45 protein-coding genes (1 of these 45 cut by a window edge) are annotated in these 45091 nt (G+C 72.6%); 13 read left to right on the top strand and 32 right to left on the bottom strand.

The window, feature by feature from the left end:
• Positions 1-20: 20 nt before the first annotated feature.
• Entirely contained in the window at positions 21-1178 is a 1158-nt protein-coding gene (locus tag Cba03nite_RS33165) for an alkane 1-monooxygenase (RefSeq protein ID WP_239126197.1), read from the bottom strand.
• A gap of 84 nt (positions 1179-1262) precedes the next feature.
• On the opposite strand from Cba03nite_RS33165, the gene Cba03nite_RS33160 reads away from it, so the two are divergent.
• The 6 genes from Cba03nite_RS33160 (at position 1263) to Cba03nite_RS33135 (ending at position 6713) form a co-directional block, all read left to right on the top strand.
• Entirely contained in the window at positions 1263-1859 is a 597-nt protein-coding gene (locus Cba03nite_RS33160; protein WP_203754991.1) for a TetR family transcriptional regulator, read from the top strand.
• Positions 1860-2053: 194 nt separating this feature from the next.
• The gene (locus Cba03nite_RS33155; RefSeq protein ID WP_203754988.1) at positions 2054-3202 is read left to right on the top strand and encodes a serine hydrolase domain-containing protein; all 1149 of its coding nucleotides are present in this window, start codon (positions 2054-2056) and stop codon (positions 3200-3202) included.
• A gap of 67 nt (positions 3203-3269) precedes the next feature.
• Positions 3270-4550 carry a 3-phosphoshikimate 1-carboxyvinyltransferase gene (gene aroA, locus Cba03nite_RS33150; protein ID WP_239126196.1) on the top strand — a complete coding sequence of 427 codons (1281 nt, stop codon included), beginning with the start codon at positions 3270-3272 and terminating at the stop codon, positions 4548-4550.
• Between the two features lie 13 nt (positions 4551-4563).
• Entirely contained in the window at positions 4564-5544 is a 981-nt protein-coding gene (locus Cba03nite_RS33145) for an aldo/keto reductase (RefSeq protein WP_203754985.1), read from the top strand.
• Between the two features lie 93 nt (positions 5545-5637).
• Positions 5638-6330, top strand: coding sequence for an FKBP-type peptidyl-prolyl cis-trans isomerase (locus Cba03nite_RS33140; protein ID WP_239126195.1), 693 nt, complete (start codon positions 5638-5640; stop codon positions 6328-6330).
• 143 nt (positions 6331-6473) lie between these two features.
• Positions 6474-6713 carry a hypothetical protein gene (locus Cba03nite_RS33135; protein ID WP_203754979.1) on the top strand — a complete coding sequence of 80 codons (240 nt, stop codon included), beginning with the start codon at positions 6474-6476 and terminating at the stop codon, positions 6711-6713.
• Positions 6714-6717: 4 nt separating this feature from the next.
• On the opposite strand, the gene Cba03nite_RS33130 is transcribed toward Cba03nite_RS33135, so the two are convergent.
• The 5 genes from Cba03nite_RS33130 to Cba03nite_RS33110 form a co-directional block, all read right to left on the bottom strand.
• Positions 6718-7509: a DUF1684 domain-containing protein gene (locus Cba03nite_RS33130; RefSeq protein ID WP_203754976.1), complete on the bottom strand. Its 792-nt coding sequence runs from the start codon at positions 7507-7509 to the stop codon at positions 6718-6720.
• An 82-nt stretch (positions 7510-7591) separates the two neighbouring features.
• On the bottom strand, positions 7592-7987 hold the full coding sequence (locus Cba03nite_RS33125; protein WP_203754973.1) for a rhodanese-like domain-containing protein: 396 nt from the start codon (positions 7985-7987) through the stop codon (positions 7592-7594).
• Positions 7988-7989: 2 nt separating this feature from the next.
• Entirely contained in the window at positions 7990-8466 is a 477-nt protein-coding gene (locus Cba03nite_RS33120; RefSeq protein WP_203755027.1) for a cysteine dioxygenase, read from the bottom strand.
• A gap of 128 nt (positions 8467-8594) precedes the next feature.
• Complete coding sequence (locus tag Cba03nite_RS33115) at positions 8595-9743, bottom strand: acyl-CoA dehydrogenase family protein (protein ID WP_203754970.1); 1149 nt, start codon at positions 9741-9743, stop codon at positions 8595-8597.
• 43 nt (positions 9744-9786) lie between these two features.
• On the bottom strand, positions 9787-10293 hold the full coding sequence (locus Cba03nite_RS33110; protein ID WP_203754968.1) for a hypothetical protein: 507 nt from the start codon (positions 10291-10293) through the stop codon (positions 9787-9789).
• A gap of 143 nt (positions 10294-10436) precedes the next feature.
• Between Cba03nite_RS33110 and Cba03nite_RS33105 the strand changes: the two genes are divergently transcribed.
• On the top strand, positions 10437-11339 hold the full coding sequence (locus Cba03nite_RS33105) for a universal stress protein (RefSeq protein ID WP_203754966.1): 903 nt from the start codon (positions 10437-10439) through the stop codon (positions 11337-11339).
• A gap of 350 nt (positions 11340-11689) precedes the next feature.
• Here Cba03nite_RS33105 and Cba03nite_RS33100 read toward each other — a convergent pair whose 3' ends face one another.
• The 4 genes from Cba03nite_RS33100 to Cba03nite_RS33085 form a co-directional block, all read right to left on the bottom strand.
• A complete protein-coding gene (locus Cba03nite_RS33100; protein ID WP_239126194.1) occupies positions 11690-12175 on the bottom strand; it encodes a DUF6328 family protein in 486 nt (161 codons plus the stop codon).
• Positions 12176-12240: 65 nt separating this feature from the next.
• On the bottom strand, positions 12241-13158 hold the full coding sequence (locus Cba03nite_RS33095) for a 5'-3' exonuclease (RefSeq protein WP_203754964.1): 918 nt from the start codon (positions 13156-13158) through the stop codon (positions 12241-12243).
• A 121-nt stretch (positions 13159-13279) separates the two neighbouring features.
• Positions 13280-14131, bottom strand: coding sequence for an MHYT domain-containing protein (locus Cba03nite_RS33090; protein ID WP_203754962.1), 852 nt, complete (start codon positions 14129-14131; stop codon positions 13280-13282).
• A gap of 85 nt (positions 14132-14216) precedes the next feature.
• Entirely contained in the window at positions 14217-16994 is a 2778-nt protein-coding gene (locus Cba03nite_RS33085) for a DEAD/DEAH box helicase (protein ID WP_203754960.1), read from the bottom strand.
• A 54-nt stretch (positions 16995-17048) separates the two neighbouring features.
• Here Cba03nite_RS33085 and Cba03nite_RS33080 point away from each other — a divergent pair, with 54 nt between their 5' ends.
• From Cba03nite_RS33080 to Cba03nite_RS33070, 3 genes are all read left to right on the top strand, one after another.
• The gene (locus Cba03nite_RS33080) at positions 17049-17801 is read left to right on the top strand and encodes an HAD family hydrolase (RefSeq protein ID WP_203754959.1); all 753 of its coding nucleotides are present in this window, start codon (positions 17049-17051) and stop codon (positions 17799-17801) included.
• A 162-nt stretch (positions 17802-17963) separates the two neighbouring features.
• Positions 17964-19574, top strand: coding sequence for an FAD-dependent oxidoreductase (locus tag Cba03nite_RS33075; RefSeq protein WP_203754956.1), 1611 nt, complete (start codon positions 17964-17966; stop codon positions 19572-19574).
• A 12-nt stretch (positions 19575-19586) separates the two neighbouring features.
• Entirely contained in the window at positions 19587-20813 is a 1227-nt protein-coding gene (locus Cba03nite_RS33070; RefSeq protein ID WP_203754953.1) for a cytochrome P450, read from the top strand.
• Between the two features lie 97 nt (positions 20814-20910).
• Here the strand turns inward: Cba03nite_RS33070 and Cba03nite_RS33065 are convergent, their stop codons facing one another.
• From Cba03nite_RS33065 to Cba03nite_RS33040, 6 genes are all read right to left on the bottom strand, one after another.
• On the bottom strand, positions 20911-21810 hold the full coding sequence (locus Cba03nite_RS33065; protein WP_203754950.1) for a YegS/Rv2252/BmrU family lipid kinase: 900 nt from the start codon (positions 21808-21810) through the stop codon (positions 20911-20913).
• Between the two features lie 38 nt (positions 21811-21848).
• Positions 21849-22718 carry a twin-arginine translocase subunit TatC gene (gene tatC / locus Cba03nite_RS33060; protein ID WP_346114718.1) on the bottom strand — a complete coding sequence of 290 codons (870 nt, stop codon included), beginning with the start codon at positions 22716-22718 and terminating at the stop codon, positions 21849-21851.
• Positions 22719-22803: 85 nt separating this feature from the next.
• The gene (gene tatA, locus Cba03nite_RS33055; RefSeq protein ID WP_203754933.1) at positions 22804-23064 is read right to left on the bottom strand and encodes a Sec-independent protein translocase subunit TatA; all 261 of its coding nucleotides are present in this window, start codon (positions 23062-23064) and stop codon (positions 22804-22806) included.
• A 169-nt stretch (positions 23065-23233) separates the two neighbouring features.
• Positions 23234-23500, bottom strand: a complete 267-nt coding sequence (locus tag Cba03nite_RS33050; RefSeq protein ID WP_239126193.1) for a hypothetical protein — start codon at positions 23498-23500, stop codon at positions 23234-23236.
• Between the two features lie 16 nt (positions 23501-23516).
• Complete coding sequence (locus tag Cba03nite_RS33045) at positions 23517-24470, bottom strand: helix-turn-helix transcriptional regulator (RefSeq protein ID WP_203754931.1); 954 nt, start codon at positions 24468-24470, stop codon at positions 23517-23519.
• Positions 24467-25474: a helix-turn-helix transcriptional regulator gene (locus tag Cba03nite_RS33040; RefSeq protein ID WP_203754928.1), complete on the bottom strand. Its 1008-nt coding sequence runs from the start codon at positions 25472-25474 to the stop codon at positions 24467-24469. Before Cba03nite_RS33040 ends, Cba03nite_RS33045 begins: the two co-directional genes overlap by 4 nt.
• Positions 25475-25870: 396 nt before the next feature.
• On the opposite strand from Cba03nite_RS33040, the gene Cba03nite_RS33035 reads away from it, so the two are divergent.
• Complete coding sequence (locus Cba03nite_RS33035; protein ID WP_203754926.1) at positions 25871-26959, top strand: DUF3866 family protein; 1089 nt, start codon at positions 25871-25873, stop codon at positions 26957-26959.
• Positions 26960-27026: 67 nt separating this feature from the next.
• On the opposite strand, the gene Cba03nite_RS33030 is transcribed toward Cba03nite_RS33035, so the two are convergent.
• The 8 genes from Cba03nite_RS33030 to dop all read right to left on the bottom strand — a co-directional run bounded on the left by Cba03nite_RS33030 (position 27027) and on the right by dop (position 35001).
• Positions 27027-27236 carry a hypothetical protein gene (locus Cba03nite_RS33030; RefSeq protein ID WP_203754925.1) on the bottom strand — a complete coding sequence of 70 codons (210 nt, stop codon included), beginning with the start codon at positions 27234-27236 and terminating at the stop codon, positions 27027-27029.
• An 88-nt stretch (positions 27237-27324) separates the two neighbouring features.
• The gene (pafA, locus tag Cba03nite_RS33025; RefSeq protein ID WP_203754922.1) at positions 27325-28683 is read right to left on the bottom strand and encodes a Pup--protein ligase; all 1359 of its coding nucleotides are present in this window, start codon (positions 28681-28683) and stop codon (positions 27325-27327) included.
• Positions 28684-28803: 120 nt separating this feature from the next.
• The gene (locus Cba03nite_RS33020) at positions 28804-30729 is read right to left on the bottom strand and encodes a hypothetical protein (protein WP_203754919.1); all 1926 of its coding nucleotides are present in this window, start codon (positions 30727-30729) and stop codon (positions 28804-28806) included.
• A gap of 180 nt (positions 30730-30909) precedes the next feature.
• Positions 30910-31692, bottom strand: a complete 783-nt coding sequence (gene prcA, locus Cba03nite_RS33015) for a proteasome subunit alpha (RefSeq protein ID WP_203754916.1) — start codon at positions 31690-31692, stop codon at positions 30910-30912.
• A gap of 47 nt (positions 31693-31739) precedes the next feature.
• Positions 31740-32582 carry a proteasome subunit beta gene (gene prcB / locus Cba03nite_RS33010; protein WP_203754914.1) on the bottom strand — a complete coding sequence of 281 codons (843 nt, stop codon included), beginning with the start codon at positions 32580-32582 and terminating at the stop codon, positions 31740-31742.
• Positions 32501-33187, bottom strand: coding sequence for an endonuclease VII domain-containing protein (locus Cba03nite_RS33005; RefSeq protein ID WP_203754911.1), 687 nt, complete (start codon positions 33185-33187; stop codon positions 32501-32503). The genes prcB and Cba03nite_RS33005 overlap by 82 nt, the downstream gene beginning before the upstream one ends.
• Positions 33188-33209: 22 nt before the next feature.
• The gene (locus tag Cba03nite_RS33000; RefSeq protein WP_203754908.1) at positions 33210-33422 is read right to left on the bottom strand and encodes a ubiquitin-like protein Pup; all 213 of its coding nucleotides are present in this window, start codon (positions 33420-33422) and stop codon (positions 33210-33212) included.
• A gap of 61 nt (positions 33423-33483) precedes the next feature.
• Positions 33484-35001: a depupylase/deamidase Dop gene (gene dop, locus Cba03nite_RS32995; RefSeq protein WP_346113984.1), complete on the bottom strand. Its 1518-nt coding sequence runs from the start codon at positions 34999-35001 to the stop codon at positions 33484-33486.
• Positions 35002-35273: 272 nt separating this feature from the next.
• On the opposite strand from dop, the gene Cba03nite_RS32990 reads away from it, so the two are divergent.
• Positions 35274-35993, top strand: a complete 720-nt coding sequence (locus tag Cba03nite_RS32990; RefSeq protein WP_203754906.1) for an LbetaH domain-containing protein — start codon at positions 35274-35276, stop codon at positions 35991-35993.
• Between the two features lie 60 nt (positions 35994-36053).
• Here Cba03nite_RS32990 and Cba03nite_RS32985 read toward each other — a convergent pair whose 3' ends face one another.
• Both Cba03nite_RS32985 and Cba03nite_RS32980 read right to left on the bottom strand, forming a co-directional pair.
• Positions 36054-37016 (bottom strand): Gfo/Idh/MocA family protein, encoded by a 963-nt coding sequence (locus Cba03nite_RS32985; protein WP_203754903.1) that lies wholly within the window; start codon positions 37014-37016, stop codon positions 36054-36056.
• Complete coding sequence (locus tag Cba03nite_RS32980; RefSeq protein ID WP_203754901.1) at positions 37013-38113, bottom strand: DegT/DnrJ/EryC1/StrS family aminotransferase; 1101 nt, start codon at positions 38111-38113, stop codon at positions 37013-37015. Before Cba03nite_RS32980 ends, Cba03nite_RS32985 begins: the two co-directional genes overlap by 4 nt.
• A 221-nt stretch (positions 38114-38334) precedes the next feature.
• Between Cba03nite_RS32980 and Cba03nite_RS32975 the strand changes: the two genes are divergently transcribed.
• Complete coding sequence (locus Cba03nite_RS32975; RefSeq protein WP_239126192.1) at positions 38335-39384, top strand: lysylphosphatidylglycerol synthase domain-containing protein; 1050 nt, start codon at positions 38335-38337, stop codon at positions 39382-39384.
• A 65-nt stretch (positions 39385-39449) separates the two neighbouring features.
• On the opposite strand, the gene Cba03nite_RS32970 is transcribed toward Cba03nite_RS32975, so the two are convergent.
• The 6 genes from Cba03nite_RS32970 to Cba03nite_RS32945 all read right to left on the bottom strand — a co-directional run.
• Positions 39450-40685 carry an acyl-CoA reductase gene (locus Cba03nite_RS32970; RefSeq protein WP_203754897.1) on the bottom strand — a complete coding sequence of 412 codons (1236 nt, stop codon included), beginning with the start codon at positions 40683-40685 and terminating at the stop codon, positions 39450-39452.
• Complete coding sequence (locus Cba03nite_RS32965) at positions 40682-41731, bottom strand: LuxE/PaaK family acyltransferase (protein WP_203754895.1); 1050 nt, start codon at positions 41729-41731, stop codon at positions 40682-40684. The genes Cba03nite_RS32970 and Cba03nite_RS32965 overlap by 4 nt, the downstream gene beginning before the upstream one ends.
• Complete coding sequence (locus Cba03nite_RS32960; protein WP_203754893.1) at positions 41728-43149, bottom strand: AMP-binding protein; 1422 nt, start codon at positions 43147-43149, stop codon at positions 41728-41730. Before Cba03nite_RS32960 ends, Cba03nite_RS32965 begins: the two co-directional genes overlap by 4 nt.
• Entirely contained in the window at positions 43146-43901 is a 756-nt protein-coding gene (locus tag Cba03nite_RS32955; RefSeq protein WP_203754891.1) for an SDR family NAD(P)-dependent oxidoreductase, read from the bottom strand. Before Cba03nite_RS32955 ends, Cba03nite_RS32960 begins: the two co-directional genes overlap by 4 nt.
• A complete protein-coding gene (locus Cba03nite_RS32950) occupies positions 43894-44133 on the bottom strand; it encodes an acyl carrier protein (protein WP_203754889.1) in 240 nt (79 codons plus the stop codon). Before Cba03nite_RS32950 ends, Cba03nite_RS32955 begins: the two co-directional genes overlap by 8 nt.
• 228 nt (positions 44134-44361) lie before the next feature.
• On the bottom strand, positions 44362-45091 hold the 3' portion of the coding sequence (locus Cba03nite_RS32945; protein WP_203754887.1) for a glycosyltransferase family 4 protein. 458 nt of this gene lie beyond the right edge of the window; 730 of the gene's 1188 nt are visible here — the last part of the coding sequence; the start codon falls outside the window, past its right edge; it ends in the stop codon at positions 44362-44364.

Below are 45091 nucleotides of genomic sequence, written 5' to 3'. Positions count from 1 at the left end.
ATCTTGACACGAAACGCCGATCATGAACCTGGCCGCGGGGCGGCTGCCGGGTGGCGGGTGGTGAGGCGGGTCAGGGCGGGTGGGTGCACGTTGGCGGCGCCGAGGTCGCCGCCGTAGTGGGCCAGCACGCGCCGGTCCATCAGGTGCCGCCACAGCGGCGGGACCAGCGCTACGACGATCATGGTGGCGTACCCGGCGGGCAGCTGCGGCGAGGCGTCGAAGCTGCGCAGCGCCTGGTAGCGGCGCAACGGGTTGGCGTGGTGGTCGCTGTGCCGCTGGAGCTGGAACAGGAACACGTTGGTGACCACGCGATCGCTGTTCCAGCTGTGCCGCGGGTCCACCTTGGCGTAGCGCCCGGCCGGGTTGCGCGGCCGGGACAGGCCGTAGTGCTCCAGGTAGTTGACCACCTCCAGCAGCCCGAACCCGACCACGGCCTGCATCAGCAGCAGCGGCAGCACCACCGGCCCGAACCAGGCCGTGAGCGCGGCGAACAGCACCACGGTCAGCGACCAGGCGCTGAGCACGTCGTTGCGCCAGGTCCACGGGCTGCGGCCGCGCAGCCGGAAGCGCGCGGCCTCCAGCCGCCAGGCCGAGCGCAGGCTGCCCAGCACCGTACGCGGCAGGAACGCCCAGAAGCTCTCCCCCAGCCGGGCGCTGGCCGGATCGTCCGGGGTGGCGACGCGTACGTGGTGGCCGCGGTTGTGCTCGACGTAGAAGTGGCCGTAGCCGGTGGGCGCGAGCGCGATCTTCGACAGCCGGCGCTCCAGCCACTCCCGCTTGTGGCCCAGCTCGTGGGCGGTGTTGATGGCGATGCCGTTGACGATGCCGACGCTGAGCACCAGCCCGGTGGCCCCGAACCAGCTCAGCCCGCCGGCGGCCCAGGCGGCGCAGCAGGCGGCCAGCGCCGCGTACTGAAGCGGGAGGTAGAGGTAGGTGAGCACGCGGTAGTAACGGTCGGCCTGCAGCGCGGCCACCGCCTCGTCGGGCGGGTTGGCACGGTCGTCGCCGATCAGCAGGTCGACCAGCGGAATCAGTCCGAACACGACGAGCGGGGTGATCCACCAGCCCCACTCGTGGCCGCCCCGGGCCACGGCGAGCCCCTGGAAGGGCAGCGTGGGCACGAGCAGGGCGGCGGGCCAGAGGAAGCGGCGGGGGTCGCGCCAGACGGTGTCGCTCATGGACGCCTCCACGATGAGGGGGTACGCCGAGAATCCCATCGCGATCGACTGTTGACAATCATGAGTATTTTGTAAAGTCATGGGATGTTGACCGTCAGCAGGCCGGACCGGGACGCCACCCGGGCCGCGATCGTGGCCGCCGCGCGGCAGCTCACCGTGACCAGGGGCTGGGCGGCGGTGCGCATGTCCACCGTGGCCGAGCTGGCCGGGGTGAGCCGCCAGACCGTCTACAACGAGTACGGCGGCCGCGCCGGGCTGGCCGACGCGATGGCCGACGCGGAGATCCAGCGATTCGTCGCCGGGGTGCGGGAGGCGCTGTTCGCGCACGGTGGGCAGGTGCGCAGCGCGGTCGCCGCGGCGGTGCGGTTCACCCTGGACGAGGCGGCGGTCAACCCGCTGATCCGGGTGATCCTGACCAGCTCGCGGGGCGGCGCGGACCCGCTCCTGGCATACCTGACGACCCGCTCCGACGTGGTCATGGCGCAGGCGGCGGTGCCGCTGCTGGAGTGGGCGGCCGCGCATCTGCCGCCGCTGCCCGCCGAGGACCTGACGTTCGCCGTGGACACCGTGATCCGGCTGGTGGTCAGCCACATCGTGCTGCCGCTGCGCCCCGCCGAGCAGACCGCCGACGCGCTCGCGGGCCTGGTCCTGCTGCTGCTGGAGGCGTCGCGGCGGCACTGATCCGGGCAGTGGCGGGAGCCGTCGCGGTGACGCTGACACGACTCGGCGGTTTGTCCGTGTTGGTGGGTTGGCGCCGGTAGACTGGCGATGACGGCTGTGCCCCGGAATCGGCCGGTCCCGCCGCCGTCGCGCGGCACGGTGTGCCGGTTCCGCCCGGACGGGCGACGCGCCCCGACAGGACGGGGGAAACGGGTGTGAAGAGCTGGCACATGATGGTGGCGCTGGCCGCCGCGGCGGCGCTGACGCTGACCATCGGGCTGTTCCCCGCCCGTGCCGCGGCCCCGGGTGACTGCCCGCAGGCCGCCTTCGGTTTCACCGCGGCCGAGCGCGACCTGATGAAGTCCGCGGTCGACCGCACGCGCGAGGCCGCGAAGGCGCCCGGCGTGGTCGCCGGAGTGTTCGTGCCCGGCCGGGGCAGCTGGATCTGCGTGGTCGGGCTGTCCGATCAGGAGACCGGGCGGCCGATGAACGCCGCCGACCGGATGCGCGTCGCCAGCATCACCAAGACCTTCACCGGCACCGCGATCCTGCAGCTCGCCGACCGCGGGCTGCTCGGCCTCGACGACCCGCTCAGCCGCTACGTCGACTGGCCGGACGGCAACGCGATCACGATCCGGCAGCTGCTCGGCATGACCTCCGGCATCTACAGCTACACCGAGGACGCCGCCTTCATCGCCCGCTACCAGGCCGACCCGACCGGCTCGTTCGGGCCGCAGGACGCGCTGGACATCGCCCGCGCGCACGACCCGTACTTCGCGCCAGGCACCGCCTTCCACTACTCCGACACCAACTACATCCTGCTGGAGCTGGTGCTGGAGCGGGTCACCGGACGGCCGATCGGCGACTGGATCGAGGACGAGATCGTCGCCAAGCTGCGGCTCGACAACACCAGCTATCCGGCGACGGCCACCCTGCCGGCGCCGTTCGCGCGTGGCTACGACGACAGGCCGGATCCGGGCGGCGCCGGCACGGCCCGCGACGTCACCTACTCCAATCCCGGCTACGCCGGAGCCGCCGGGGCGATGGTGTCCAACCTGCACGACCTGCGCATCTGGGCCGCCGAGCTGGCCCGCGGGGCGCTGCTCAGCGAGCGCATGCAGCGGGAGCGGCTGCGCACGGTGCCGCTGACGCCGGGCGCCGCCGTGTCGTACGGCCTCGGCATCGCCGACGTGGACGGCTACCTCGGCCACAACGGCACCATCCTCGGGTACAACTCCGCCATGTTCTTCCTGCCCGAGACCGGCGCCACCATCGTCGTCGAGATCAACCGCTCCGACCTGGACACCGACCACGCCACCCCGCTCTTCGGGGAACTCGCCAAGGCCCTCTATCCGGACCGCTGACCAGCGGTGATCTCAGAGAGTGGGTAACGGGCCGTGGCGGCCGGACCCGAGGGGCATACTTCGGCGCGTGTCGACCGCCTCCCTGCCGCCCGTGCTCGCGCTGTCGCCGGTGGAGCAGCCGCCGGACGCCACGCTGCGCCCGCCCGGCTCCAAGTCCATCACCAACCGCGCCCTGCTGTGCGCCGCGCTCGCCGAGGGCACGAGCACGCTGACCGGTGTGCTGTTCGCCGACGACACCCGGGCCATGCTCGGCGCGATCACCGCGCTGGGGGCCGAGGTCGAGGTGGACGAGGCCGCCACCACGGTGAAGGTCCGCGGCACCGACCCGCGCACCGCCAGCGGCCCGGTCACCCTGTACGCCAACCAGTCCGGCACCACCGCGCGCTTCCTGCTGCCCACGCTGGCCCTGCGCCCGGCCCGCGGCGTGCTGGACGGCGACGCGCAGCTGCGGGCCCGCCCGTTCGGGCCGCTGGTGGAGGCGCTGCGCGCGCTGGGCGCGCAGGTCGAGGAGCCCGCCGAGGCGGGACGGCTGCCGCTGGCGGTGACCGGTCCGGTGCACCGCGGCCGGGTCCCGCTGCCGGGCCACCTGTCCAGCCAGTTCCTGTCGGGGCTGCTGATGGCCGCGCCGCTGATGCCGCAAGGGCTGGCCGTCGAGCTGACCTCCGCACTGGTGTCGGTGCCGTACGTGACCATGACCGCCGCCGTGATGTCCGCGTTCGGGGTGGACGCCGACGGGCTGGGCGCCGCCCCCGGCCGCTACCGCGCGGCGGAGTACGCGATCGAGCCCGACGCGAGCGCCGCCTCGTACTTCCTGGCCGCGGCGGCGATCACCGGCGGGCGCATCACGGTGGCCGGGCTCGGCGCGGCCAGCCTGCAGGGCGACGTGCGCTTCGCCGACGTGCTGGAGCGCATGGGCGCCCGGGTCTCGCGCGACGCCGACGGCATCACCGTGACCGGCACCGGCACGCTGCGCGGCGTGGACGTCGACATGGCCGACATCTCCGACACGGCGCAGACGCTGGCCGCGGTGGCCGTGCACGCCGACGGCCCGACCCGGGTGCGCGGCATCGGCTTCATCCGCCACAAGGAGACCGACCGGCTCGCCGCCGTCGTCACCGAGCTGCGCCGGGCCGGCATCGACGCGCAGGAGCACGACGACGGCTTCACCATCAACCCGGGCGCCCCGGCGCCGACCCGGTTCGCCACATACGGCGACCACCGGATGGCGATGAGCCTGTCCCTGCTCGGGCTGCGGTCGGCCGGCATCGAGATCGACGACCCGCGCTGTGTGGCGAAGACCTACCCCGGATTCTTCGCCGACCTCTCGCGTGCCACCGCCCGAGCGTGAAGGATCTAGCGGTATGGAGTACGTGAAGCTGGGCCGTACCGGCCTGGACGTGTCCCGGCTGTCGCTGGGCTGCATGAGCTACGGCGAGCCGGGCCGCGGCAGCCACAGCTGGTCCCTGCCCGAGGACGAGGCGCGCCCGTTCATCCGCCGGGCGCTGGAGCTGGGCGTCAACTTCTTCGACACCGCCAACGTGTACTCGCTGGGCAGCAGCGAGGAGATCCTGGGCCGGGCGCTGCGCGACTTCGCCGACCGCGACGAGGTGGTCGTCGCGACCAAGGTGTGGGGCGTGATGCGGGAGGGTGCCAACGGGCGCGGCCTGTCCCGCAAGGCGATCATCGCGGAGCTGGACCACAGCCTGCGGCGGCTCGGCACCGACTACGTGGACCTGTACCAGATCCACCGGTTCGACCCGGCGACCCCGCTGGAGGAGACCCTGGAGGCGCTGCACGACGTGGTGAAGGCCGGCAAGGCCCGCTACATCGGCGCGTCCTCGATGTACGCCTGGCAGTTCGCCAAGGCTCTCTACCTGGCCGATCAGCACGGCTGGACCCGCTTCGCCACCATGCAGAACCACTACAACCTGATCTACCGCGAGGAGGAGCGGGAGATGCTGCCGCTCTGCCTCGCCGAGGGGATCGGCGTCATCCCGTGGAGCCCGCTGGCCCGCGGCCGGCTGACCCGCGATCCCGACGCGGTCACCGCGCGGACCAAGGACGACGCCTTCGGCGACGGCCTCTACGGCGCATCGGAGGCGGCTGACGCCGAGATCATCGCGCGGGTGGCCCGGATCGCGGAGCAGCGCGGGGTGCCTCGGGCGCAGGTGGCGCTGGCCTGGGTGGCGAGCCGTCCCGGGGTGACCGCGCCGATCGTGGGCGCCACGAAGCCGCAGCACCTGGACGACGCGGTCGCCGCGCTCGACCTCGTGCTCAGCGCCGAGGAGGTCGCCGCGCTGGAGGAGCCGTACGTGCCGCACCGCGTGGCGGGCTTCCAGTGAACCGCGCGCGAGCGGCCCGGACCGGGTAGCGTGTGTCCGGCCGCGACAGGGTCGCGGCGCAGTCATCCAGGCGCGGCGTAGATGCGAGGACTCGTGAGCGAGCAGGTGAAGGACCGGGCGAAGGCGCAACCGGCCGAGAGCAGGAAGCCGACCAAGGCGGAGCGGCGCGAGGCCCGCGTCGCGGCGGCCAGGGCGGCCCGCCGCCGTAAGGCGTTCATGGCGGTCGGCGGCACGTTCGTCGGCGTGGCGCTGATGATCGGCCTCGCCTTCCTCGTGTTCCGGGACAACGGCACGGACCAGTCCACGGCGTCCACCCCGAACGCGTCGGCGACGGCCCCGGCCGAGGACCCGAACGCGGCCCCGACCGCCCCGGCCGCCAACGCGGAGTTCCCGCCGCTGCCCGCGGGCGCCGACCCGGCGCTCAAGACCAAGCCCGCGGTCACCAAGGGCTCGGGCGACCTGAAGACGCTCAAGGTGACCACGCTGGTCGAGGGCAAGGGCGCTCCGGTCAAGGCGGGCGACACCGTCACCGTGAACTACGTCGGCGTCAAGTACGTCACCGGCGAGGAGTTCGACGCCTCCTGGAACCGCAGCGAGGCCTTCACGACCCCGGTCGGCACCGGCTCCGTCATCAAGGGCTGGGACCAGGGCCTGGTCGGCGTGAAGGTGGGCAGCCGGGTCCAGCTGGACATCCCGGCGGACCTGGCCTACGGCGACGGCCCCGACTCCCGCCTGCCCGGCCCGCTGCGGTTCGTGGTCGACGTGCTCGGCGTCTCCGCGAGCTGACCACCCCGTTCGTCATCGAAGCTCCCGTGCCGCTGCCGGCACGGGAGCTTCGCTCATGTAACGCCTCCCGCCAGAGCGGCAAATCGGCTCATATCAGCGCCGAACGGACTAAGGTCGAGCGCAGGCGACATGAGGAGATGGCGATGGCAAGCAAGTCGACCTGGATCACCGCCGGGCTGCTGTCGGCCGCCGCGGCCGGGGCCGCCGCGCTGGTGGCCCGCCGCCGCAGGCACCAGCACGAGGCCCCGAACGGCCTCCAGGCGCTGGCCGACTTCGAACCGCACCCGCACAACGCGGGCCGGCACAAGAAGGAACGGATGCCGCGCAAGCTGAAGAAGCAGCTGCACCACGCCGAGGCGGGCCACGGCGGCAGCCACTGGTAGGCGGTCAGCGCGGGTGGCGCTCGCCCGCCTCGACCGCGACCGGCAGCACGTTCTCCGCCGGCGGCAGCGGGCACGTGCCGTAGTCGGTGAACGCGCAGGGCAGGTTGACCGCGCGGTTGAAGTCGAGCACCACGGCGCCGTCGTCACCTGGCTCGTCCACCGACACCGAGCGGGCGCCGCCGTGCGTGCTCACGCCGCTGGTCGCGTCACGGAACAGCACGGACAGCCCGCCGTCACCGGCGTCCATCGCGGTCAGCGCGTGGGCCACCCCGTCCAGCTCGAACCGCAGCACGCCGCGCGCGGTCTGCTCGTGGGTCAGGCCCGGCACGACCGCGCCCACGGTCATCCTGCGCGGCTGCGCGTACGCCTCGAAGCTCGCGTCCAGCACCCAGCGCGCATCCGGCGTGAAGGCGGGCACGCCGGTGAACGCGGTCCGGGTCGGCGCCTGCGGGTCGCGCACGCGCAGCGCGTACGCGCCGCCGCGCTGGATGACCTCCACCAGGCGCTCGCCGTGCTGCAGGGTCACGCCCGCGCCACCCTCGGCCGGGCTGAGCACCAGCTCGCCCTCGATCGCCCCGCCGCCGTGGCTCAGCCCGTCCCCGGGCTCGGCGTGCAGCAGGACCCCGTCGGGGTGCACACTCCAGCGGCCGGGGGCGCCGGGGAAGGCGGCCGGCTCGGCGTCCAGCCAGTGCAGCGCGGTGAGGCTCAGCCAGCCGTGCGGCGCGCGCAGCTCGGCCTCGCGCTCGGCGTGCCAGCTGTCCCAATCGTGGATCAGCGTCCGGGGGTCGACTGCCATTGTCGCGCCCTCCTCCTCGATGACCGGGCCTCCCGCAGCCTGCCACGGCCACCGCGCACTCGCAAGATCGAGATTGGACCGGTCAGCCGACCGGCAGCCCCGCGGCCTGCCACGCGGCGAACCCGCCGGCCAGGTCGGTCGCCCGGTGCAGGCCCAGGTCCTGCAGCGACGCGGCGGCCAGCGACGAGGTGTAGCCCTCCTGGCAGAACACGACCACGGGCAGGTCGTACGCCCCGGCGACGGGCAGCCGGGCGTCGCTGCGCGGGTCGAACCGCCACTCCAGCACGTTGCGCTCGACGATCAGCGCGCCGGGGATCTCCCCGTGCGCGGCGCGCTGCGCGGCGGGCCTGATGTCCACCAGCACCGCACCCTCCGCGGCCGCCTGATGCGCCTGCCGCGGGTCGAGCCGGTCCAGCCGGGTCCGGGCCTCGGCCAGGATCTCGTCGATGCTGCGGGAGCCCGCCGGTGCCGCCGTCACGCTCACCACTGTGCCCCCGCCCGGTCGACGGCGGCCACGACCAGCCGCCCGCGCTCCAGCCGGAAACGCGTCATCGTCCTCAGCTCCGGCCCGTACACGTGCACGCTCACCGCGGGCACCAGCCCGGCGTTGACGATCTGGTGCACGTGGTGCTCACCGAACTGCCGGCCGGCGCCGGACGGCAGCGCCCGCTCGACGAGCGTGGCGTCCCCGCCGGACGGCACGTGCACGGTGCGCTCGGTCAGCGTGCCGCTGACCACGACGAACGCGCCCGCGCTGCCGCCGTGGTCGTGCAGGTCGGTCTGCTGGCCGGGCAGCCAGGTGAGCAGCCAGGCCTCCAGGCCGGGCTCGTCGAGCAGGCGGTGATACCAGCGCTGGGCCGGATCGAAGCGCGGTGCGACGTCCCAGTCGTCCGGGCGGGCGGCCAGCCTGCGCGCCGTCGTCAGATGGTCCGCACGGACCCCGGCGGCCACGATCATCCAAATCACCTGCTTTTCCTAGCGGCTTTGTAGGAATTGAACCACCCGGGCGCCGCGGGCACAACAGGAAACGCCGATCCGGGTGCGGCGGCCTACGCCACGCACCCGGATCGGCGCTGCTCAGCGGGTCAGTCGCGGGCCAGCGAGCGGGCGATGACCATACGCTGGATCTGGTTGGTGCCCTCGACGATCTGCAGCACCTTCGCCTCGCGGAAGTAACGCTCGACCGGGTGGTCGGCCACGTAGCCCGCCCCACCCAGCACCTGCACCGCGTCCGTGGTCACCTGCATCGCCATGTCGGTGGCGAACAGCTTGGTCTTCGCCGCCTCGATCGAGTACGGCAGGCCCGCGTCGCGCAGCCGCGCGGCGTGCAGCATCAGCGCCCGCGCCGCGGCGAGCTGCGTCGACGCGTCGGCCAGCATGAAGCCGAGCCCCTGCAGGTCGATGATGGGCTTGCCGAACTGCACCCGCTCGCGGGCGTAGTTCACCGCGTAGTCCAGCGCGCCCTGGGCCAGGCCGATCGCGCATGCGGCGATGCCGAGCCGGCCCGAGTCCAGCGCGCCCATGGCGATCCGGAAACCCTCGCCCTCGGCGCCGATCAGCCGCTCGGCCGGGACCTCCGCGCCGTCGAGCGCGATCTGCGCCACCGGCGACGAGCGCAGGCCCATCGTCTTCTCCCGCGCCTGCGGGTTCAGGCCGGGCGTGCCCGCCTCGGCGAGCAGGCAGGAGATGCCCTTGGGGCCGGGGCCGCCGGTGCGTACGAACAGGTTGTAGAAGTCGGCCACGCCCGCGTGAGTGATCCACGCCTTGGTCCCGGTGACCCGGAACGCGTCGCCCTCGCGGACGGCCTTGGTGGTCAGGTTCGCCGCGTCGGAGCCGCCGGCGGGCTCGGAAAGGCAGTACGCGCCGAGCAGCTCGCCGCCGATCATGTCGGGCAGCCAGCGCTCGCGCTGCTCGGGGGTGCCGTGGTGGGCCACCGGGTAGCAGGCCAGGGTGTGCACGCTGACCGCCTCGGCGATGCCGACCCAGCGGCTGGCGAGGATCTCCAGCACCTGGAGGTAGACCTCGTACGGCTGCTCCGCGCCGCCGTACTCGGCGGAGTAGGGCAGGCCGAGCAGGCCGGAGCGGCCCAGGGTGCGGATCAGCTCGCGGGGGAACTCCCCGCGTGCCTCGAAGTCGTCGGCATGCGGCGCGAGCTCCTTGTCCGCCAGTTCGCGGGTGAGTTCGAGCAGGTCGTGTGCTTCGGGGGTGGGAAGCAGGCGGGTAACGCTGGACATGGAGCCAGCTTAACGGCCGTTAGGGAATCGCACCCGTCCGGATTCAGGCCCGGCCCGCAGCGGCCCGGCGCCGGGCACGCCGCGCGGCGCGGCGGGTGGCGGCGGTCTCCGGCGGAGCCATGCCCTTGGTACGCAGGCGCGGCCAGCGCTGCCCCACCCACCCCGGCAGGTGCCGATACACCGGCGGCACCAGCATCGCCGGACGGTTGAACGCGTTGACCACCCATTGCAGCACGGTCAGCGGCACCGCGAGCGCGGCCAGCAGGATCGTCACCCGGAACAGCCCCACCCGCAACCACCACTCCTGGGCCAGCGTCATGCCCAGCGCCGTGAGCGCTCCGGCCAGCGCGGTGAGCGGGAGGATCCCCGTCACGTAACTGCGCGGGTGGATCCGGTAGAGGCGGCCCTCGTTCCCGGCGTGGTCCGGCGACGTCCAGCGGGACCGGCCGTGCCAGACGTCGGGCACCTTGAGCCACAGGAAGGCGATGACCGCGGGCATGCCGAACGTCAACACCAGACCGAACGGGACGCGGGCCCACCAGTACTGCATGCGCGCGACCCTAACCGGCCGCCGCCTGAGCCGCGAGCCGCTGAGCTGCGGCTCTGTGGGCAAGCTCATGCGGTTTCGCCGCCACCGGGCCCGAAAGGGGACATAGTGGTGGTAGCGGCCAGGCGATCGCAGGGAGGCGTGCGATGACCGTCGAGCTGACCGGTCCGGTGGTGGTGGGCGTGGACGGCTCCCCCGCCGCCACGGTGGCGCTGCATTGGGCGGCCGACGAGGCGGCGCTGCGCGGCCTGCCCCTGAAGATCGTGTACGTGAGCGAGGACCCCGGCCCGCGCGAGGGCAGCAGCACCGAGGACGTCGCGCTCACCTCGGCCGGGCACAAGGTCACCGAGCACGCCATGGCCGAGGTGCGCGAGCAGCGCCCCGACGTCACGCTCACCGCCGAGGTGCTGCGCGACGACCCCGCCCACGGTCTGATCAGGGAGTCCGAGACCGCGTCCATGGTGGTGGTCGGCAGCCGGGGCCACGGGGGCTTCCACGACCTGATGCTCGGCTCCACGAGCCTCCAGGTGGCCATGCACGGCAAGAGCACGGTGGTGGTGGTCCGCCCGCCCGCGCCGCCGGAGCGGGCCGGCCAGGGTGCGGTGGGCCGCATCGTGGTGGGCGTGGACGGCTCGCCGCAGTCGGGCACCGCGCTCGCGTTCGCCTTCGCCGAGGCCGAGCTCCGGGGCTGCGGCATCACCGCCGTGCACGCCTGGATGGGCCCGATCACCACCGGGGCGGCCGGCATGCCGTTCGTGTACGACGTGGACACGCTGCGCGACCAGGAGCAGTCGGTGCTGGACACCTCGCTGGCAGGCTGGCACGACCAGCACCCGCACATCGATCTGCACCGCGTCACGGTCGAGTCGTCGGCCGCCGCCGCGCTCACCGAGCAGTCCATGGGCGCGCTCATGGTCGTCGTCGGCTGCCGCGGCCTGGGCGGCTTCACCGGCCTGCTGCTCGGCTCGGTCAGCCAGGCCCTCATCCACCACGCCGGCTGCCCCGTCGTCGTCGCCCACCGCCGCGACGACCACTTCACCCTCACCTAGAAACAGAGGGTTGACATTACCGAAATACCGGACCTATCCTGAAGTCGAAGCCCGACATGTTTCCCAGTGAAACAAGCCGGGCTTCCCGCATGTCCGGGTCCCGAGCACGACCCGACCACGGTGCCGCTCCGCCGCGCCGCCAGCGCGTCAAGATCGCCGTTTCGTGTCACATCCCGCGGTCTGGGCGCACTTCCCGACACGAACCACCGATCTTGCGCGTCGTCCTTCGTCGATCATGAAGTTAGGGGCGCGACACGCCGCCGAACACGCACCTAAGTTCATGATCGACGGGGTGGGGGCGGGGCTGGGCGTGGGCGGCGGTGTGGGCGGCGGGCGGCGGGCGTGCGGGGTCAGTCGCGGTCGGGGCGGGTGACCAGGGGGAGGACGTACCACATCAGGATGTAGAACAGGGCCATCCCGGCACCCAGGAGCGCTGCCCAGCGGACTCCCGCGACCACCTCGACCACCAGGTAGATGGCCAGGACGATCGCGGCCATCTCGAAGAAGAGCCCGCACTGGGCGAGCCGGTGCGCGGTGCGCACGATCTGCGGCTTACGGCCCTCCCGGAACGCCAGCCGGTGGTAGCTCACCGGGGCGATGAGCAGCGCCGCCGCGATCGCGCTGCAGATGAACGTCACCACGTACAGCACCCGCTCGCTGCCGGTGATCTTCTCGAAGCCGACTGAGAACGGCAGCGTCAGCAGGAACGCGAACAGGATCTGCACGCCCGTCTGCGCCACGCGCAGTTCCTGCAGCAGCTCCGAGTAGTTGCGGTTCCACTGCTTGTGCGGGTCCTCCGCCGGGTGCTGCTGCCCGCTCGCGTCGATGTCGCTCACCGTCTACCTCCGCTTTTCCAAGCGTATGCCCGGCCGGGCGGAGGTTATGCCGACGCGCGGGACGGTCAGGCGGCGTTCGCCGCCAGCGCGTCCACCAGCCGCTTGCAGGGGCTGGCCAGGTTCCACTGCTCGGCCAGGGCCAGCAGGCGGTCCGGGTCGCGCGGCGCGGCGGGCAGGGTCAGGTCGTGCTCGGGCAGCTTCAGGTCGGTCGCCACCCGCACCACCTTCGGCGCGACCAGCAGGTAGTCGGCCGCCGCGGCGAGCTTGTTCCGGACGCCGGGTGCGAAGTCGGAAGCCGGGTCGGCGGCGGCCGCGACGATCGCGTCGAGGCTGCCGTAGCGGGACACCAGGCGGGCGGCGGTCTTCTCCCCCACCCCGGCCACGCCGGGCAGGCCGTCGCTCGGGTCGCCGCGCAGCGCCGCGAAGTCCGCGTAACCGTTGGCGGGGACGCCGTACTTCTCCAGCACGGCGGCCTCGTCGCAGTCCTCCAGCTTGGCCACGCCCCGGCCGACGTAGAGCAGGCGCACCCCGCGCGCGTCGTCGACCAGCTGGAACAGGTCCCGGTCGCCGGAGACCACCTCGACCGGCGCGGGCGCCGTCGCGGCGAGCGTGCCGAGCACGTCGTCGGCCTCGTTGCCGTCCACCCCGTACGCCACGATGCCGAACGCGTCGAGCACCTGGAGCAGCAGCTCGACCTGCGGCACCAGCTCGTCGGGCACCTCCTCGCCGCCCTGCGGCGCCAGCCGGTGCGTCTTGTACGTCCCGATCAGCGCGACCCGCCAGGCCGGGCGCCAGTCGTTGTCCAGCGCGCACACCAGCCGCCCCGGCCGGCGGCCCTTGACCAGCGTGGTGACCATGTCCAGGAAGCCGCGCACGGCGTTGACCGGGGTGCCGTCCGGGGCCATCGCCGCCTTGGCGGGCACGCCGTGGAAGGCGCGGAAGTACAGGCTGGGCGCGTCGATGGCGAGCAGGGGTGCGGTCATGCGCAACAGCCTGCCACACGGGCCGGACACCGCCGGGCGGCGCGCGTACCCCCGCATGATCGAAGCTCCCGCCCCCGCGGCTGGAGCCGCGGGACGGGAGCTTCGATCGGGAAGGGGGCGCTCAGTTGTTGTTGCCGCCGCGCGGGGTGAACGCGGTCGGGCGGCGCACGGTGGCCCGCTGCGCGCCGATCGCGGCCTGCTCGCGGGCCGCCTGCACCTTGTCCAGGTACTCCCGGGCGGCCAGGTCCTCCGCGGTCGGCGCCGCGCCGATGGCGAAGACCAGACCGCCGATGACCAGCAGCACCAGCACGCCGATCGGCACCAGCAGGTTCACCGCCGAGGCGCCGCCGACGGACAGCGTCGGCTCGGTCAGCCGGACCGACATGGCGGCCATGCCGGTGTAGTGCATGCCGCACACCGCCACGCCCATCACCAGCGCCGCGCCGGCGATCGCCAGCGGCCGGGTCAGCACGACGGTGAACCAGAGCGCGACGCTCGCGGCCACCACGGCGATGATCACCGAGGCGGCGACCAGGCTCGTGTCGTAGGACACCTCGCCGTCCAGGCGCATCGCGAACATGCCCAGATAGTGCATGCCGGCCACGCCGACGCCGGTGAAGACGCCGCCGACCACGATCCGGCCGACGTTGGGCCGCCCGAAGCCGACGATGAACAGGCCGATGCCGACCACCACGATCGCGACCACCGCGCTCAGCGCGGTGCGCGGGATGTCGTAGCGGATCTGGGTGCCCATCACCGAGAAGCCCAGCATGGCCATGAAGTGCATGGCCCAGATCGCCGTGCCGCCCAGCGCCCACGCCGCGAGCACCAGCCACCAGAAGCGCTGCTTGCCGGTGGTGGCGGTGCGCATCCGGGCGGTGCAGATCAACCCCAGGGTCGAGCCCAGGATGGACAGCGCGTACGCGACGCCCGGGGTGATCAGACCGTGGGTGAAGTGATGAACGTCGGCCATCCGCCCGACCCTTTCAGCTCATGCAAGCTAAGTAGCGCTCACTTTCTTGCATGATTCCGGAGAGTCGTTTCGGCAAGCAACTCGGTCAGACGACCGCAGTATACGCAAGTACGCCTCTATTGACCGCGTTCATCGCCTCCCGAGCGGTCTCACGCAGCTCGGATGGTGCACCGGTAGCGTCCGCAATCTGTCCGAGAAGATCGATGACCTGTCTCGCCCATCGGACAAAGTCGCCCGCCGGCATGTCCCCCTCCAGGCTGTGCCCGCTCGCGAGGACCTTCGCCAGCGGCTCGCCCTTGGCCCAGCGGTACATCGGCCAGACGAAGCCGAGGTCGGGCTCCCGGGTCTGCGCCAGGCCGAGCCGCCGCTCGTCCACAGCCAGCTGGTAGAAGGTGCGCACGGTCGCGTCGACGGCCGACGCCACCACCCCGCGCGGCACGGAGGCCTGCTCGTCGGCGTCGCGGCGGGCCTCGTACAGCACCACGGAGACCGCCGCGGCCAGCTCGTGCGGCTGCAGCCCCTCCCACACGCCGGTGCGCAGGCACTCGGCCACCAGCAGGTCCGCCTCGGTCCAGATCCGGGCCAGCATCCGGCCGGGCGCGGTGACCTCGCCGTCGGCGCCCAGGTAGCCGCGCTCGGTGAGCAGCTCGCAGATGCGGTCGAAGGTGCGCGCCAGCGAGCCGGTGCGATTGCTCACCTTGTCCCGCAGGCCCTCGGTGTCGCGGAACAGCCGCTGCCGCCGCTCGGCCCAGCGGGCGTGGTCCTCCCGCTCCGGGCAGGCGTGGCACGGGTGCGCCCGCATCGCCTTGCGCAGCGCCAGCAGCTCCTTGTCCTCGTGGCTGCCGTTGCCGCGCCGCCGCCGCTGGCCGCCGCCGCGCGCGAGGTCCAGGTTGCGCAGCGTGGCGGCCAGGTCGCGGCGCTCGGCCGGGGCCCGGTGGTTGAAGTGCCGCGGCACCCGCACCCGGCCCAGCACGTCGACCGCGCCCGCGAACTCGCCCGCCGAGATCCGGCCGGCCCAGCGGTCCTCGGTCAGTACCACCGGGCGCGGCTCGCCGAAGCCGCCCACGCCCGGGTCGAGCACGATGGCCAGGCCCGCGTGCTTGCCCGAGGGGATGCGGATCACATCACCGATCTTGAGCTGCTCCAGCGACTCGACCGCCTGCGCGCGCCGCTCCTGCTGGCTGTTGCGCGACAGCTGCTTCTCCCGCTCGGCGATGCGTACCCGCAGCGCGAAGTACTCCGCGAAGTCGCCGTGCTCGCAGGCCAGCTCGGTGTCGTAGACGGCCAGCACCTCGTTGTTCTTCTGCACCTGGCGGGCCAGGCCGACCACCGAGCGGTCCGCCTGGAACTGCGCGAACGACGACTCCAGCAGGTCCCGGGCGCGCCCGGCGCCCACCGAGCCGACCAGGTTCACCGCCATGTTGTACGACGGCCGGAAGCTCGACCGCAGCGGATACGTCCGGGTGGAGGCGAGACCGGCCACGTGGCGCGGGTCCACGTCCGGCGTCCAGACCACCACCGCGTGGCCCTCGACGTCGATGCCGCGCCGCCCGGCCCGGCCGGTGAGCTGCGTGTACTCCCCCGGCGTCAGGTCCACGTGGGCCTCGCCGTTGTACTTGACCAGCCGCTCCAGCACCACGCAGCGGGCCGGCATGTTGATGCCCAGCGCCAGCGTCTCGGTCGCGAACACCGCCTTGACCAGGCCGCGCACGAACAGCTCCTCGACGACCTCCTTGAAGGCCGGCAGCATGCCCGCGTGGTGCGCGGCCAGGCCCCGCTCCAGCCCGTCCAGCCAGTCCCAGTAGCCCAGCGCGGCCAGGTCCTCGTTCGGGATGTTGGCGATGCGCCGCTCCACCACCTCGCGGATCTCGACCCGCTCCTCCGGCGAGGTCAGCCGCAGCCCGGACTGCAGGCACTGCTGCACGGCCGCGTCGCAGCCGGCCCGGCTGAACACGAACATGATCGCCGGGAGCAGGCCCTCGCCGTCGAGCCGGTCCACGATGTCGGGCCGGTTCACCGCCGGGCCGCGCCGGTTGCGCGGGCCGCGGCCGCGCCGGATCTCGCCCAGCTCCAGCCGGCGCCCCAGCTCGCGCGTGTAGCGCAGCAGCTCGGGGTGCACCTCGTGGGCGCGCGCGGCCTCGGAGTCGTGGAACAGGTCGAACATGCGCTTGCCGACGAGCATGTGCTGCCACAGCGGCACCGGCCGGTGCTCGCTCACCACGACCTCGGTCCGGCCGCGTACGGTCACCAGCCAGTCGGCGAACTCCTCGGCATTGGACACGGTCGCCGACAGCGACACCAGCGTGACCGAGGCGGGCAGGTGGATGATGACCTCCTCCCACACGGCCCCCCGGAACCGGTCGGCCAGGTAGTGCACCTCGTCCATGACCACGTAGGACAGGTTCTGCAGCGCCGACGAGCCCACGTACAGCATGTTGCGCAGCACCTCGGTGGTCATCACGACCACCGGCGCGTCGCCGTTGATGGAGTTGTCGCCGGTCAGCAGGCCGACCTTGTCCGCGCCGTGGCGCTGCACCAGGTCGTGGTACTTCTGGTTGGACAGCGCCTTGATCGGCGTCGTGTAGAAGCACTTGCGGCCCTGCTGCAGGGCCAGGTGCACGGCGAACTCGCCGACCACGGTCTTGCCCGCGCCGGTGGGCGCGCAGACCAGCACGCCGCTGCCCCGCTCCAGCGCGGCGCAGGCGGTGATCTGGAACGGGTCGAGGGCGAAGCTGAGCCCGGCGGCGAACTCGCCGACCAACGGGGTGAGCACGGGTGACTTACGGCCTTCCGGAGGGGTCGCTGGTCGGGCTGGTCGGGCGGCCTTCCCGGTTTCCGGGTGCCGCTCGGCGGGGCTCGTCATAATCGCAAGGCTAGGCGACAACCCCCACCGAGTGCAGGTCGGTATCCTGCTGACGTGCCCGAGTCGCAGTCCCAGCCCAGCTCCCACCCGGGACGGATCGACGCGCCCAGAGCCCTCGATGCCGTGCTGTTCGACTTCCACGGCACCCTGGCCACCACGATCGACCCGGTGGCATGGGTGAGCGCCGCGGCCGCCGACTGCGGCGTGACGCTGGACCGGGGCAAGGCCACGGTGCTGGCCGACCGGCTCGCCACGGCGGGCGCGCTGCCCGGCGTGGCGCGCCCCGTGCGGGTGCCGCCGCACCTGGCCGAGGCGTGGGCCGACCGGGACCTCTACGAGCACGCCCACCGGCAGGTCTACACCGGGCTGGCCGCGACCGTGCCCAACGACGTGCCCGGCCTGCCCGAGGCCCTCTACGAGCGGGTGCTGCGCCCGGCGACCTGGACGCCGTACCCGGACGCCATGGGCGCGCTGACCTCGCTGCGGGCCGCCGGGGTGCGCACCGGGCTGGTCAGCAACATCGGCTTCGACCTGCGCCCGATGCTGGACGCCTGGGGGCTGACCGCGCTGTTCGACGCGATCGTGCTGTCGTACGAGGTGGGCTGCATCAAGCCGGACCAGAAGATCTTCCTGCGGGCCTGCGGGATGCTCGCGGTCGACCCGGAGCGGGTCCTCATGATCGGCGACACCCCCGCCGACGCCGGGGCGGTCACGGCGGGCTGCTCCGCGCTGGTCATCCCCGCGGCCGGCCCCGGCCGCCCGAACGGGCTGCACCGCAGCGTCGCGCTGGCCGTCCCGCGCCACTGACGCCTCGCGGGCGGGGTGATGATCGCGCGTTCGTGTCAAGAACTGCGGTTACGCCGCACTTTCTGACACGAAACCGTGATCTTCGCCCGGCGGCCGGAGAACCGGCTGGCCGAGTTGGGGGATTCGCCCTGTTCGGCGGCGTGGGGCGCGAAGAATGAGGCCATGCGTGTGGTGGTGGACCTGACCAAGTGTCAGGGATATGCGCAGTGCGCGTTCCTGGCGCCCGACGCGTTCCGGATGGTCGGCGACGAGGCCCTCATGTTCGATCCGGCGCCGCCGGCCGACCAGCGGCTCAAGGTGCTGCGGGCGGCCGCCGCCTGCCCGGTGCAGGCGATCCAGGTGGACCTGGCCGACCTGCCCACGCCCCCGCCCGAGCAGACCGTCGTCGCGGCCAAGGGCGACCGGCTGCGCCGCGAGGGGCGGGTCGTCATCGTCGGCGCCTCGCTGGCCGGGCTCAAGGCCGCCGAGCAGCTGCGGGCCGAGGGCTTCACCGGCTCGATCACGATGATCGGCGACGAGGCCGAGGGGCCGTACGACCGGCCGCCGCTGTCGAAGCAGGTGCAGACCGGCTGGGTGCACTCGGCCGACACCGCGCTGCCCCGGCACTGCGACATCGACGCCGACTGGCGGCTCGGCGTGGCCGCGACCGCGCTGGACCTGGACCGCAAGCGGGTGCGCCTGGCCGACGGGCAGGAGGTGGAGTTCGACCGGCTGCTCGTGGCGACCGGTGTCCGGGCCCGCCCGTGGCCCGTGCCGGAGGAGGCCGCGCTGGACGGCGTGTTCACCATCCGCACCCGGGGTGACGCCGCCGGGCTGCGCGAGCGGCTGATGGCCGGGCCGAAGCGGGTGCTGGTGATCGGCTCCGGGTTCACCGGCTCGGAGATGGCGTCGGTCTGCTGCGAGCTGGGCATCCCGGTGACCGTGGCCGAGGCCGGGACCGCCCCGCTGGTCGGCGCGCTGGGCGGGGTGATCGGCCGCATCTCGGCGGGCGTCATGCGCGAGCACGGCGTCGACCTGCGTACCCACACGAAGGTCAACTCGCTGCAGGGCGAGGACGGGAAGCTGCGCCGCGCGGTGCTGTCCGACGGCACCACCATCGAGGTGGACGTCGCCGTCGTCGCGCTGGGCGGCATCCGCAACGTGGAGTGGCTGGAGAGCGCCGGGCTGGCCGTGGGCGTGTGGGGCCTGGCCTGCGACGCGGGCTGCCGCGCGTTCACCGCGGCGGGCCTGGTCACCGACGACGTGTTCGTGGCCGGTGACGTGGCGCGCCAGCCGCAGCCGATGTTCGGCTACCAGTTCCTGGCCATGGAGCACTGGGGCAACGCGGTCACCCAGGCCGAGGTCGCCGCGCACAACATGATCAGCAGTGAGAGCGAGCGCTGGCCCCACCTGGAGATGCCCGCGTTCTGGTCGCTGCAGTTCGGGCACAACATCAAGTCGGTGGGCGTGCCGCCGATCGCCGACCAGATCGCGATCACGCAGGGCACCGTGGAGAGCCGCCAGTTCGTCGCGGCGTACGGCTACAAGGGCCGCGTGGTCGGCGCGGTGAGCTGGAACCAGGGCAAGTGGCTGGACTTCTACCAGCAGCTGATCGAGCAGGCGGCGCCGTTCCCGCTGCCGTACGGCATGACGAACCCGCCCGCCGACGGCTCGCCGATGCCGGCCGAGTTCCCGGAGCGAGTGTTCCCGGCCCACGACGCGACCGTCGTGGTCACCGGCCACGACCCCAGCGAGCGCCGCGCCACCCTGGTCCGCTCGTCCCGGCGCCGCTGAGGAGACAGCACGATGACCGAGCCCAGCCTGTTCCAGGAGATCCTCGACTACGGCAACCGGGCCAACCCGTGGCCGCTGTACGAGAAGCTGCGCAGCCAGCCGGTGTGGCAGGAGGCCGACGGCACCTACGTGGTCGGCACCTACCGGGAGATCTACGCGCTGCTGCACGACCCGCGGATCAGCTCCGACGCGGCGAACCTGCTGCCGGAGTTCGCCGAGAAGGCCGGGCCGCTGGCGCAGACCGGCAACCTGCCGCCCAGCTTCATCCGCACCGACCCGCCCCGGCACGACACGCTGCGCCGGATCGCGATGCGCCAGTTCGGCCCGCCGCACCGGCCGGACCGCATCGACAAGCTGACCCCGAAGCTAGAGGCGATCGTCGACCGGCTCGTCGGCGACCTGGCCGGGCGGCAGCAGTGCGACCTCGTCGACGACGTGGCCTACCCGTTCCCGGTGGCGGTGATCTGCGAGCTGCTCGGGGTGCCGGAGGAGGACGAGCCGCGCTTCAGCCAGTGGGTCGGCCCGCTGGTCGACTCGACCGGCAAGTCGTCGCCGGAGCTGACGAAGATGCGCACCGACGCGATCCAGCAGCTCGGCATGTACATGTTCCAGCTCGCGCAGAGCAAGCGCGCGAACCCGGGCGAGGACATGCTGTCCGGCTTCGTCACCGACGACGGCCCGGACGGGCGGCTGGAGGGCGGCGACCTGTTCTCGGCGCTGATCCTGCTGCTCGTCGCGGGGCACGAGACCACGGTGAACCTGATCGCCAACGGCTGGCTGACCCTGCAGCGCCATCCCGAGGTGCTGGAGCGGCTGCGCACCGAGCCCGACTTCAGCGTCCGCATGGTCGAGGAGCTGCTCCGGTACGAGGGTTCGGTGCACTTCCTGCCCAACCGCACCGCGGTCGCCGACATCGAGATCGGCGGCACCACGATCCGCAGCGGACACCCGATCACGCTGGTGCTGGCGTCGGGCAACCGCGACACCGACTGCATCCCGCACGCGGACCGGTTCGACCCGGACCGGACCGGCAACGTGCACCTGGCCTTCGGCAACGGCGTGCACTACTGCTTCGGCGCGCCGCTGGCCCGGCTGGAGGCGCAGCTCGCGCTCACCGCGCTGGCGAAGCGGCTGCAGAACCCGCGGCTGGTGGCCGACCCGCCGCCGTACCGGCCCAGCCCCGTGCTGCGCGGGCCGATCCACCTGGAGGTCGCCTACGACGGGGTGCTGCCCGCCTGACGTTCAGCCGGTGTCCGTCCCGGGCACCGGCCGCGTTCATCGCGCGTTCAGCCCGCTTGACCAGCATGGCGTACGGTGGGGTCCGCGCTGTGCCCGGTCAGGCGAGAAGAGTGACGGCCTGCGGCACGGCGGTTATGGTGACCGGCAGCGGCGCGATGCGTTCCCCGTCGGCGTAGCAGACGATGCCCTCGGCGGCCAGGGTGATCTCCCGGGCCCGTAGCGTGTGCACCTTCGGATGGGTGACGTGCGTGCCGCGGTAGACGCGCGGCTTGATGCGGATCAGCGTGGTGCGCGAGATCGGCTCGGCCCACACCATGTCCAGCAGCCCGTCGGCCGGGTCGGCGTCGGGGCAGACGCGCATGCCGCCGCCGTACGCCGCCGTGTTGCCCACCGCCAGCAGCACCGCGTCCATGGTGCTGGTCTGCCCGTCCACGGTCACCGTGTAGCGGCGCGGGCGCAGCCGGGCCAGCTCCAGCAGGATCGCGATGTCGTAGCGGACCGGCCCGCGCGGCCAGCGCATGCGGTTGCCGCGCTCGTTGACGATCGCGTCGAACCCGGCCGCTAGCACCGCGCCGTACCAGCGCACGCCGCCGTCCAGGGTGGTGATCCGGGCCAGGTCGAGCCGCCGGCCGCGCGCCTCGCGCAGCGCCGCGGTGATCCCGTCGGCGGCGGCGTACAGGTCGGCGGGCAGCCCGGCGGAGGTGGCGAAGTCGTTGCCGGTGCCCGCCGGGATCACCCCGAGCGGCACGCCCGTGCCCGCGACGGCCTGCTGTGCCACGTGCACCGTGCCGTCGCCGCCCATCGCCACCAGCGCGGCGGCGCCCTCGGCCACGGCCTCCCGGCAGGCGGCCTCGGCCCCGGCCGCGGAGCCGGCGTCCAGCACGCGTACCGGACGGCCCGCCGCCCCCAGGCGCTCCAGCACTCCAGGCAGCGAACCCCGGTGCCGGCCTCGGCCGGCACCGGGGTTGCGCAGTACCACGATCTCGTCGCCGCTCATCCGCCGCTCCTAGGTCGCGGCGGGGTGCCCGCGACGGGTCAGGTCATGTCGTCGTAGCGACGCTCGATCGGTTCGGCACCGGCCACCGGCGCCACCGCTTCGATACGCTCACCGGGCGTGATGCTATCGGTGTCGTAGTCGTCGAGTGAAGACGTCTCGTCATCACTCAGGCCCTCGTACACCGGCTTGCCGCGTCCCTTGCGCCGATCGTTGAGCATCGACACGCCCACCGCGATGAAGTACAGCAGGCTGAGCACCCCGGCGAACAGCGTCATGCCGAACGGGCCCGGGTCGGGGGTGGTCACCGCGGCGAAGACGAACGCCAGGAACACCGCGATCCGCCACCAGCCCAGCATCCGGCGCCCGGTGAGCACGCCGGTGAAGTTCAGCATGAGCAGCAGCAGCGGGAACTCGAACGAGATGCCGAACAGCAGGATCATGCCGGTGACGAAGGAGATGTACTGCGTGACCTCCAGCGACTGCTCCACACCGGTGACACCGGCTTCGAGCAGGAACGCCAGGCCCTTCTCCACCACCACGTAGGCGAGGATCGCGCCCGCCGCGAACAGCGGGCCGGCGATCGCGGCGAAGATGTACGCCCATTTGCGCTCGTGCCGGTGCAGGCCGGGGGCCACGAACGCCCACAGCTGGTACAGCCACACCGGGGCGCCGACGATCAGGCCGACCCACAGCGCGAGCTTCAGCTTGAGGATGAACGCGTCGGCCGGGCCCAGCTGGATGAACTCGCAATCGGTGCCCGGATCGCGCGGCAGGTTGCAGTACGGCACCTTGAGCAGGTCGAAGACGTCCTGCGCGACGATGAAGCCGACGATGAGGCCCAGGATCACGCCCAGGCTCGCCTTGAACAGGCGGTCCCGCAGCTCCTTGATGTGCTCGATGAGCGTCATCGAGCCGTCCGCAGCGCGTTCACGCTGGGACGGCTCGCGACGTGTCAGGGGGTTCTTCACGTCTGCCAGCCCGGGGGTTCGGGGATCAGTGCTGCTGGCGCTGAACCGGGTCCACGACGGGCTTGGCGGAGGCCTGGCCGTCGAGCGGCTGCTGCGAGGTCACCTGCGCGTCGGCCTTCTCGGCGGTCGCGTCCTTGCCGTCCTCGGACAGTGCCTTGGTCTCGGCCTTGAAGATGCGCATCGAGCGACCGAGCGAACGGGCCGCGTCCGGCAGCTTCTTCGAGCCGAAGAGGATCACCAGCACCACGACCACGAGGATGAGGTGCCACGGCTTCAGGGCGCCCATGTTTGCTCCAGTCAGAAAGATGAGGGGTTTGAACCAGGTAGTTCCGGACTAATGGTACGCGGCCCGGCGGGGCTCGCCCGCAGGTGAAGTGTCGACCATCACGAGAACCAGCGTCAACGTGGGACGGCAGGCGCTGCATGTTTCTGCAGCAACCGGTGTGACCTGCGGATCAGGCCTTCTTCGGCTTGATCGATCCGGCGTGCGCCTTGACCTCGGCCAGCCGCTCCTGGAGCAGCTCCGCGCGCACCTTCATGGAGTCCCCGTGCGCCTGCAGGCCCTGCGCCGTCTGCGCCAGCTCCTGGGCCCGCGCCGCGACCGCCTGCAGCTCCACCTGGGCCTCGCGCAGCCCGGCCAGCCGCCACAGCAGCACCCGCACCACCAGCCCCAGGAACACCAGGCTCAGCAGCACGACCGCCAGCACGATCCACAGCACCACGGCAGCAGCCTAACGCCTAGGCGTACGCGGCCAGCGCCTGCGCCGCGCTGTCGCGTACCGCGTCGGCCAGCTCGGCCGGGGCCACCACCACGACCTGCGGGCCCAGGCCCAGCACCAGCCGCCGCGCCCAGTCCATGTCGTTGACCCGCAGCGAGACCAGCCACTCCTCCGGCGACACCTCGACCACCGACGAGCACGGGTAGTACTCGGTGATCCAGCGGCTGCCCCGGCCCACCCGCAGCGTGATCGTCGGCGCGGCCGGGTCCGGCTGGAACACGCCCTCGGACACGTCACCGGTCTGCGCCTCGGCCGGCGCCGCGGCCGCCTCGTCCAGCTCGGTCAGCGCGTCGATCCGGTCCACCCGGAACATGCGCACCGCCCCCGCCGAACGGCACCAGGCCTCCAGGTACGACCGCCCGGACACCGACAGCAGCCGCATCGGGTCCACCACGCGCTCGCTGGACACGTCCCGCGCCGCCGAGTAGTAGCTCAGCCGCAGCGCGCGGCCCCGCTCCAGCGCGGCGCGCAGGTCCGACAGCCGGTCGTCGTTGCCGGGCAGGCGCACCGCCACCGGCGCGTCGATCTCCCCGGCGGCCGCCTCGATCTTCTCCAGCGCCCGGTGGATCGCGTCCCGGTCGGCCACGCCCGGCGTCTCGGCCAGCATGCGCAGCGCCACGACCAGCGCGGTCGCCTCGTCCGGGGTCAGCCGCAGCGGCCGGTCGATACCCGCGTCGTAGGTGATGGTCACCCGGTCGCCGTCGAACGACATGTCGATCAGGTCACCGGGGCCGTAGCCCGGCAGCCCGCACACCCACAGCAGCTCCAGGTCCTCACGCAGCTGCCGCTCGGACACGCCCAGGTCGGCCGCCGCCTCCACGATCTCGATGCCGGGACGCGCCAGCAGGTACGGCACCAGGTTCAGCAGCCGGGCCAGCCGGTCCGCCGACGTCTTCGCGGCGTTGCTGCTCACGAGCCCACCTCCGCCAGCTGAGCCGAGCCGCCCGCGACGCCGACGCCGGCGATCTCGCGGAGCCGGGCCACGGTCGCCTCGCGTACCTCGGCCGGCTCCAGCACGGTCACGTCCGCGCCGTAGCCGACCAGCCAGGCGGCGAAGCTGTCCGCGTCGGCGTAGCGCAGCTCCAGCACGTCGCCCTCGGGGGTGGCGGTGCTGGTGACCGCCCAGCGGCGGACGCCCGCCGCGCGGCCCGGCCGGGCCAGCACGCGGGTCGTCCGGTTGCGCTCGACCGGGCCCGACCAGCGGGCCACGTAACTGATCAGGTCCAGGTCGGCCGGCGGCTCGAACGCACCGTCCGTGCCGGTCTGGCGCACCGGGCCGACGATGCGCGACAGCCGGAAGCAGCGCGGCGCGTCCCGGGTGGTGTCGTGGCCGACCACGTACCACCGGCCGCGCCAGCACACCACGCCCCACGGCTGCAGGTGCCGGGTCGTCGGCGCGTCGTCCTCGGGCACCCGGTAGGGGAAGGTCACCTCGCGGCGTGCCCGCGCGGCGGCGGTCAGCGGCTCGAACGCGGCGTCCACCGCGACCACCGGCTCCACGCCCAGCGTCGCGTGCGGATCCACGTCCACCCCGCCCGCGCGCAGCTTCGCCAGGCCCGAGGTCGCGGCCGCGGCCAGGCCCGCGTGCCGCCACAGCCGCGCGGCGACGCCCACCGCGGCGGCCTCGTCGGGCGCGAGCGGGATCGCGGGCAGCGCGTAGTCGCGCCGGGCGATGCGGTAACCGGGCTCGGTGTCGAAGACGCTGGCGGTGCCGGTCTCCAGGGGCACGCCGAGCGCCCGCAGCTCGGCCTTGTCCCGCTCGAACTTGCGCTGGAACGCCTCGTGCTCGCGGGCGTCGTCGGCGTTGTGCTCGTATCCGGGCACGGTCGCGGCGATCTGCGCCGCCGTCAGGAAGCGTCGGGTGGACAGCAGGCAGATCACTAGGTTGACCAGGCGTTCGGTTCGGCTGCGCGACACGCCCGCCACGCTAGCAGCGCCAAGGCTTCCACCGTTAACCGGCAAGCCCTTCTTCCCTCTGTCGCGCACCCCCTGTCCGCCACCGCATCACCCCCCGCTCCTCCCCCACCACCCTCCGTGCCCGGCCACCCCCGCCAAGATCCACCGACTTGCCTGGCACATGGGGGTATGAGCGGCCAAGATACGCCCGATTGCCCGGCAAGTCGGTGGATCTTGGCGTGGCCCGGCCGGGTCGCACCGCGCAGCGGGCGGGCGGGCGGGCGATCGTGGCGCGGCGGGGCCGGATCGGGCGGCGGGGGGGCGGGGCGGGCGGGCGATCGTGGGGCGGTCCGGGCTGGCGGCGCGGCGGGTGGGCGGGGGCGGGGGCGGGGCAGGACGGATCGGTAGGGTCGGGGCGTGATTCGGTGGCGGACAGGCACGGTGGAGCGGCTCGGCCGCGGTTGGCACGGGGCGCAGGAGCTGACCGTGACGCTGGACGCGCGCACCCCGGACGATCCGGCGACGGTACGCGCGCTGGCCTACCCCGACCTGGTCGGCGTGCCCGAGGTCGGCGACGAGGTGCTGCTCAACACCAACGCGCTCGCGCTCGGCCTGGGCACCGGCGGATACGCCCTGGTCGTGGCCCTGCCCAGGCGGCTACCGGAGGACGCCCCGGTGCGCGGGCACATCGTCAAGGCCCGCTACAGCCCGCTGCAGACGATCCGGCTCGCCGCCGACGAGGAGGGCTCACCGCACCGCGACGCGCTCGCCGCCGCGACGGACCTGGGCGGCATGCCGGTCGTCGTGGCCGACCTGCACTCGGCGCTGCCCGCGATCCTGGCAGGCATCCATGCCGACGCCCCGGACGCCCGCGTCGCGTACGTGCTCACCGACGGTGGCGCGCTGGCCGCGGGCTTCTCCCGCACCCTCGACGCCCTGCGCGACCGGCTCGCGGGCACCGTCACCGCCGGCCAGTCCTGGGGCGGCGACCTGGAGGCGGTCAACGTGCACGGCGGCCTGCTCGCCGCGCGCCACGCGCTGGGCGCCGACATCACCATCGTCAGCCAGGGGCCCGGCAACCTCGGCACCGGCACCGTCTGGGGCTTCTCCGGCGTGGCCGCGGGCGAGGCGGTCAACGCGGCGGCGGTGCTGGGCGGACGGCCCGTGGGCGCGTTGCGCATCTCCGACGCCGACCCGCGCCCCCGCCACCGCGGGGTGTCGCACCACAGCCTCACCGCGTACGGCAAGGTCGCCCTGGCCGCCGCGGACCTCGTCGTGCCCACGGGCCTGCCCGCCGACCTGGCCGCGCAGGTCGAAGCCGCGCTGGAGCCGCTGACCGCGCGGCACCACGTCGTCACCGTCGAGACGGCCGGGCTGGACGCGGCCCTGCGCGCCGTCCCGGTGAAGCTGTCGACGATGGGCCGCGACCTCGACGGCGACCACGCCTACTTCCTGGCCTGCGCTGCCGCCGGCCGCCACGCAGCCGCACTGGCGACCGCCGCCTGACCCGGAACGATCCCGCCGCCGTGGCTGCCAGGACGGCGCGGCGGCGCCTGCTGCTCCGGGCCGGGGCTCAGGTGAAGAGGATGAGGCCGAGCCAGCCGGCCACGATCAGGCCCAGCACGGTCGCGAGCACCCACGTCGGCACCCGGTACTCACCGCGCCGGTTGGCCATGATCTCGTTGTAGACCCGGTCACGGCGCCGCTGGACCCAGTTGGTCCGCACGTCGTCGGCGTTGCGCTCGGCCGGCTCGGCCAGCTGCGGATCGTGGTGCTCGCTCATAGTGCGGCAAGGATAGCTCCCGCCCCACCGCCCCGCACACATGATCGACGCCGCCCGGCGGACCGGACGGCGTCGATCATGTGGCAGGTCACATGCTGGCGATCAGGCGCTCCACGCGCTCGTCGTGGGCCCGGAACGGGTCCTTGCACAGCACGGTGCGCTGCGCCTGGTCGTTCAGCTTCAGGTGCACCCAGTCGACCGTGAAGTCACGGCGCTTCTCCTGGGCGTGCCGGATGAACTCGCCGCGCAGCCGCGCCCGCGTCGTCTGCGGCGGCGTCTCCTTCGCCTCGAACGTGCGCAGGTCGGTGACCACCCGGTCGACCTTGCCCCGCTTCTCCAGCAGCGGGTACAGGCCCCGGCCGCGGCGCAGGTCGTGATACGCCAGGTCCATCTGCGCCACCCGCGGGCTGGACAGCGGCAGGTCGTGCTTGCGCTGGTACGCCTCGATCAGGCGCAGCTTGGTCACCCAGTCGATCTCCCGCCCCACGCTGGCCAGGTCACCGCTGTCCACCGCGTTGAGCACCCGGCCCCACAGCTCCACCACCCGCTGCGCCGCCGGGTCGCCCGAGCGGCGCGCCACGAACTCGGTCGCCTTCTCGTGGTAGATCCGCTGGATCTCCAGCGCGCTGGCCTCCTTGCCGCTGGCCAGCCGCACCTTGCGCCGCCCGGTGATGTCGTGCGACACCTCGCGGATGGCCCGGATCGGGTTCTCCAGCGCCAGGTCGGGCATGGCCACGCCCGTCTCGATCATCCGGAGCACCAGGTCCGCGCTGCCGACCTTCAGCAGCGTGGTCACCTCGTTCATGTTCGAGTCGCCGACGATCACGTGCAGGCGCCGGTAGCGCTCGGCGTCGGCGTGCGGCTCGTCCCGGGTGTTGATGATCGGCCGCGATCGGGTCGTCGCCGAGGAGACGCCCTCCCAGATGTGCTCGGCCCGCTGGGAGAGGCAGTACACCGCGCCGCGCGGGGTCTGCAGCACCTTGCCCGCCCCGCAGATCAGCTGCCGGGTGACCAGGAACGGGATCAGCACGTCGGCCAGGCGGCCGAACTCGCCGTGCCGCGACACCAGGTAGTTCTCGTGGCAGCCGTAGGAGTTGCCGGCCGAGTCGGTGTTGTTCTTGAACAGGTAGATCTCGCCCGCGATGCCCTCGTCGTGCAGGCGCTTCTCGGCGTCCACGAGCAGGCCCTCCAGGATCCGCTCGCCCGCCCGGTCGTGGGCCACCAGGTCGACCACGGAGTCGCACTCGGGCGTCGCGTACTCCGGGTGGGAACCGACGTCCAGGTAGAGCCGGGCGCCGTTACGCAGGAAGACGTTGCTGGACCGTCCCCATGAGACGACCCGACGGAAGAGGTAGCGCGCCACCTCGTCCGGGGACAGCCGCCGCTGGCCCCGATAGGTGCAGGTGACGCCGTACTCGGTCTCGAGTCCGAAGATTCGTCGGTCCATACACAGACATTAGCCGCCCGAACGCTCAAGGTCACTCTCGCGCCACGTGACGTCGCGGAGTCATCCTGTAACAGACTGCCCGCAGGAGCCCCGGGCGCAGGTCGCGCCCGGGGCGGCGGCTCATTCCACGCCCGGCAGGGTGACCAGCGTGACGCGTCCGGCCAGCTCAGGACGGCGTGTCAGCAGATCGCGGATCACCCGCGCGCCCTCCGGGTCGGTGGCGATGAAGCGCACCCTGTCCGGGAAGCGCTTCAGCAGCGCCTCGGCCCGCAGCGGCTCCTTGTGTGGCAGCCCGTACGTGGCGAACTGGCCCGAGCCCGCGGTGCGCTGCAGGCCCATCAGGAACGGGTTCATCCAGTAGCTGTCGAACCCGGTCGCTCCGATGGCGACGGAGGTGACCCCGGGCAGCGGCGGATACTCCTGCGCCGCCGCGGCCACCTGCGCCGCGCGCGGCGACACCGGCGGCCCCTGCCGGAACAGCGCCGCCCAGGTGATGCTGCGGCCCTGGGCGGCCAGCGGCTGCGCCAGCACGCCCCCGCCGAAGAACACCCCGAGCACCCCGAACAGCGCCAGCGACAGCAGCGCCGCGGGCACCCACTGCCGGCGGGCCGGCACCCGCACCCGCCACGGCGCGGGCAGCAGCAGCACCAGCGCACCGACACCGACCGTGAAGATCACCAGCAGCGCGTGCACCGTCTTGCCGAAGTAGTAGTTCATGAAGTCGCTGCCCGCGGCGATGTTCTGCGCCGCGATGCCCACCGCGAACACCGCCGCCGCCGCGACGCTGAGCAGGTAGCCGCGCCACACCCGCGAGCGCCACGCCGCCGCGCTGAGCACCCCCGCCCCGACCAGCGCCACCAGCCACACGTATCCGTCCAGCGGCTGCGGCGGCGCCCCGCCGATCACCAGGCGATCGGTCATGTTCTCGTAGCTGAGCCCGTACACCAGCTGGAAGGGCGCCAGCACGACCGCACCGAGCCCGATGACCGCGGTCGCGACCTTGTGCCTGCGCACCTGCCGCCGCGACCGCACCAGCCAGACCAGCGCGATCAGGCCCGCCAGCGGCAGCAGGAAGAAGTAACCGAACCCGACGCCGATCAGCGTCGCCGCCACCATCAGCGCCTGCTGCCGGTACCGCGCCAGCGGCCGCGCCGCCAGCGCCACCAGCACGGTCAGGAACACCAGGCCCAGGCACTCGGCCGGGTAGCCGTTGCGGATGATGCGCGGGAACTCCGACCCGGCCACCAGCGCCACCACCGCCGCCGCGACCACCAGCCGCCGCGGCCCGTCCAGCAGCCGGCCCGGCACCCGCCACGCCGCCCAGATCAGCGCCAGCGCCAGCAGGCCGTAGGTCAGCACCGCGAACAGCACGTACGAGCGCAGCGCCACCAGCCCCGACGACGCCGGGCCGTCCGCCGAGCGCAGGAACTGGTCCAGGATCGCGGCCGTCGAGTGCCAGCCCTGCGGATACGTGAACAGCATGCGCGGCACGAACGGCGCCGCCTCGGGCTTATCGGCCAGCACCAGCCCCTGCACCTGCCCGATGCCGTCGAACAGCGCGAAGTGCCGGCTGCTGTCCTCGCCCTGCATCATCGCGCTGAGCAGCTGCACGTCCCCGTCCGCGCGGAAGTACGGTAAGGCCGCCAGCGCCGTCGCGCCCAGCGCGCCCAGCAGCGCCAGCGCGTCCGTCCAGCGCGGCCGGGGCAGCGACGGCCGCCGCCCGGTCACGAACCAGAACACCGCCAGCGCGGTCAGCGCGCAGCCCGCGATCGGCACCGGATGCAGGCCCCACGGCCACAGCGAGAACACCGTCATCGCGCCCGCGGTCAGCCCCGCCAGCAGCACGATCGCGAGCACGATCCGGTCCAGCAGCTCGCGCGCGTCGAAGCACAGCGCCGCCGTCCCGGCGAAGACCACGATCGGCAGCAGCCAGTCGACGCCGGCCAGGTGGGTCAGCACCGGGAGCACCCAGGCCGCCCCCACGAACAGTGCCAGCCGGAGCAGCTCCGATCGGCTGCGGACACGAGCGGCGAGGGACGAAGGCATGCGCTATTCCTCAAGGTCTGACGAAGTCCGCCACGACGCGGACAGAGCGCCTGCCAGACTCGATCAGCCCCATGATCGCAGACTGAACACGACCTGAACTTCAGTTGTCGGGAAACCAGGCCCGTAACGCGCTGACGCCCGTGCCGGGCGGCACGGGCGTCAGCGGTGGAACTGCGGGAACTACTCCGCCTTCGGCGGCTCGGCCTTGGGCGTCTCGGGCTTGGGCGTCTCCTTCGGGGCGTCCGCCTTGGGCGCGTCCGCCTTCGGCTGGTTGAGCAGCGACGTCAGCGCCGCACCGGTCACCCGGCGGAACTTGCGGCCCGGCCGCGCGCGCTCCAGCACCGCCACCTCCAGCTGCTCGGCGGCCAGCGTGCGCGCCGCGCCGCCCTCGCCACCGACGCTGCTCAGCGCCTTCACCGCCAGCTTCAGCGCCTCGCCTAGCGAGTGCCCCTCGCTGTGCTCGGCGCGCAGCACGTTGCCGATCGCCTCGGCCTGGCCGCCCATCGCCATGAACCCGGGCTCGTCCTGCACCGAACCGTCGTAGGTCAGCCGGTACAGCTCGTCGTGCTCGGGCGCCGCGCCCACCTCCGCGACGCAGATCTCCACCTCGTACGGCTTGCCCTGCTCGCTGAAGATCGCACCCAGGGTCTGCGCGTACGCGCTGGCCAGCGCCCGGCCGGTGACGTCCCGGCGGTCGTAGGAGTAACCCCGCAGGTCGGCCATGCGCACACCGGCCGACCGCAGGTTCTCGAACTCGTTGTAGCGGCCGACGGCGGCGAAGCCGATCCGGTCGTAGATCTCGCTCACCTTGTGCAGCGTGGTGGAGAGGTTCTCCGCCACGAACAGCACGCCCCCGGCGTACGTGAGCACCACCACGCTGCGACCGCGCGCGATGCCCTTGCGGGCGTACTCCGAGCGGTCCCGCATGATCTGCTCAGGCGAGGCGTAGAACTGCATGGCCACGGCGTGTCTTCTCCTCTATGGAGTCACAGGACGGCGGATGTGGAGGTTCAGGCGCCCGGCTGCTGGGTGCGGGCCGCGATGACGGTCTCGGCCATCGCCGCGGTCTCCTCGTCGGTCAGCCGGTGGGTGCCCTCGGCGGTCGCGGTCATCACGATCGGGAACAGCTTGCGGATGATGTCCGGCCCGCCCGTGGCGGTGTCGTCGTCGGCCGCGTCGTACAGCGCCTCGACGGCCAGCTGCGCCGCCTCGGTGATGCTCACCCCCGGCTTGTACCGCTTCTTCAGCGACGACTTCGCGAACAGCGAACCCGAGCCGATCGCGTCGTAGCCGCCGTGCTCCTCGTAGAGGCCGCCCGCGATGTCGAAGCTGAAGATCCGGCCCACCTTGCCCGGCGTCTTCGCGTCCAGGTCGAACCCGGCGAACAGCGGGATCACCGCGAGCCCCTGCATCGCCGCGCCCAGGTTCTGGCGGATCATCGCGGCCAGGCGGTTCGCCTTGCCGTCGAGCGAGAGCATCGCGCCCTCGATCTTCTCGTAGTGCTGCAGCTCCACCTGGAACAGCCGCATCAGCTCGATGCCCACGCCGGCCGTGCCCGCGATGCCGATCAGCGAGTACGGGTCGGCGGGGTGCACCTTCTCGATGTCGCGGCTCGCGATCAGGTTGCCCATGGTCGCCCGCCGGTCACCGGCCATCACGACGCCCTCGGCGGTGCTGATGGCGACGATGGTGGTGGCGTGCGGGGCGAGGTCGGCGTTCATGCCCGCGGGCAGCGGGCGGCGGCCGGGCAGCAGCTCCGGCGCGACCTGGGTCAGAAAGTCCGTGAAGGACGAGGAACCCGGCGTGGTGAAACTAGCTGGTAGACGCCCGGGTGAACCAAGACCCGCTGACACGCTGTCTCCCTCAGATACTCGATCGCTCTGGCAAGGCTCTGCTGGTTGTCTTTGAACTGTCCAAGGCCACCGTTGCAGTTGAAGCAAAGGATGCCCCGTACGTTACCGAATTCATGGTCATGGTCAACGTGCTCGGGGTCCGGTGCGCCGCAGATGGCGCACACCCCGCCCTGCCACGCGAGCCACGTCTCGAAGTCCGCCTGACGCATCCCGTACCGGTGACGCAGGTGGTATTCCCGCGTGCCGCCATACAGGCGCATCTTGCTCTCGCGCCCGCGCTCGTTGTGGCATGGCTTGCAGTACGTGGCATAGCCCGTACTGTCAGATCGATTACGGGGGAATTCCGACAGGGGCTTGGTCTCGCGACAGCTGATGCAGTGCTTGTGCCCCTCGGGCACCTTCACACCCTGCCGGACCTGGCGCCCTTCCTTCGCCGCGACACGGCGGGCGTAGCTCGCTTTGGCACGCAGGTTGAAGCACGGCTTGCAGTAGCTTCCGCGGCCGTCAGGACGGCGGGGGCTGGCGTGGAAGTCATCGAGCGGCTTCCACTCGCCGCAGTCACGGCATTGGCGTTGACCATCGCGATCTCGGGATCCAATTGCCATGTCCGATTTCTCCCGCTTTATCCTATTGGCCCCCCTTTTGTACGTATCCACGAATGAACTCTTCGGCGTTCTCCTCGAGGACGGCGTCGATCTCGTCGAGGATGTCGTCGACGTCCTCGCCGATCTTCTCGACGCGCTCGGCAACCTCGGGGTTCACCTCGGGCGCGACCGACTCGCTCTCCTGCTCGCCGCGCGAGCGACCCGACTGTGACTGTCCACCGTCCTGCGTGGCCATCTGCGCCTCCCTGACGTCGCCTGTGGGCCTTAAACGTAGCGCGCGGGACCGACTAAAGCGATCACCCCGCGGTGATCACCTCGAGGAGATCCTTCGCGCTGGGGCAACGGTCGAAAAGCGCCCCGACGTGTCGCTTCGTGCCGCGCTCCGGCTCCATCATCGGCACCCGGACCAGCGCCTCCCGGCCCACGTCGAAGATCACCGAGTCCCAGCTCGCGGCGACCACTTCGGACGCGTACTTGCCCAGGCAGCGGCCGCGGAAGTAGGCCCGCGTGTCCTCCGGCGGGTCGGTCATCGCGGCCCGGGTCTCCTCCGGGTCGAGCAGCGTCTTCATCGCGCCGCGCGCGACCAGGCGGTGGTAGAGGCCCTTCTCGGGGCGCACGTCGGAGTACTGCAGGTCCACGAGCTGGAGCTTGGAGGAGGCCCAGCCGAGGTTCTCCCGCTCCCGGTAGCCCTCCAGCAGGCGCAGCTTGGCGACCCAGTCCAGCTCGTCGGCGAGCAGCATCGGGTCCTCGCCGAGCTTGGTGAGCACGCCCTCCCAGCGGTCGAGCACGTCGTGGGTCTGCTCGTCGGTGTCGGCGCCGGTGCGGTCGTCGACGAAGGCGCGGGCCCGCTCGTAGTACGCCCACTGCAGGTCGAGGGCGGTGAGCCGGCGGCCGTCGCGCAGCCGCATGGTGTGCTTCAGGGCGGGGTCGTGGCTGACCGCGCGCAGCTCGGCGACGGGGTCGGCGATGCCGAGGTCGTTGGACAGCGCCTTCTCCTCGATCATGCCGAGGATCAGGGCGGTGGTGCCGACCTTGAGGTAGGTCGAGATCTCGGACAGGTTCGCGTCACCGATGATCACGTGGAGGCGCCGGTACTTGTCGGCGTCGGCGTGCGGCTCGTCGCGGGTGTTGATGATCGGCCGCTTGAGGGTGGTCTCCAGGCCGACCTCGACCTCGAAGAAGTCGGCGCGCTGGCTGATCTGGAAACCGGCCTGGCTGCCGTCCTGGCCGATGCCGACGCGGCCGGCGCCGCAGAAGATCTGCCGGGTCACGAAGAACGGGGTGAGATACGTCACGATGTCCGCGAACGCGGTCTGTCGCCGCATCAGGTAGTTCTCGTGCGCGCCGTACGAAGCGCCCTTGTTGTCGGTGTTGTTCTTGTAGAGGTGGATCGGGTGGCTGCCGGGGATGGTCGCCGCGCGGCGCGCCCCCTCGGCCATGACCTGCTCGCCCGCCTTGTCCCAGCGGACCACGTCGAGCGGGTTGGTCACCTCGGGCGTCGAGTACTCCGGGTGGGCGTGGTCGACGTAGAGCCGGGCGCCGTTGGTCAGGATGACGTTGGCCAGTCCCAGGTCCTCGTCGGCGAGCGCCTCGGCCGGGTCGTACGCCGCGCCGGTGTAGCTGAAGCCGCGGGCGTCGCGCAGCGGCGACTCCTCCTCGTAGTCCCAGCGGGCGCGGCCGCCCCGGGCCAGCTCGGGCCGGGCGCCGTAGGCGTTCACCACCTGGGAGGAGGTCACCATCGGGTTCGCCCCGGGCTGTCCGGGCACGGAGATGCCGTACTCGACCTCGGTGCCCATGATCCGCCGAACGCTCATTCCGCCGCCTATCTACGGTCGCCGCCTGGGTCGAGCCTAGCCGTTGTTTCACGTCGAGGTGACCGTGGGCGCACGGGCGCATCGGCTGCGTGGTCGGACCGGCGTGGCGTACGGCGGCCGGGGGTGTCCGTCCGGCCGGGTCGGCGGCGCTGCCGCGCCCGCGCGGTGGGCTATCCTGACCTGCGCCCGGGCCGGGATGAGCGCCGGGCGAGGCCCGTCGCCGGGCGCCCGCACCGTGGCGCGCGGCCGTCCCCGAGAGGACCGAACTTCCGATGTCCGAGCACCCCTCCTCCGGCAACCGGATCCACCCCACCGCGATCATCGGGCCGGAGGTGGAGCTGGGCACGGGCAACGTGATCGGCCCGTACTCGGTGCTGCTGGGCCCGCTGCGGGTCGGTGACGGCAACTGGATCGGCCCGCACGTGTCGATCGGCGCCCCGGCCGAGATCCGCGGCGGCGCGCATCCGGCCGCGTGGGACGAGCCGGGCGAGGGCCCGGGGATCACCATCGGCGACCGCAACACGTTCCGCGACTTCGTGTGCGTGCACCAGCCGAGCGCGGGCAGCCCTGCGGGCACGGTGGTCGGCTCGGACTGCTACATCATGAACAAGGTCTACATCCCGCACGACGCGCAGCTGGGCGACGCCGTCACGATCGCGTCGTCGGTGGCGATGGGCGGGCACGTGAAGCTGGGCGACGGGGTGAACCTGGGCCTGAACTCGACCGTGCACCAGCGCCGCATCGTCGGGCCGGGCGCGATGGTGGGCATGGGTTCGGTGATCACGCGGGACGTGCCGCCCTACGCGAAGAGCTTCGGCAACCCGGCGCGGGTGCGCGGGGTGAACACGGTCGGCATGAGCCGCGCGGGCATCCCGGCGGAGGCGATCGAGGCGCTGGTCGACCTGTACGCCAAGGACGACTTCTCGCCCGAGCACATCCCCGCCGGGCTGGAGCGCGCGTTCACCTGGTGGCAGTCCGCGACGGCGCACTGAGTACGAACGCGAAGAAGGCCCCTCCCACGCGGGAGGGGCCTTCTCACACACCAGGCGAGGTCAGGCCGCGCTGTCCTCGATGACCTTGGCGACGACGCGGTGCGCGGGCAGGATGCGGGCGCGCTCGGTGTCGGCGTCGGCGGTGCCGGCCAGGATGTCGAGGAAGTGGTCGAGCTGGGCCGCGAGCGGCTCGCGGTTGGTGGTCAGCTCGGGGATCTCGATGATGCTCTGCTGGCGGTAGCCGCGGCCGTCGGGCGCGAAGGCGTCCAGCGACACGTGGCGGTAGATGGTGACGTCGCGGCGGATCAGGTCGGCCTCGATGAGCCGGTCGACCTCGCTGATCACCAGGGTCCGCACCTTGCGCTGGCCGATGCGGCTGGCCGAGACGTTGGCCAGGCCGCCGTTGCCGAAGGCGAGCACGGTCTCGGCGACGTCCTCGGCGCCGGGCACCGAGGAGGGGTGGAACTGGCCGAGGGTGCCGCGCACGGCGGTGGGCTCCTGGCCGCCGTAGGCCTGGATGGCCAGGTCCACGTCGTGCACGAGCAGGTCCCAGGCGACCCCGGTGCGGATGCGCGGGGCGTACGGCGAGTGCCGGGTGGCGGTCAGGTGGACCGGCTTGTCGACGAGCGCGAGGGCGGTGAGCACGGCCGGGTTGAACCGCTCCAGCAGGCCGCAGAGCAGCGGCACGCCGTTCTTCTCGGACAGCGCGACGATGGCCTCGCTGTCGGCGAGGCTGCTGCACACCGGCTTCTCGATCAGCAGCGCCTTGCCCTCGTTGAGGACCTGCTCGGCGAGGCCGTGGTGCAGCTCGGTCGGGGCGGCGATCACGACGGCGTCGACGTCGGTCAGGTCCAGCTCGGGCGACCAGGAGGCGCCGAAGCGGTCGGCCACGTCGCGGCCGGCGGCCTCGCGGGGCTCGATGATGCGGACCAGGTCGGCCCGGTCGGACTGGGCGATGACGCGGGCGTGCAGGGAGCCCATGACCCCCGTGCCGACGAGCGCGAAGCGGGGCTTGGCGGTCATGCGCCCACCGCCGTGCGGACGGCCTCGATGACCCGGTCGACGTCGCTGTCCGAGAGGTGGTTGTGCACGGGCAGCGAGACGCACTGCTTGACGACGCGCTCGGTGACCGGCGCGGGGTCGGCGATCACGCGGGGGTGCTCGCGGTAGCAGTCGTAGTCGTACACGGTCTTGGGGTAGTAGATGCCGCAGCCGACGCCCTGCTCGCCGAGCTTGGCGATCAGCTCGTCGCGGGTGATCGCGGCCTCGTCGGTGACGAGGATCGTGTACTGGTGCCACACGTGCGAGCGGCCGGGCAGCTCGGACGGGGTGCGCAGGCCGGGGACACCGGCCAGGCCGGCGTTGAGCCGGGCGGCGTTGTCCTGGCGGCGCTTGACGTTCTCGGAGTAGGCGGCGAGCTGCGGGATGGCGAGCGCGGCCTGCAGGTCGGTGAGCCGGTAGTTGTGGCCGGCGACCTCGTACTGGTAGCGCTGGCGCATGCCCTGGTTGCGCAGGACGCGCAGGCGGTCGGCCACGGTCGCGTCGTTGGTGGTGATCATGCCGCCCTCACCGGTGGTGAGGTTCTTGGTGGCGTACAGCGAGAAGGTGCCGATGCCGAAGCTGCCCGCGCTGCGGCCCTCGATGGAGGCGCCGAGCGACTGCGCGGTGTCCTCGACGAGGCCGAGGCCGTGCTTGGCGGCCAGCGGGGCGATCTTTGTCATGTCCGCGGTCTGGCCGTAGAGGTGGACCGGCATGAGGACCTTGGTGCGCGGGCCGATGGCGTTCTCCAGCGCGGCGGGGTCGACGCAGAAGTCGTCCTCACGGATGTCGGCGAAGCGGGCGGTGGCCCCGGCCTCCAGGATCGCGTTGAGGGTGGCCACGAACGTGAACGGGCTGGTGATCACCTCGTCGCCGGGCTGCAGGTCGAGGACCTCCATGGCGGCGACGAGCGCGGTGGTGCCGTTGTTGACGGCGACCGCGTGCTCCACCCCGACGACATCGGCAAACTCGCGCTCCAGCCGGGCGACCATCGGGCCCTGGGCGATCATGCCCGAGCGGATCACCTCGACGGCCAGCTGCTCGGCCGCTTCGTCGAGTTTGACGACGGAAATCGGGATCACGGGTCTCTCCTTGTGCGTAGGGGCAGCGTGCAGCACCGTAGCAGCGGGCGGGCCGAACCGCACAGTTGACCGCCACGGCTGTGAGGCCGCATCACATCACGGCGCTGACCAGCGGCGTTGTGCGCTGCTGGCGGCTGCGTGACGCCTGGGCTAGGGTACTCGAACACCCTGGTTCGATCATTCAGCTCATTAGTCGAGAGCGTTACGAAAACATGGAAACCGTGGCCAAGACCGCGACTCGGCCCGGCGCCGAGCCGGTTCCCCCCTCCCGGCCCGATCCCGAGGCGGCGCCCGCAGCGGCGTCCCGGGGCCTTCCCCGGTGGGTCTCCCTGGCGATCCGCCTGGTCGTCATCGCCGCCATCGTGGCGGGTATCGCTTGGAGCATCGTCAGCCAATGGCCCAAGGTCCGTGAGACCTGGCTCGGACTCGCCTGGGAGTCGGTGGCGCTGTCCGTGCTGTTCGCGCTCGCGGGCATGTTCGCGAACTCGATGGCGTGGCGGGCCGCGGCGCGTGATCTCGAACACCGGATCTCGGTGCCGGCGGCACTGCAGATCTGCATGGTCGGCCAGCTGGGCAAGTACATCCCGGGCAGCGTCTGGGCGTACGTGCTGCAGGTCGAGCTGGGCAAGCGCGCGGGCCTGCCCCGGGCGCGGGCGTTCCTGGCCACGCTGGTGTCGCTGGGCCTGACCGTGGCCGCGGCGCTCGCGCTGGGCCTGCTGAGCCTGCCGCAGCTGCTGTCGGCGGCGGAGAGCACCGACTCGGACTACGCGGGCTCGGTGAAGGTGGCGCTGATCATCGTGGCGGTGCTGGTGCCGATCGCGATCATCTGCTCGATCCCGGCGGTGCTGACCCGCCTGGTGCAGCTGGTGCTGAAGGTGCTGCGCCGGCCGCCGCTGCAGCACAGCCTGACCTTCCCCGGCGTGGGCCGGGTGATCGGCTGGAGCGCACTGGGTTACACGCTGTTCGGCGTACACCTGTGGCTGCTGACCAACGCCCAGGCCGCACCGGGCGCGAAGGGCCTGCTGCTGTGCGTCGGGGCGTTCGCCATCGCCATGATCGTGGGCATGTTCGCGTTCCTGTCCCCGTCCGGGCTGGGCGTGCGCGAGGCGGTCCTGGTGGCCGCGATGGCGCCGTTCCTGGCCGACGCGGGCGGCGTGGGCGCGGCGATGGGCATCGCGGTCGCCTCCCGCCTGGTCTTCACCGCGGCGGACCTGCTGGGCGCCGGTGCCGCGGCCCTGGCCGCCAAGCGCACCCTCGCCAAAACCGCCTGAACGCTTTCTGCACAGCCGGAGCCCCCGTCGAGACGCCTCGGCGGGGGCTCCGCCGTCTGCCGGGGTCAGCGGGCGAGCACGGTGGTGATGCGGGTGAACTCGTGCATCAGGTCGTAGCCGTCCCAGATCCCGGCGAAGCTGAGCGCGTCGCCGAGCGGCACGAGCCGGTCCACGCCGCGCCCGGCCAGGCGGTGGGCGAACGCGGTCAGCTCCTCAGCGCTGAAGCCGAAGTGGGCGACGGTCTGGTCCCGGCGCACCACCACGGCGGCGAGCGCGTCCAGCGACGGCACCACGGCCTGCGGGAACGTGCCCACGCCGAGCCAGCGGCGCGGGATCGCGCCGGGGTCGGCCAGGTCGACCGTGGCCAGCTCGTTGCCGTCGAAGGCGATGCCGGTGGCGTCGCCCTCCAGCGCCAGGCCGTAGGCGGCCACCCGCTTCTCGACGGCCATCGCCGCGTCGACCTCGACCCCGACGGCGTCCAGCACGGTACGCAGCCGGGCCAGCAGGTCCGTGCGGGCCGCGGCGGCCTGCTCCGGGGTGCCCACCCAGTACACGGCGCGCGGGGAGGAGCAGGCGGCCTGGTCGAACCAGTACGCGTCGTTGTAGAGCCCCCGCGCCCCGGCGTCCCGCGCCGCCTCGGACACGCTCAGCCAGCCCGCAGCGGAGATCACCGTGAACGAAGAGCGGTCCGGGAAGGTCAGGTCACGGGCGTGCGGGGCGAGCGGGTGCCGCCGGATCTCGCGCACCGAGGCGTCGCCGCCCCAGATGACCCGCAGGTCGGCGGCGGCGGACAGCGCGGCGGTGACCGCGTCGTCGCGGCCGTAGGTGACCATGCGCTGGGTCTGCCGCAGCGCCGGATGCGCCCCGTCCAGGGTCTCGTTGAGCGCCTCCAGCACGGCGGTGGCCGCCCCGGCCGAGCGGGACGAGATGCGGACCACGTTGGCGTTGCCGGCCAGCGCGGACAGCGCCCAGGAGTACACGAAGATGGTGTCGACGTTCGCGGGCGGCACGTGGAAGACCAGGCCGCGCGGGAAGCGGAGCTGTCCCGGCTGGTCGGCGACCCGGGCGGCGGCCTTGGCCAGCTCGCCCCGGCGCAGGAAGAACCCGAGCGAGCCCAGCTCCGGATAACGGCGCGCCACAACCGGCTTGAGCAGCTGCCGCGCGAACGCGACGAGGAAGTCGGTGACGCGCTCGTCGCCGACCCGCAGCGGGCCGCCGTCCGGGGTCTGCCGCACCGCCGCGAGCAGGTCCTCGACCGCGACCTCGCCCCCGGCCGGGAACCGCTCCAGCACCTTGCTCATGCCTTCGCCTCCGAGAACGTGTCGCTGCAGCCGCGCGCCTCGGCCCGGGGCAGCCGCCCCAGGATGGAGAAGCGCTTGCCGGGCCAGGCGCCGTCGTCGACGCCGTGGATCACGCCTCGGTCCTCGGTGAGCAGGACATGTCCCGGGTACGAGCGCGGCAGCGTGCTGATCACCTCGACCACGCCGGGCGTGCCGTGCGGCACCGGCTCCCAGGTGTGCGGGTCGCGCACGATCACGTCGGAGAAGTCGGGGCAGTAGAGGCCGCCGCCGTCCGGGCCCTCCAGGAAGGTCAGCCCGATCTGCTCGACCATGCCGTAGAAGTTGTGGATGCGGCGCAGGCCGGTGTCGGCGGCGAAGCGGCGGCGGAACTCGTCGTTGTCGACGGCGCGGTCGGCCAGCTTCTTCCAGCCGCCACTGTGGATCAGGATGCCGTTGCTCAAATCCAGCCCGTTGTCGCGGGCCAGCTCGTAGAGGAACTGCCAGGCCATGAACGTGAAACCGAAGATCAGGAACGGCTGGTCGCCGTGCTTGGCCAGGAAGCCCTTGACCGCGTCCAGGTCGGGCTGGTCGTGCTCGTCGAGCACGAAGACGTGGTCGCGGCCGAAGTTCATCATGCCCAGCACCCCGGCTCCGCGTGCGGAGAAGGAGCTGCGGTTCTTGAACAGCGACACCGTGTCGACCAGCAGCATCGGCAGCCGCTTGGCCCCGATGACGGTCTGCATCGTCACCGAGAGCATGCGCTGCTGCAGCGCGGCGGCGTCGCGGTCCAGGTAGATCCGGCTCACGTCGCCGGTGGTGCCGGACGAGGTGAGCACCTTGAACACGTCGCCGGCCGGGATGCTGCGCAGCTCGTGATGCTTGAACAGGCGCACCGGCAGCCAGGGCAGGTCCGCGACCGTGTCGTACGCGGTCCCCGGCCCGTGGCCCAGGGCCGCGAGCAGGCGGGCGTACTCGGGGCTGTGCGCGCGGTGGTGCTCGGTCAGCTCGGCCAGCTCGGGCAGCAGCCGTGCCTCCCGCTCGGGCTGGGTGAGCGTGAACACGGTCATGCCAGGGCCTCCAGGGCACGGTAATCGATCTTGCCGTTGGGCAGCTGCGGCAGCGCGTCCACGGGGCGTACGTCGAAGCCGGTGCGGTGCACCCTGAGCCGCTCGGACAGCCGCCCGGCCAGCGCCTGCGCGGCCTCGGCGTCGATGCCCACGACGAAGACCACCACCCTGTCCGGGCCGGACACCGCGACCGCCGGGCCGTCGGCGCGGACGAGGTCCTCGATATCGTGCAGGTTGACCCGGATCCCGAAGATCTTGCCGAACCGTTTGAGCCGCCCCTTGAGCCACACGAACCCGCGCTCGTCGAGGTAGCCCAGGTCGCCGGTGCGCAGCGCGCCCGCCTGGTCGTCGCCGCGCGCCGTGTCGGCCACGGCGGTGGCGTAGCCCATCATCACGTTCGGGCCGCGGTACACCAGCTCGCCGGTGACGTGCGGGTCGGCGGACTCGGTGCCGTCGTCGGCGAGCACCGTGAACGCGCCGCCGGGCAGCGCGGGGCCGACCGAGCCGACGCTGCCGGGCAGGCCGTCGGCGGGCAGGGTGCTCATCCGGGGCGCGGCCTCGGTGCAGCCCCACATCACGTGGAAGCGCCCGCCGGAGGCGCTGATCTGCTCGTGGAAGTGCAGGATCAGCTCGTCGCGCAGCCGCCCGCCGGCCTGGGTGAGGGTACGCAGCGACGGGTGCCGCCCCGGCCGCCACCGGATCCGGTGCAGCATCTCGTAGTTGTAGGGCACCCCGGCCAGCGACGTCGCCTGGTGGGCGTCCACGGCCTGCCAGAACTCCTTGGCCAGCACGCCGCCGTCGACCACCAGCAGCGTCGCGCCCGCCGCGAGGTGGCTGTTCACCACGGACATGCCGTAGCTGTAGAACAGCGGCAGGCTGGTCGGGGCGATCTCGTCCGGGCCCAGGGCCAGCGCGTCGCCGATGGCGTGCGCGTTGGCCAGCACGGCCGCCCGCGACAGCCTCACGAACTTGGGATCGCCGGTGGAGCCGGACGTCGCCAGCAGCACGGCCAGGTCCGGGTGGGGCAGTGCGGCGGGCGCGGTCCGGCGCACCCAGCAGCGGCCGAGGACCGGGTGCTCGGTGTCGTCGTAGCCCTTGGGCAGCTCGCACAACTCCGCCCCGGCGCCGCCCTCGCCGACCCCGACCACCACGGCGGGTTCGAAGCGGGTCACGAAGTCGGCCAGCACGGCGGGAGCCAGCGCCGGATCGAGCAGCGCCACCGGGCGGCCCGCCCGGAACGCACCCGCGTAGCGCAGCACCGACGCGGTGGTCAGCGCGCTGCGCGCGAAGACGACCCCGGCGGGCGCGTCGGTGTACCCGGCCGCGTGCCGCGCGACCTCGGCGGACAGCTCCGCCCCGGCCAGCACCGCCCCGGTCGCCGCGTCGACGAGCCGGGCCGTGGGCGCCACCAGGGTCACGGGAGCAGCCCTCCGTCGACGCCGAGCACCTGCCCGGTGACGTAGCGGGCGCCGTCGCCGGCCAGGAAGCGGATCACGTCGGCGACCTCGTCCGGCTCGCCGAGGCGGCCCAGCGGCGCGGCGGCGGCCTGCCTGTCCAGGACCTCGGCGGGCAGCGCGGCGGTCAGCTCGGTGCGGATCACGCCCGGGGCCACGGCGTTGACGCGGATGCCGCGCCCGCCCAGCTCGCGGGCGGCGGAGCGGGCCAGCGCGGCGACGGCGGCCTTGGAGGCGGCGTACACGCTCTGGCCGGCCGCGCCGTGGGTGCCGACGACGGAGGCGAGCAGCACGATCGCGCCGCCGGTGCGGGTGGTGCCGTCGGGCGCGGTGCGGCGGCGGGCCATCGCACGGCTCGCGGCCTGCACCGCGGCGACCGCCCCGGCCACGTTGACGTCCAGCGTGCGGGCCACGTCGGCGGCCCGGATCATGCCGAGCAGGCCGCTCTCCATGATCCCGGCGTTGACCACCAGCACGTCCAGGCCGCCGTGCTCGGCGGCGACCCGCTTGACGAGATCGCCGGTGGCGGCGAAGTCGCCCGCTTCCAGGGCCAGGCCGTGCGCGCCGTGCTCGGCGGCGACCTTCTCGGCCGCGGCCTGGTCACGCCCGGTGAGCACGACCGTGGCCCCGGCCGCGCGCAGGGCGCGTACGGTGGCCAGGCCGATGCCCCGGGTGCCCCCCGTGACCAGGGCGACGCGGCCGGTCAGCTCACTCATCGACGCCGGCGTCGCGCAGCATGTCGGCCGCGACCTTGAACGAGGACAGGTCGATGACCTGGTCGGTGTCGAGCTGCACGCCGAACTCGTCCTCGATCGCGGCGACGAGCGTCATGTGGCCCAGCGAGTCCCACTGCTCGATGTCGCGGTACTTCAGCTGGTCCACGTCGGTGCCGGGCGGCAGCTGCAGGGCGTCGGCGAACACGGTGCGCAGGCGCTCGGTCAGGGGCATGGCGGTCGTTCTCCAGATCCTCGCGGCGGGTACGGCTCGGACAGTCCGGGCAAATACCCCGAACCGTGAGCCATGAGCCGAGCCTACGCGGCTGGTATACGGCCTGTTGCAGCCTTGGTGTACGCGGGCTGAACATCCCGCGTCGCATGGGCGATCGACGGGAATCAGCCCGGATAAGCGGCGAGGCCGCCCGCGATGTGCGGACGGCCCCTCAGCTTTCGTTCGGGGTCAGCGGCCCCGGGCCGCCACCATGGTGCCGAGCACTTCCAGGTGCCGCTCCAGCACACGCTGGAGGGTGAAGTGCTGGTCGATCAGGTCCTGGCCGTTCGCGCCGACCTGCTTGGCCACGGCGGGGTCGGTCAGGCCCGCGATGAGGCGCTCGGCCATCGCTTCCACGTCGCCGGGGGCGCAGAGCAGGATGTTCTGCCCGTCCTCCAGGCCGATGCCGGGGAAGTTGTCCGGGCGGGCCGGCACGACCACCGGCACGCCGCCGGCCATCGCCTCCAGGCTCGCCGTGCCGATGCCGAAGCCCTGCTCGTGGCACTCGACGGTGGCCGCGGCCAGGTAGTCCGGGATCTCCCGTTTGGCCACCGGGCCGGTGCTGATGACCGCGTGGTCCACGCCGAGGGCCTTGGCCCGCTCCAGGAACAGCGGGTAGTAGACCTGCCCGACGACCAGCAGCTTCGCGTCCGGCACCGCCGCGAGCACCTTCGGCAGCGCCTCGACCAGCATCAGCCGGTCGCGCAGCGGGATGATGTGGCCCACCGACAGGATCACGGGGGCGTCGCCCAGGCCGTGCTTCTCGCGCACGCCCCGGCCGTCGCCGCCGCGCACCCAGGTCGGGTCCACACCCACCGGGATGTAGTCCAGGCCGGAGTACGCGCCGCGGTAGCGGTCCCGGATGTACTCGTCCATCAGCACGTCCATGACCACCAGGCGGGGCTTGGAGCGGCGCATG

The organism is Catellatospora bangladeshensis (assembly GCF_016862575.1).
GTDB lineage: Bacteria > Actinomycetota > Actinomycetes > Mycobacteriales > Micromonosporaceae > Catellatospora > Catellatospora bangladeshensis.
This window is presented reverse-complemented; position numbering and strand designations above follow the sequence as displayed.

What these genes read in the sequence shown, in the direction of transcription:
- Cba03nite_RS33105 (WP_203754966.1), top strand. Translation starts at nt 10,437, where the DNA reads ATGACCGTCGAGCTGACCGGTCCGGTGGTGGTGGGCGTGGACGGCTCC.
- Cba03nite_RS33005 (WP_203754911.1), bottom strand. Translation starts at nt 33,187, where the DNA reads ATGGCAATTGGATCCCGAGATCGCGATGGTCAACGCCAATGCCGTGAC.
- tatC (WP_346114718.1), bottom strand. Translation starts at nt 22,718, where the DNA reads ATGACGCTCATCGAGCACATCAAGGAGCTGCGGGACCGCCTGTTCAAG.
- Cba03nite_RS33065 (WP_203754950.1), bottom strand. Translation starts at nt 21,810, where the DNA reads ATGAGCGGCGACGAGATCGTGGTACTGCGCAACCCCGGTGCCGGCCGA.
- Cba03nite_RS33135 (WP_203754979.1), top strand. Translation starts at nt 6,474, where the DNA reads ATGGCAAGCAAGTCGACCTGGATCACCGCCGGGCTGCTGTCGGCCGCC.
- Cba03nite_RS33090 (WP_203754962.1), bottom strand. Translation starts at nt 14,131, where the DNA reads ATGGCCGACGTTCATCACTTCACCCACGGTCTGATCACCCCGGGCGTC.
- Cba03nite_RS33130 (WP_203754976.1), bottom strand. Translation starts at nt 7,509, where the DNA reads ATGGCAGTCGACCCCCGGACGCTGATCCACGATTGGGACAGCTGGCAC.
- Cba03nite_RS33085 (WP_203754960.1), bottom strand. Translation starts at nt 16,994, where the DNA reads ATGACGAGCCCCGCCGAGCGGCACCCGGAAACCGGGAAGGCCGCCCGA.
- Cba03nite_RS33115 (WP_203754970.1), bottom strand. Translation starts at nt 9,743, where the DNA reads ATGTCCAGCGTTACCCGCCTGCTTCCCACCCCCGAAGCACACGACCTG.
- Cba03nite_RS33000 (WP_203754908.1), bottom strand. Translation starts at nt 33,422, where the DNA reads ATGGCCACGCAGGACGGTGGACAGTCACAGTCGGGTCGCTCGCGCGGC.
- Cba03nite_RS32965 (WP_203754895.1), bottom strand. Translation starts at nt 41,731, where the DNA reads ATGACCGTGTTCACGCTCACCCAGCCCGAGCGGGAGGCACGGCTGCTG.
- Cba03nite_RS33095 (WP_203754964.1), bottom strand. Translation starts at nt 13,158, where the DNA reads ATGACCGCACCCCTGCTCGCCATCGACGCGCCCAGCCTGTACTTCCGC.
- Cba03nite_RS32955 (WP_203754891.1), bottom strand. Translation starts at nt 43,901, where the DNA reads ATGAGTGAGCTGACCGGCCGCGTCGCCCTGGTCACGGGGGGCACCCGG.
- Cba03nite_RS33160 (WP_203754991.1), top strand. Translation starts at nt 1,263, where the DNA reads ATGTTGACCGTCAGCAGGCCGGACCGGGACGCCACCCGGGCCGCGATC.
- Cba03nite_RS33120 (WP_203755027.1), bottom strand. Translation starts at nt 8,466, where the DNA reads ATGATCGTGGCCGCCGGGGTCCGTGCGGACCATCTGACGACGGCGCGC.
- dop (WP_346113984.1), bottom strand. Translation starts at nt 35,001, where the DNA reads ATGAGCGTTCGGCGGATCATGGGCACCGAGGTCGAGTACGGCATCTCC.
- Cba03nite_RS32970 (WP_203754897.1), bottom strand. Translation starts at nt 40,685, where the DNA reads ATGAGCAAGGTGCTGGAGCGGTTCCCGGCCGGGGGCGAGGTCGCGGTC.
- Cba03nite_RS32950 (WP_203754889.1), bottom strand. Translation starts at nt 44,133, where the DNA reads ATGCCCCTGACCGAGCGCCTGCGCACCGTGTTCGCCGACGCCCTGCAG.
- Cba03nite_RS33075 (WP_203754956.1), top strand. Translation starts at nt 17,964, where the DNA reads ATGCGTGTGGTGGTGGACCTGACCAAGTGTCAGGGATATGCGCAGTGC.
- Cba03nite_RS32990 (WP_203754906.1), top strand. Translation starts at nt 35,274, where the DNA reads ATGTCCGAGCACCCCTCCTCCGGCAACCGGATCCACCCCACCGCGATC.
- Cba03nite_RS32985 (WP_203754903.1), bottom strand. Translation starts at nt 37,016, where the DNA reads ATGACCGCCAAGCCCCGCTTCGCGCTCGTCGGCACGGGGGTCATGGGC.
- Cba03nite_RS33110 (WP_203754968.1), bottom strand. Translation starts at nt 10,293, where the DNA reads ATGCAGTACTGGTGGGCCCGCGTCCCGTTCGGTCTGGTGTTGACGTTC.
- pafA (WP_203754922.1), bottom strand. Translation starts at nt 28,683, where the DNA reads ATGGACCGACGAATCTTCGGACTCGAGACCGAGTACGGCGTCACCTGC.
- Cba03nite_RS33030 (WP_203754925.1), bottom strand. Translation starts at nt 27,236, where the DNA reads ATGAGCGAGCACCACGATCCGCAGCTGGCCGAGCCGGCCGAGCGCAAC.
- Cba03nite_RS33070 (WP_203754953.1), top strand. Translation starts at nt 19,587, where the DNA reads ATGACCGAGCCCAGCCTGTTCCAGGAGATCCTCGACTACGGCAACCGG.
- tatA (WP_203754933.1), bottom strand. Translation starts at nt 23,064, where the DNA reads ATGGGCGCCCTGAAGCCGTGGCACCTCATCCTCGTGGTCGTGGTGCTG.
- Cba03nite_RS33145 (WP_203754985.1), top strand. Translation starts at nt 4,564, where the DNA reads ATGGAGTACGTGAAGCTGGGCCGTACCGGCCTGGACGTGTCCCGGCTG.
- Cba03nite_RS33020 (WP_203754919.1), bottom strand. Translation starts at nt 30,729, where the DNA reads ATGCCTTCGTCCCTCGCCGCTCGTGTCCGCAGCCGATCGGAGCTGCTC.
- Cba03nite_RS33165 (WP_239126197.1), bottom strand. Translation starts at nt 1,178, where the DNA reads ATGAGCGACACCGTCTGGCGCGACCCCCGCCGCTTCCTCTGGCCCGCC.